Genomic DNA, 50,569 nt, shown 5'->3' on the forward strand with positions numbered 1-50,569 from the left:
AGCATTGTCTTCGATGACGGTTTTGCTGGTTGATAAGATTGAACCAGCTTGAGCACGAAATGCCTGAACATCTTGGCGTGCATGGGAAGAGGTGATCCACTTGCTTCGACCATTTGACAGTGCGGTCTGTCCATCAAGGCTTGCTGCCATCTTGAGCTGAACGTAAGGCATGCCCGTTTTCATTCGTTTAATGAAAGCAGGGTTTAAGGCTTCAGCATCCGGCTCTAGCAATCCAACAGCCACATCAATACCCGCATCACGAAGCATTTGAATACCTCGCCCTGCAACTTGTGGGTTAGGGTCTTGCATGGCACAAATGACTTTCGCTACCTTCGCCTTAATCAACCCTTCTGCGCATGGCGGCGTTCTTCCGTAATGAGAACACGGTTCAAGTGTGACATAGGCTGTCGCACCTTCTGCTTTCTCTCCGGCCATGCGTAATGCATGAACTTCTGCATGGGGTTCACCAGCACGATAGTGAAATCCTTCACCGATGATGGCTCCGTTTTTCACTAACACACATCCTACATTGGGGTTAGGGGCAGTTGTGTAGATGCCGCCTTTAGCGAGTGAAATAGCACGCGACATCATTTGGTGATCAAACTTGCTGAATGTTGTCATCATCAATCCAGCTTAATCTTCCAGCTTAGCGATCTCTTCGCCAAACTCACGAATATCTTCGAAGCTACGGTATACAGAGGCAAAGCGGATGTAGGCAACCTTATCCAACTCTTTCAACTGATCCATCACGAGATTACCAATCATGTCACTGGATACTTCTCGTTCACCAGTTGCACGCAACTGTGACTTAATCATGCTGATGGCTAGCTCCACAGAGTCAGCACTGACAGGGCGCTTTTCTAACGCACGTTGCATGCCACCAACCATTTTATCTTCATTAAAGGGTTCGCGATTGCCGTTAGATTTAATGACGCGAGGCATCACGAGTTCAGCGGTTTCAAAAGTGGTAAATCGTTCGCTGCATGCCAGACATTGCCGGCGGCGGCGTACCTGATGACCATCGGCCACCAAGCGAGAATCGATCACTTTAGTGTCGTTCTCAGAACAAAAAGGACAATGCATATCACCTCCATCTCACGTAGCCGCTAGTGTAACGGAATTACCTACGCTAAGAAACGCAAAAGGAGGCATTAAGCCCCCTTTCAAACTAAGTTTCGCAAGTTTTGTTAACTACGCGGCAAGTAATTTGCCTTACCTACCCATTTGTAGCTGGTCAGCTCTTCCAAGCCCATTGGACCGCGAGCATGAAGTTTCTGAGTAGATACAGCCACTTCCGCACCAAGACCAAACTGCGCACCATCAGTGAAACGCGTCGAAGCATTCACATAGACCGCCGCAGAACCAACGGAGTTAATAAACACTTCTGAGTTTTCTAGGCTGTTAGTCATAATTGCATCTGAGTGACTGGCGTTATGAACACGCATGTGATCAACGGCTTCATGAACGTCAGCAACCACTTTAACGCCTAGCGTGTAGCTTAGCCATTCGGTATCAAAGTCTCCTTCACCTGCGTCACGAAGCTCTTTTACATTGTTAAGCAGTGCTTTCGCTTTTGGCTCAGCAACAAGCGTAACCTTGTCCGCCAAACGTTCTGCTAGCATAGGTAAGAACTCCGCCGCTACTTTTTCGTGAACCAACAGCGTATCTAATGAGTTACATGCCGACGGACGTTGTACTTTTGAGTTTTCAACCACATCCAATGACTTTTCTAGGTTAGCACTTTCATCAACAAAGATATGGCTAATGCCAAAGCCACCAATGATCACAGGAATCGTACTGTTTTCTTTACACATTTTGTGCAGGCCAGCACCACCACGTGGAATGATCATATCCACGTACTCATCCAACTTCAGTAGCTGAGAAACCAGTTCACGATCTGGCTTTTCGATGTACTGGACTGATGCCGCAGGCAACGCCGCTTTCGCCAGTGCAGACTGAATCACTTTGACCAATTCCATATTGGAGAAAAACGTCTCTTTACCACCACGTAGGATACTTGCGTTACCCGTTTTTAAGCATAATGCGGCAATATCAATCGTTACGTTAGGGCGAGCTTCATAAATTACACCAACCACACCAAGTGGTACACGACGGCGTGACAACGACATACCGTTTTCAAGCACTTTACTGTCTAGTTCACTACCTACAGGATCATTTAGACTAATCACATTACGTACGTCGTTAGCAATCCCTGTTAAACGCTCTGGGTTTAACAACAAACGATCAAGCAGCGCTTCTGTTAGGCCTGCATTACGACCTTGTTCGATATCTTTCGCATTTGCCGCTAAAATCGCATCAGCATTGGCTTCAAGTTCATCAGCAATAATTGCCAAGGCTTGGTTTTTTTGCGCTGTTGATGCTGTTGCCAGTTGGAAAGCCGCCTCTTTGGCAGCGATACCCATAGAAATCAATTCCACTTTTCTTTCCTTATTCCTGAATTACGACCATATCGTCACGGTGCAATACTTCATTGCCGTAGTCGTAACCTAAAATTCCAATTATATCTTTACTGTGTTTGCCGACAATTTTTGCCATATCTTGGCTTGAGTAACTGGCGATACCACGTGCAATCAACTTGCCTTGTGTGTCGGTCACGCGTACAACGTCGCCGCGAGCAAACTCTCCGCTCACTTTGGTGAGGCCTTTCGCAAGTAGGCTACTACCCTTACCCACCACAGCGTTGACTGCGCCATCATCAATCACAATGTCACCTGAAGCGGCTGGTCCTGCTAGAATCCAACGCTTGCGGTTTTCTAACGCTTCTTCACATGGTAAGAAACGCGTTCCTTGAGGATTATCACCAAGTGAATCAAACACTACATTTGGTGCGCTACCCGCTGCAATGATGACCTCAATGCCCGCTCGGCGTGCAATATCTGCCGCTTGTAGCTTAGTTGCCATACCACCCGTACCTAGCGTGGTACCACTACCACCTGCAATTTTGCGCAGGGTATCGTCAATGGTCTTAACTTCTTTAATCAGCTCGGCATTTGGGTCTTTGCGCGGGTCAGCAGTAAATAAACCTTTTTGGTCAGTCAGCAGTAGCAGCTTATCTGCGCCGCATAAAATACCGACTAAAGCAGACAAATTATCATTATCGCCGACTTTAATTTCGCTGGTCGCTACTGCATCGTTCTCATTTACCACTGGAATAATGTCGTTTTCAACCAGAGCATTGATGGTATCGCGCGCATTAAGGAAACGCTCACGGTCATCCAAATCAGCACGTGTTAGCAACATTTGACCAATTTTGATGCCATAAATCGCAAAGAGTGACTCCCATGTTTGAATCAACTGGCTCTGACCAACTGCAGCAAGTAATTGCTTACTCGCCATCGAATTGGGGAGTGCGGGGTAGCCTAAGTGCTCTCTGCCTGCAGCTATTGCACCAGAGGAAACCATGACCACTGCATGGCCAAGTTTCTTTAGTTCCGCACATTGACGCGCCAGCTCAACCATGTGAGCACGGTCCAGCGCCAAGGTTCCACCAGTAAGCACACTGGTTCCCAGTTTTACAACCACCGTTTGTGGTTGTTGAGCTTTTCCGTTGTGTTGATTCATTGTCATGATGTCTAAAAAATGAATTTACGTATAAGAGCTGATGTTTTAGCAATCAAACGAATAATGCACAAGTAGAAAAGGTGCTCAAAAGCACCTTTTTATCGTTGGAAGGGAATTAATGGGGAATATCAGACAAATTCCGCTGACTCTGCATGTAAATTAACGTCTAAAGAAAATTTTTCTTGCAAAGTATCAACCAGCTTTTGATGAAATACTTCTTGAGTTCGATTTATTTCTGGTACGATTTTCGCTGGAATCTTTAGATCTTGCCAATTTCCAGAGACATCGTACTGTCCCGTGTAATATTTTGCAGCGAACCCCTCATCCGTTTTGACCAATTCTAGCCACCAGCCCCAGAACTCTCGTTCTTCAGGTGACTTCTTGTCGTCAACACAAACCGACAAACAATCGAACAAATATTGCTCCTCGTTGCATTGTCCCTCTCTAAGATAAGGACCAATGGCTTTTAACGTCGTCAGCAAGCGGTAATGAGTAGGTTTTGCCGTCATCTCAGACATATTGACTCTCCATATTCAATGTTAAGAATGACTATTATTTTTATTTATCAGCGGGTTATTAACTAACCTCTAATATCACTCTTAACTAAATTAGGAGATTTGTCATCTCAATAACTCATCCTCTAACCATTTTATGGCTAAATCGAGGGATTGCTCATATCCTTGAGTAATTGTTTTTGCACTTATTTTCTTCGCCTTGCCGTATTCACTAAAAAGTGCTACTAGCTGATTATCCGATGGTGGCGAAATCATATCGCCTTCCAAACTCAGCGCTAAAATTGGCACTTTTGTCTTGCGACTGGTCAAAAAGCCTTGCACCTTAAGTGACCACGCCATCATTTGTGACGCTAAGCTATTAATATCGACAGCGGTTTTCCCTAAGCGAGAGGCCAACACATCCAAGTACATTTTAGGCATTTTTTTCAGTTTTTCTGGTGAAGAAAGAACATCATGAATGGGCGCCCCCAATGTCACACACGCTTTGATTTTTTCTTGCTCAACAAACGATAACCGCACCATCGCATTGCCACCAAAGCGGAAACCAATCAGGCCGACACGGAAATGGTCAACCCATGGCAATTGCGGTAAATAATCTAAGACGGCTTGATGTAGGCACGATGAGTTCTCACTCAAAGACCAGTGATTGCTGTGGCCAATCGACGGCATATCCACGGTTAACATTGCAATATCACGTTCAGCTAGGTGATCGCGAAACAATCGCCACATGTCAGTTTGCAAGCTATCTAATCCGGCACTGACGATCACCACAGGTTGAGGTTTATCTGTTTTAGAAAGGTGTAAGTTAGCTATGATCCGCTTATTTTTATAAGGCACTTCAATTTGCTTGATAATAAAGCGACTTTTCTTCGCTGCTTCATTGTAAGCACTGTTCGCCAGCACCTGTGCTTGTAATGCAAGGTTGTCATTTTTTAAGTGAGGGTAACCAGCAATACTAAAACAGAGCGATGCACTAAACAGCTCATCAGCCGCTTGATCACCATCGAGATCATTCGCTCGCTTTTGATGCTGCATGCCTAATTTGGTCCATTCATAAGCCCAGTTGCCACTGCGATAGCCCATCACAGTGTCTAGCCACTGGTCTTCTGTACGCGAACCATCTGAAGAAGCAATACGTGACAGCACACTCTCTTGTTCAATCGGTTCAATTCCCTGCCATACCCACTGCAAACGCCTTAAGTTTCGATACCAACGATAGCCTTCTGACTGACGTTTTTGCTCTAACGTCTCCAAACTGGTTGGCATATATCGAGTTAAAGCGGAGGTTTCTTTTGCTTGCTTGTGCTTCACAAAGAGAGTTTCAGAGAGGTTTTTACTTACTTCTTCAGACATGAATACGCCCAATTGGAGAACTTACTCTACATAGTAATAAAAAAAATGACCCGTGAAAGGGTCATTTTCAATAATCTGCTTAATGATTATTTTTGTTTACGATTAATTGGCTCGATGTACTGGATTGCCATGTCCCATGGTTGCTCAATCCAAGTTTCTTGAGCAATGTCGACAACGTAGTCATCCAGCAACTCAGCACCAGAAGGTTTTGCACATACCGCAATCAGTTTCGCTTTAGGATATAAATCACGAAGTTTACGTGCGGTATCACCGCTATCTACAAGATCTTCAACAATCAAGTAACCTTCACCATCTCCTTCAGGCGCCTTCAGTACACTCATGTCACGTTGATGATCATGGTCGTAGCTTGAAATACAGATAGTATCGACATAGCGAATACCCAGTTCACGAGCCAAAATAGCACCAGGAACTAAGCCTCCACGGCTTACTGCCCAAATGCCTTTCCACTGTTCGGCTGGCATTTGCTTCGCAGCGAGTTCACGACAAAAAGAGTGCATCTGATCCCAGGTAATGATGAATTTCTTACTCATTGCAATAACCTAATTTATAAAAATGAAAACTTGTAGACGCTTTTATAATGGCCCCTACAAGTCTTTTGAATTCTTAAGCGACAATATATTTGATGATAAAGATAGCAGACATCACCCATACACTCATGGAAACCTCTCGCCCTTTACCACTGAACAACTTGATTGCGGCATAAGCAATAAAGCCTAGCGAAATACCTTCTGCGATAGAAAACGTCAGAGGCATCAACAAACAAGTAACCACAACAGGTGCAGCTTCCGTTAGGTCACGCCAATCGATACTAACTAAGCCAGAAAGCATCAGAATCGCAACATAAAATAACGCGCCTGCTGTCGCATACGCCGGAATCATACCAGCTAATGGCGAGAAGAACAGTGCAAGTAGGAACAAAATGCCAACCACAACCGCAGTTAAGCCAGTTCGTCCACCCGCAGCAACACCAGACACACTTTCGATGTATGACGTGGTATTTGATGTACCCAAAAGTGCACCAACCGATGTTGCAGTAGAGTCTGCCAGTAACGCTTTATTTAAACGAGGGATCTTGCCATCTTCACCCACTAAACCTGCTTTTTGAGAAACGCCAACTAACGTGCCTGCTGTATCAAATAAATCCACAAACAAGAAAGCAAACACCACTGAGATCATGCCGACTTCAAATACAGCGGAGAAATCCAATTGAAGGAACGTAGGTGCGATGCTTGGAGGCGCTGACATTACTCCACCCCACTGTACATCACCAAACACTAAGCCCAGCCCTGTCACAGCCAAGATAGCAATCATCACTGCGCCTTTCACACCACGGTGAACCAGAGCAATCGTCAAGAAAAAGCCAATTGAAGCAAGCACGGCAGGCAGCGATGTGATTGCGCCCATAGAAACAAGTGTCGCTGGGTTATCAACGACAATTCCTGCATTTTTCAAACCAATGAAAGCAAGGAAAAGGCCGATACCCGCTGAAATACCTGTTCGCAACGACATCGGAATCGAATTGATGATCCATTCACGGATCTTGAACACGCTTAGGAAAATAAATAGAACACCCGACACAAAAACCGCCGCTAACGCAACCTGCCAGGTGTAGCCCATGCCAAGCACTACCGCATAGGTAAAGAATGCATTTAACCCCATGCCCGGTGCTTGCGCGATTGGGTAATTGGCAACAAAGCCCATAATGAAACAGCCAATAGCCGCAGCTAAACAAGTGGCCACAAATACTGCACCACGATCCATTCCTGCATCAGCGAGAATTGCTGGGTTAACAAAAATGATGTAAGCCATTGTCAAGAACGTAGTAAGACCCGCGATGATCTCAGTTCTCACGTTCGTGCCATTTTCGCTTAGTTTAAATAGCCTTTCGAGCATGTTCGAATCCTATAACGGTAAAAGTAAACGGTTGCGTAATCGATTGGCCGTGGATTATAAAGTTATCAAATAACAAATTCCAGACAGAAATCTGACCCAAATCAACAATAGTTATTATTAAGTAGGCAACAGAGGTGTACAACAGCAAGTAAAAACAACATAACCACATGATAATATTAAACAATCAATCAAAAAACGAATAAAAATCAAATGATGTTTTTTTGTACTCTGTCGAAGTTTACTTCTCGTATTGAAGGCATTTTTGAATGGAGAAATATGAATTTATACGAATAAAAATATCACGAGTTGCAATAAAAATAGAAATTAAGGATAAAAAAACGCCGCTCAATTTGAGCGGCGGTTGAATCATGTCAGCAAACACGCTGTCGATAAATTCCAATATATAGGGGTGAACATACTGTTCGAGAGTTACAATTCCCGGCTTAGTAGCCAAAAGTTGTAGGGTATGCAAAGTTACTTGTGTAAACAGAGCTGTTTAGCCAGAACGTTGCACTTGGTAAACCTTTCATAAACATCACCTTCTAAATCAATGAAACATACGTTGATTTCTCGGTTCCTTGGAGGCGATAAATCGGACTCATCCTTTGAGCATTTTCTCTTCGCTTGCGAAGTTGGTTACAATATACCCCCAAAGAAATAAAATTACAACCCCAAAAGTGACCAAAGTCACAAAAAGTTCATAATATGATAATAATCAATAAAATTTAGTAATTAAATTACAGCATTATCAATCAATTTTCTAAGTAAAGAACAAATCAATACAAACCCTGTGTCATATTCGATAAATACCAATCTTGCAACTCTTGATGAGAATGATGGAATCTAGCCACTGCGACTACTCCAAGAGACGCTGTAGTGGTATGCTGCCCTCTCTACTCAATACCCAAATTTTGGATATTAACTCTATTTGATAGGCAAAAATGCAATCAAATATGTGGAAAAACACTACAAAAGGAGTCTTCCGTGTCTGAATTCCATTCTGAAATTAGCCACTTGTCACCACAGCCTTTGTGGCAGTTCTTCGACAAGATTTGTTCTATTCCACACCCTTCAAAACATGAAGAAACGCTAGCTCAATACATCGTAGATTGGGCAACGGAACAAGGTCTAGAGGTTCGCCGAGATCCAATCGGCAACGTATTTATCAAAAAGCCTGCGACGGCTGGAATGGAAAACCGTAAAGGTGTGGTGCTTCAAGCTCACATTGATATGGTTCCTCAAAAAAATGAAGACACAGACCACGACTTTACCAAAGATCCAATTCAACCCTACATTGATGGTGAATGGGTAACAGCAAAAGGCACCACACTTGGTGCAGACAATGGTATGGGTATGGCATCTTGTCTGGCAGTGCTTGCATCAAAAGATCTCAAACATGGCCCTCTTGAAGTACTGCTGACAATTGATGAAGAAGCAGGTATGACTGGAGCGTTTGGTCTTGAAGCTGGTTGGTTAGAAGGTGAGATCCTTTTAAACACTGACTCTGAGCAAGAAGGCGAAGTCTACATGGGTTGCGCTGGCGGTATTGATGGTCAAATGACGTTCGATATCAAACGTGAAGCAATCCCAGCAGGTTACGTTACTCGCCAGCTAGTGCTTAAAGGCCTAAAAGGCGGTCACTCTGGTTGTGATATTCACACCGGTCGTGGTAACGCAAATAAACTGGTTGCTCGTTTCCTAGCGGGTCACGCACAAGAGCTTGATCTTCGTCTAGTGGAATTCCGCGGTGGTAGCCTACGTAATGCGATTCCTCGCGAAGCATTCGTAACGGTAGCGGTTCCTGCTGAAAACGAAGCAAAACTTGCAGAACTATTTGACTTCTACACTAACCTGCTTAAAACAGAACTAGGTAAAGTGGAAACGGACATTGTTTCGTTCAACGAAGCCATCGACACTGACGCTCACGCTCTAGTGGTTGCAGACCATCAACGTTTCATCGCAGCACTAAATGCATGTCCAAATGGCGTGATCCGCATGAGCGACGAAATCGAAGGCGTGGTAGAAACTTCTCTTAACGTGGGTGTTATCACAACAGAAGAGAACCAGATTCAAGTTCTATGCCTTGTTCGCTCACTAATAGACTCTGGTCGTCAACAAGTAGAAGGCACGCTGGCTTCTGTGGCTGAACTGGCAGGTGCACAAATTGAATTTTCTGGCGCTTACCCTGGTTGGAAACCAGACGCTGATTCTGAAATCATGGCGATCTTCCGTGATATGTATGAAGGCATCTACGGTCACAAACCAAACATCATGGTAATCCACGCAGGTCTTGAATGTGGTCTATTTAAAGAACCTTACCCGAACATGGATATGGTTTCTTTTGGCCCAACCATCAAGTTCCCTCACTCGCCAGATGAAAAAGTGAAAATTGATACCGTTGCTCTATTCTGGGATCAAATGGTTGCACTTCTTGAAGCAATTCCTGAAAAGGCATAATTTGCTAAAATAGCAACATTCCATTAGAAAAACTTATCCCAAAAGCCAGCTCAGATTAGCTGGCTTTTTTATTGCCACTCTTTTTCTATCGATAAATAATTTTTGTCGTAACGGTATTATTTTTTCGTTAGTCACACCCATCCTTGGTTGCTACAGTCGCCCTCCTTGAAGCGCCTTTGGGTACATTCTTACCCTCTTCAAGCACAAGACTCGGCACAATTCGACCGTGTTATGTTGGGGATGCTCACTTCACTCGAGCATCTTAAATACTCTCTAAAATTATGTTACTGCGATGAAAGAAAAACTATTAGTCGGTTGGCGAGAAACTCTTAGCCTGCCAGGTTTAGGTATTAATGAAATTAACGCAAAAATTGATACCGGAGCTAGGACGTCTTGCTTACACGCGTTCAAAGTAGAGAGCTTTAAAAAGGACGAAGCTCTGTGGGTCCGCTTCTGGATTCACCCAAAACAACATGACACGGATTTCGAAACAGTATGTGAAGCTAAAGTAATTGATGAGCGCATCGTACGCGACTCGGGTGGTCACGAAGAATCACGTTACGTTATCGAGTCAGAACTGAGCATTGGCGGAAAATGTTGGCCAATCGAAATTACTTTAACTAATCGCGAAAACATGGCTTTTCGCATGTTATTAGGTCGCACTGCAATGCACGATCGCATCATTGTCGACCCTGTTGAATCGTTTTTAGTCCCTTTCGAGGAAAGCAAATAATGAAAATTGGTATTCTGTCTCGCAACGCGAACCTGTACTCAACCAAGCGTCTAATTGAAGCGGCAGAAAGCCGTGGTCACGAAGTGAAAGTGATCGATGCGCTACGTTGTTACATGAATATCAACTCAGAGAAACCAGAGATCCACTTTAAAGGTGAAGAGCTGTCTGGCTTTGACGCGATTGTTCCTCGAATCGGCGCGTCAGTAACATTCTACGGTACTGCGGTATTACGCCAGTTCGAAATGATGGGTGTTTACCCAGTCAACGAATCTGTTGCGATCACTCGTTCTCGTGACAAGCTACGCTCAATGCAGTTGCTATCACGCAAAGGTATCGGCATGCCAATCACAGGTTTTGCAAGCAAGCCTGATGACGTAAAAGATCTACTTGAAATGGTTGGCGGTGCGCCAGTTGTTATTAAGCTACTAGAAGGTACTCAAGGCATCGGTGTGGTTCTAGCTGAAACACGTAAAGCTGCAGAAAGTGTTGTAGAAGCGTTCATGGGCCTAAAAGCAAACATCATGGTGCAAGAGTACATCAAGGAAGCGGGCGGCGCGGATATTCGCTGCTTCGTACTGGGTGACAAAGTAATTGCAGCAATGAAGCGTCAAGGTGCTGAAGGCGAGTTCCGCTCAAACCTACACCGTGGCGGTAGCGCATCTTTAATTAAGATCACTCCAGAAGAGCGCCGTACTGCGGTAGCGGCGGCGAAGATAATGGGTCTAAATGTGGCTGGGGTGGATCTACTAAGATCAGACCGTGGTCCATTAGTCATGGAAGTAAACTCATCTCCAGGTCTTGAAGGTATTGAGGCCGCAACTGGTAAAGACATTGCTGGAATGATTGTCGAATTTATTGAAAAGAATGCGGCAAGCAAAAGGACTAAAACTCGTGGCAAAGGCTAAGAAGAATAGCGCATTTGAATTTCTCGGCGAGTCTATCTCGCCGGGAGAGCGTAAGGTTGTTGAGTTAGAAGCTGCGAAGCTTTATACCCATTCGCCTTTATCGATCCCTGTTGAGATCATCAATGGTAAGCAAGCAGGACCAGTCTTAATGGTCAATGCTGCTATCCATGGTGATGAGCTTAACGGCGTTGAGATTGTACGCCAGTTAATCAACACCATTGACGCTAACAAGCTCAAAGGTACCGTGATTGCTGTGCCAATCGTCAACGTATTTGGCTTTATTCATAAATCGCGTTACCTACCGGATCGACGCGATCTAAACCGCTGCTTCCCAGGAAGTGAGAAAGGTTCATTGGCATCACGTATGGCCAATACTTTCTTCTCTCAGGTCGCTAAGCGCTGTGATTACATTCTGGACTTACACACAGGTGCAATTCACCGCACTAACCTGCCACAAATTCGTGCAGATTTAAGTAATCCAGAAACACTTCGTATTGCTCAGGCGTTCGCTACGCCAGTGATAGTCGATGCTCCACTACGTGATGGTTCTCTGCGTAGCGAGGCTGAACGCCTAGGCATTCCGGTTCTGACTTACGAAGCGGGCGAAGCATTACGCTTTGAGCCAATTTGTATCAGTGCAGGTTTCATCGGTGTACAACGTGTTATGCAGGCGATTGGCATGCTGCGCTCAAGTCGTAAAAGGCTGCCAACCCCCGTGATTGCGAAATCTACTAGCTGGCTGCGTGCTGAAAGTGATGGCATCTTGCGTACGGTGGTAACACTGGGTGAAAAAGTTGAAAAAGGCCAGGTGCTGGCTTACATCAGCGCCCCACTCGGCCACAGTGAGATTGAACTGACTGCTCGCAAAGGCGGTATTGTTATCGGTCAACAGACACTACCTTTGGTCAACGAAGGCGATGCAATCTTCCACTTAGCTTACTTCGAGCAAGATGACGAAGAAGTGGAACAAGTCGTAGAAGAGTTCATTGAAGAGGTCACAGACCTTGACGTTGATCCTTTAACAACTGGTCAAATCAACGCCCCTGCTCAGTAAACAGAAGCCGTTAAACACAAAAAGCCCGCATATCACTATGCGGGCTTTTTACTATCCATTACTGGCTTATCAACCAAATGATGCCCAGATAACCGTCGCGACTAGAATCGGGCAGACAAACTTCACGTAGGCAGGCCATAACTTACCAAACCAGCCTTGCGTGAACTCAGGACAACCCTGCTCTAGCTCTTTAATCTTTGAATGACGGTTCCACACCCAGCCACCAAATAGGCAGAATAGCAGTGCTGCTGCTGGCTGTAGGTACTGTGTGGCGACCATCGCCACCAAGCCAAACAACTCACCAAAGTTATAGACGATGACCACGCTAAATAGGGCAATCAGACCGCCAAGTACCCAACTCGTTGGGGTACGTTTGGTATTGAAACGTTCACTTACCAGAGCAACAGGACACTCCAACATTGAAATAGAAGAGGTCAACGCAGCAATGGTCAGGAGCAAGAAGAACACTATCGCAAATAGCTGGCCTAACAGACCTAAGCTATCAAACATCAACGGTAGCACCGTAAATACCAAGGTATCAGAGCTTAGTAGTGACCCGTCTTCCGCATAAATCTGTACGCCTTTTTGCATTGCGACAAACATAGCAGGCATCACGACCAGTCCTGCAATAAACGCAACTGCGGTATCCACCAGCGTCACATTCATCGCCATCTTTGGCAGGTTCTCTTTCTTACTGAGGTAAGAACCATAAATCAGCATTGAACAGCCACCAATAGTGAGCGAGAAGAACCCTTGCCCCATTGCCGCTAGAATCAACTTACGGTCCATCACCTTCTCAAAGTCTGGGATCAAGTAATGTTTTAAACCTTCCATCGCGCCATTTTGCGTCATGATGTAGATAAACAGCAGACCAAATAAAATGAACAGAGCCGGCATCAAGCGTGTCGACCACTTCTCAATCCCTTCTTTAACACCACCTTGAACAATTAAAATAGTGAGAACGTAAAAAGTAATCGTACCAAAAAGGTTACGTTCAACACTAAAGCCTTTAAACCAAGCGGTTGCCGCCTCCATACCTAACACATCAGCCACAGCGCCAAGTAAGAAGCAGATCAACCAACCACCGACGATGCTGTAGAAAGCCAATACCGCACTCGGCACACTTAAGCCTATCCAACCAACGGCAGCACCAACACGCTTACCAACAGGATTACTGGTAAGTGAGCGCATACTATCGACTGGGTTCGCTTGACCGTGGCGACCAATTGCCATTTCAACCACCAGCATAGGAAACGCAACCACAAGGATCATCACTAGATAGACCAGTAAGAACGCGCCGCCGCCATTACTTGCTGCTTGGGTAGGAAAACCCCAGATGTTGCCAAGACCAACCGCAGCGCCTGCTGCTGCGAGAATAAAACCAAGACGGGAGCCAAAATGCTCACGAGAAGAAGAGTTTGTTTGCTGTGTCATACCACTTACACAATACCACCGAACTAGTTGGCTAGTACGGTATTACAGATATATCGATAACTCAACCAGAAAGTCACCAGATTCGCCATCCATCGCAAAATTACCAGTTTATAAGACTATTAATTCACCAATTGTCAGAGGATAAAAAACTGACTAATAACATAACGAGAATTTCGTGAAGTGAGCCGAAAGAGTCGTGAAAGCACTTTTTCATACTTTGTTTTCTCGTGAAGCCATGTGGAAAATTCAGATTGAATTGCCTGTTTCTTCAGCAATTTTCTGTTCCTGTCTTATTAGTTAATCAGTTATCTACCCGTTAAAAAACAAGGAGAGGAACATGTGTTCTCATGTACTTAGAGGGGCGATCATCGCCGCCTTGGGAATGAGCTTTCAAGCTTATGCTTATGATTGTTCGACGCTAACAATCTGGGACTCAAGTTCAATCTATACGTCTGGCGATCAGGTTCAACAATCTGGAACCGCATACCAAGCCCAACATTGGACACAAGGCAATGATCCAGCGACTAATTCAGGCGATTGGCAGGCATGGCAAAGCTTAGGACTGTGTGATACAGCTGGCGGTAATATTCCACCAGAAGTATCGTTAACCTCACCGCTTAACAATGCTGAGATCCCAGAAGGCACAGTCACCAGCATTGAAGCTACTGCTACAGATGCGAACGGCAGCGTGGCTCAAGTAGAATTTTTTGTTGATGGTCAAAGTATTGCTGTAGTAACCCAACCACCATACAGCGCTAGCTGGACTGCGATGTTAGGGGCAAGCCAGATCCAAGCTACCGCTACTGACAACGAGAACGCCTCAACCACCAGCAGCGCAACGATTTCAGTAACCCCAACAGGCACGCTAGTCCCTCCAAGTGTCACACTTACCAGTCCGACAGGATCAGAACAGGTCAGCGAAGGCGATGTGGTCACGCTCAGTGCCAACGCCAGCGACAGTGATGGTAGCGTCGAAAAAGTAGAGTTTTTTGTTAATGGACAGGTCGTTGCAACGGATACAACCGAACCTTACCAACATGATTGGAGCGCCATTTCTGGCAACCAAACCTTCTCAGCTAAAGCAACCGACAACGACAATCAATCAACCCATAGTGCTCAAGTATCTCTTTCAGTTGCAGGCGGATCTAATGGCGGGTGTGCTGGATTACCTCACTATGTTGCAGGAACCAGCTATTCAGCAGGCCAGTTAGTACAAAACTTAAATCAGAAATATCAATGTGACATTGCAGGCTGGTGTTCTTCTGATTCGGCTTGGGCTTACGAGCCTGGCAAAGGGGATTACTGGCAAGAAGCATGGACAGGCTTAGGAGCATGCAGCACACCGCCAAGCATCAGCATAACTTCTCCAACAGATAATCAGGTTATACTGGCGGGCGCTAATGTAACGATCAGCGCTTCAGCAAGTGATGCTGATGGTAGCGTCACTGGCGTTGAGTTCTTTGCCGGTAACACCTCGCTTGGTGTCATCACTCAAGCACCATATAGTGTTGACTGGTTAGCAACAAATATCGGTGCGAATACTTTGAAAGCCATCGCCACCGATAATGATGGTAACACCAATGAAAGCAGCGTTACCGTCACGGTCAGTGATCAGGACTTGGTCGTATCACTAACCTCTCCAACCTCTGGTCAAACAGTGGGATTAGGTAAGGCATTAAATCTAGCCGCTGATGCGACCTCTCTGACAAGCTCAGTGAACAAAGTTGAGTTTATGGTGAACGGCGCTGTCGTCGGCACGGATACAACAGCACCCTACTCTTATAGCTGGACGCCGGGTGCCGTTGGTAACTACACCGTTGCAGCACAAGCAACCGATGCAGTTGGCAGCAGCGTATTGTCCGATGCAGCGGCGGTAACCGTTGTTGAACAAACGCAGAAGAAACATCAATTGATCGGTTACTGGCACAACTTCGTCAATGGTGCAGGTTGTCCGATTCGATTGGCTGACATGTCACAAGCATGGGATGTGATTGATATTGCTTTTGCAGAAAACGATCGCAATAGCGATGGTACGGTTCACTTCAATCTTTACTCTGGTGATATCCATAGCAGCTGTCCTGCTCTAGACCCAGCTCAGTTCAAGCAAGATATGGCAGCGTTACAAGCGAAAGGTAAGAAGTTTGTTCTATCTTTAGGTGGCGCTGAAGGTACCATTACACTCAACACAGACACCGATGAGGCGAACTTCGTCAACAGCCTCACCGCGATCATTCAAGAATGGGGCTTTGATGGTTTAGATGTGGATCTAGAAAGTGGTTCGAATCTCGTTCATGGTTCACAAATTCAAGCTCGTTTAGGTCGTGCATTATTGCAAATTGAGCAAAACATGGGCGGAGACATGTACTTGACGATGGCGCCGGAACATCCATATGTTCAAGGTGGCTACGTAGCTTACAGTGGAATTTGGGGGGCTTATATCCCGGTGATCAATGACACACGTAGTACGTTGGATTTGCTGCATGTTCAGTTGTACAACAACGGAGGATTACCTAACCCATACATGCCAGGTAGCGCTCCGGAAGGCTCTGTAGATATGATGGTTGCACAATCAAAAATGTTGATTGAAGGTTTTGAACTGGCAGACGGTACCCTATTTGCACCGCTACGTGATGATCAAGTTGCTATCGGACTGCCTTCGGGCCCAAGTTCTGCTAACTCAGGCCAAGCTCCAACACAAAATATTTTAGATGCGTTGGATTGCCTGACCAAAGGCAGCAAATGTGGCTCAATTGTTCCTGCATTTAATTATCCGAATTATGCAGGCGTCATGACATGGTCAATAAACTGGGATCAACATGATGGTTTTAACTTCTCGACGCCAGTGGGGAACAAGCTGACCCAAATGAATAACGGGCAATAGAGAGAAACTAAAAGAGCGCCAATATGGCGCTCTTATTTATCAGACGTTTGTTTTATCTAAGGCGCTAAATTATATGGTGAAGATCTGATAATTTTTTAGCTCTGGGATCTTCTTATGAAGTTGTTGCTCTTCTTCTGCCATTTGGTTTAAAGAGTCACAAAACTCCTGTCCTTGCTGTTCAATATCTGCCGAGTGAGATTCAATACGTTCAGAAATACGAGCTTTAAGCTCAGTCATGCTGTTCGCCATCTCAGTTAGGTTCAAACCACCCTCTTCTTTCATTTTGGCAGACATGGCTTCAAAGGCACTGGTAATGAACTCATCATTAAATATGTCTTTTGCCTTGGCAAAATCTTCCATCCAAGTGTTACTCATGGATTCAAAACTTTCAGCAGGTAAAATCAAATCACCATTTTTATAATAACGAGCTTCAATGCTTGCCCAAAAATCTTTCATCGCAACTTTGACGCTATCGAATGCTTCGGGAGAATCTAAACTTTTAGCGACATCATCAATGATATCATTCGCTAAATTCAGACCATCTTCAGCGATCTGCTTAGCTCGTGGTAAGTGATCATTCAAATGTTGGCGGTATTGAGCAATGGCTTCTTTTTGCCCTGCGTCTAATTCAATTTTCTCACCGTGGATCACTAAGTTATCATTGTCATCCAGAATTGCGGTCTCACCATTTGCTTGATGGATCTCTAGCTGTTGACCATCAAGGCGGATTTCATTTTTAAGATCGACCTGACACTGCGCCGCCCAAATCTGGCTGGTAAATAAGAATGGTAAGGTAAAAATAAAACGTTTCATCATCATCTACTCATCATAGCTTTTCATCACAACATAACAGATTAGGTTCAGTTATCGTTATCAAACTGTCAATCAATCGCGCTAATTTCGTAACTAAATACGTTGTCTCCAATCTGATAACTGACTTCATCATCCAATACTTTGCCAATGAGTGCCGCGCCTATTGGCGACTTTGGCGTCACAACACTAATTTCGACGCCTTCGTGATAGACTTTGATTCCACCAGCGCATGGGCCAAGGTAGACGTAGCGATAACTGTCTTCAACATCCACCAGTTCCACCAACGCTCCCAATGCCACTTTATCCATTCCCTCTTTCACAATTAAAGCACGATACTGCGCTAAATCAGCTTCATATTCTGCAACGCGCATTGCTTGGCCATGAGCCAAATAAGAGGCCTCTAACGCCAATGTATCGTACTTGTGCTCAGGGACCGTTTCTTCATCCGTTGCCGCCGACATTGCCTGTTGTGTCGCTGACTGAGCAATCTTCAGGTTGTGCTCTAACTGCTGACAAATTTTTTCTACAAGCTCAAACTTATTCATACTATTCAACGTCAATTTGCTCATGGCGACAGCTTATACGCATGCCCTTTTCAGGTACAGGTTTTGTAAAAATCCGGTAGTATAAGCGCCATACTGATACAGAGATAAATGCCATGCTAGAACACACTTTAAAGACCACCTTTGGCTTCGATTCACTGCGCCTAGGACAAAAGCAAGTGATTGATGCCATCCTAGAAGGACACTCTTGCGCTGCAATATTTCCAACGGGTTCTGGTAAGTCTCTCTGTTATCAACTTCCAGCACTTCACCTGCCACATCTGACCTTGGTGATCTCTCCTTTACTCGCTTTGATGAAAGATCAGCTGAGTTTTCTACACAGTAAAGGAATCGCTGCCGCTTCAATTGATTCCGGACAAGATCGCCAAACCACCCAACAGGTCATGCAATCAGTACGAGAAGGCCAAACGAAGATCCTCATGATTTCCGTTGAGCGATTAAAAAACGAGCGCTTTCGTCAATTTATCTCGCAAATTCCAATTTCTTTGTTGGTCGTGGATGAAGCCCACTGTATTTCTGAATGGGGGCACAATTTTCGTCCGGACTACCTAAAACTTCCAGACTACCAACGTCAACTGAATATTCCGCAGGTTTTGCTACTCACTGCCACGGCAACAAATGATGTCATTGCCGATATGAAGAGTAAGTTTGCACTTGCACCGGAAAATATTACGGTAACGGGCTTTTATCGCCCAAATTTAGATTTAACCATTCAGCCTTGCCAAGATGAAGAAAAGCTTCCAACTTTAATTTCAATCATAAACCAGCAGCCTAATTCCCCCACCATTGTATATGTCACATTGCAGCAAAGTGCAGAACAAGTAGCTGCCGCACTAAGAGACAGTGGTATTCATGCGTTGGCTTATCATGCAGGACTAAAAAGTGAAGTAAGAAGCGAACTGCAGCAACAATTTATGCAAGGGAAGATTTTTTGCATTGTTGCTACTATCGCCTTTGGTATGGGAGTGGATAAAGCGGATATTCGCCGCGTGATCCACTATGACTTACCTAAGTCGATCGAGAACTACTCACAAGAGATCGGCCGAGCAGGAAGAGATGGACAACCATCACAATGCTTACTTTTGGCAAATCAAAACGGCTTAAATACATTAGAAAACTTTGTATTTGGCGATACTCCAGATGCCACTGCCATACAGTATGTGATTGAGCAAGCAATCCAACACGCCCCGCAATGGGAACTCATGCTCAACCGTTTATCGCAAGAGAGTAATATTCGTCAGCTCCCTTTAAAAACGTTATTGGTTTATCTAGAACTTGCCAATGTCATTGAGCCCAAATACAGCTACTTTGCCGACTATCGCTTTAAGTTTATCCGTCCTAAAGAGCAGATCGTCCAACACTTTCAAGCCGAACGTAGACAATTTGTTGAAGCGATTTTTCAATGTGCTCCACAAGCCAGATTATGGTGCCAACTCGACTTCGAAGCACTTTGGATCAATTATCACGCAGATAGACAAAGAGTGATCAGTGCACTTGATTACTTCCACGAGCAAGGTTGGATCGAGCTGGAAAGTAAGCAGATCACAGACGTCTATAGCGTAAAAGACTCCCCTCAATCTATTGCGACTCTGACTGAACAACTGCATCAATTATTCTTAACTAAAGAAACGCACGAGATAGAGCGGTTAAGGCAATTGCTTGCATTTTTTGAGTCTGATAGCTGCTTGAGTGCGAAACTGGCACGCTATTTTGCCGATACCAATGCACCAGAGCATTGTGGCCACTGCTCCGTATGCCGAGGAAATGTTGCTCAGCTTCCAATACAACCTCAACAAGATGTTGAGGTAGAACAAGTCCATCATTGGCTAACGCCTCTTACTCAGGCGGCAAGTCAAAAATTATCATTACAAGCCCAAGCGCGCTTTCTCTGCGGAATTGCCACCCCACTCACCACAAAGCTGAAAGCAAATAAGATGGAGGGATTTGGGAAACTAGCGAACGTACCTTTTCAACAAGTAGTGAATACCGTTGAGACCCTAACTATTCAAAAAAGCTAAGTTGTTTACTCTCTACTTCGGGCTTGAGCATGACGTTCAAGCCCAACAAACGTATCTCTCGCCCTTTTTGACGCTCTAATATTTTACCAAGTAGCGCTTTAAAATCTTGCAACTCTAATTTGGGATGAATGTGCTCAATGGTCGTCAGTTGGAAATCAGCAAACTTAACTTTTATCCCTTGTTTAATGATCTCTCTTTGTGGCCGAGCTTCATCCAACCGCGATTTTAGTTCTGGATAAAGTTTCTCTTCAATGACTTGCCAACATTGTTCATAGGTCACAATATTCTGAGTAAAGGTGCGCTCAACCCCCACCGATTTACGCTCTCGCTCTACAATCACTTCACGTTCATCAATGCCATGACTGCGCTGCCACAAAGAAGCGCCTAAGCGCCCAAATTGACGCAAGAACTCACGATAGTCACTGTCTCTGACATCCTTACACAAATAAAATCCAGCACTGTGCAGTTTCTCGAGTGATACTTTGCCCACCCCCGGAATCCTCTCTAACGGCAATGTATCTATAACCGATTGCACTTGCTCTGGCGGAACAACGAATTGACCATTCGGCTTATTCATATCTGACGCTACTTTAGCCAAAAACTTAATCGGTGCGACGCCTGCTGATGCGGTTAAACCCAACTCCTTAAATATGTCATTTCGGATCGCTTGGGCGATGAGTGTCGCAGAGCCTTTACATGCTGTTGAATTCGTCACATCTAGAAATGCTTCGTCTAACGACAGCGGTTCAATAAGGCTTGTGTAGCGAGAAAAGATTTCACGAATTTGCTTTGAAATGGCTTGATAAACGGACATTCGTCCAGGAATGACAAGTAACTCAGGACATAATTGGAGGGCCTTTGCCGTAGACATCGCACTTCGAACGCCAAATTGACGCGCCTCATAATTACTCGTACTGATCACTCCCCGTTGGCGCTCGCTACCACCCACGGCGAAGGGTCGATGACGATATTCTGGATTATCACGCATCTCAACAGCAGCATAGAAACAATCCATATCGATATGAATGATCTTGCGGAGTGTTGCGGGTTCCATATCACACCTTTTACCGGACTGTATAAAAAAACAGTATATTATTTTACAACAAAGAAGCCAATAACCTTGTCTAGGTATACAATTTATAAATTAAATTATTAAATATGATTAATAATCACGCTAAACTAAAGTGGCGAAAATTTTATCAAGGAGCCTTCGGTTGAGTTACAAGATCCTCGTAGTTGAAGACAGCCGTACATTTAGAAAGTACCTTTGCCAGCAACTCTCTGCGTTAGGTTTTGAGATCGTAGACGTTGGTTCGTATAAAGAAGCCGAACACGTACTTGAGCAGCAAGACGACTTCCTTTTTGCGTTATTGGATTATTGTCTTCCTGATGCAGAAAATGGCGAAGTCATCGACTTAGTCTTAAATCGGCAACAAAAGGTCATTGTACTGACAGCCACGTTTAACGAGCATACTCGTGAACATTTTATCTCTAAAGGCGTTGTCGATTACATCCTCAAAGAAAGCACCAGCTCTGTCTCTTACGTTATTTCTTTAGCCAAACGATTGATGAATAACCCAAACCATCATGCTTTGGTTGTGGATGACTCTCCGACAGTACGCAAACATATTTCCTCCCTTTTGGAGCACCAGTACATAAAAACAACTCAAGCAGAAAACGGGCAGCAAGCGTTAGACATTCTTCAACGTAACCCAGATATCACCTTTGTCATTAGTGACCACGACATGCCAGAGAAAGATGGCATTACCATGACCAAAGAAATTCGCCAGATCCACGATAAAAATAGCATGGCGATACTAGGTGTATCGGGCAGTAATGATCGCACCATGACAGCACGTTTTCTAAAAGCAGGTGCTAACGACTTCCTTCATAAACCCTTTAATCATGAAGAGTTCTACTGCCGCATTCACCAAATGCTCGATATGAAAGAAGCACGAGATGAGCTTTTTAAACTAGCAAACCAAGATGCACTAACTGGGCTTTGGAATCGTCGTTACCTCTTCGAACAAACATGTAAAAACTGTCATGATCGCTCTGTTGCCATGGTGGATATCGATTACTTCAAAAAGGTGAACGATGTGTATGGTCACGATGGCGGAGACGCGGCATTACTGATGGTCGCAAATATCCTCAAAATCTATTTCGCCAACGACACCATTGTTCGTTTTGGTGGAGAGGAGTTTTGTATCGTTAATTGTGGGCCGTATGATGATTTTGTTACCCGGTTAGAGCAAATGCGACAACGCGTTGAGAAAACGCCAATCTCTCATCAAGGTAGTCCGATAAACCTCACAGTCAGTATTGGAGCTAATCAGCAACTTGCTCCACTTGCCCAGCAAATAACAGGGGCAGATGACCGCCTCTATCAGGCCAAAGAAGCCGGCAGGAATAAGCTGATTTATCAATAAAAAAAGCCCATAAATGGGCTTTTTTACTTAAGCAATTCTATCTTTTTCCCAAGCGGCGAGTTTTTCTTGTCGAGCTGCCTCTCGAGCTTCACGCTTTTTACGTGCATCACATGGTTCAGGACAATTACACACTTTTTCAATACCCACAGCCCCAAGACCACCACAGCTGCCTTTCACAACTTTTCTTTGGATAATGTAGCCGATTGACATAGCAGCAATCACGGCCATAAACACACCAAATGTAATTAGATATGTACTCATAATGACATGCTCACTTAAATATTATTTGTTCATGTATGGTTTGTAGGCCGATGATGCAAGCTCTTGGAAACCATCATCCGTTTTTACAATCATAAATACAGGAATATTGTGCTCTTCCGCAACCTTCATCCCTTGTTCTTCCCCTAAAACCATCAATCCTGTAGCCAAGCCATCCGCTGTCATCGATGACTTGTCTAGTACGGTAACAGAAACGACTTTATGGTTAATTGGCTTACCTGTTTCTGGGTTGATAATGTGGGAATAACGTACACCATCACGCTCAAAGTAGTTGCGGTAATCACCTGAGGTCGCTATCGCCATGTCGCCTGGTTCAATAATCTCTTGGATCGCACGCTCTTCTACTGAAGGCTTCTCTATCGCAATACGCCACGCAACGCCTTCACGGTTTACACCTTTAAGACGCATTTCACCGCCAACCTCAACCATGTAGTTTAGGATACCTTGGGACTGAATGTAATCTGCAACAACATCTACCCCCCAACCTTTAGCAATCGTCGAGAGATCAACGTAAAGATTCGGGATATCTTTTTGCAACGTATTCCCTTTGACCGTTAAGTGTTGGATACCTGTCATCGCTTTACGCTCACTGAGCTCAGCATCAGTTGGTACTACCTCAGGACGTGCTTCCGGTCCAAAGCCCCATAAGTTCACTAACGGCCCAACCGTTACATCTAATGCACCTAAAGTAAGACCGTTTAGTCGGACCGCTTCTTTCACCACGGTCGCTGTTTGAGGGGAAACTTCAAATGCTTCAGAGGAAAGATTCTGATTAAAACGGCTAAGCTCTGAGTCTTTGCGATACGTCGACATTTGGTCGTTTACTTCTTCCAACAGACGATCGATTTCTTTTTGCAATTCAGCGGGAGCTGGACTCTCTTTAGCTGGAATATACTTAATGTTGTATGTGGTTCCCATCGTAGGGCCACTTAAATGAACCTGCTCTGTTGCTCGGTCACAACCAGCAAGAATCAATAGAGAAGCGAATGCAACAAGCCACTTTTTCACTTGTTTACTCCTATTATCATTAAATGGATATAGAAGACTGCATTGAAACAGAATGACTTTCTTCTATATCAACTTGGTGAAAAAATAATGGCTGACTCAAATGAGCCAGCCATAACATTCAGGTACTTAAATGGGATTAACCACCGAAGTCATCCAACAGAATGTTTTCATCTTCTACACCAAGATCTTTTAGCATGCCGATAACAGCTGCGTTCATCATTGGTGGACCACACATGTAGTACTCACAGTCTTCTGGAGCATCATGATCACGTAGATAGTTCTCGTAAAGTACATTGTGGATAAAGCCTGTGTAGCCATCCCAGTTATCTTCTGGAAGTGGATCAGACAGAGCACAATGCCATACGAAGTTGTCATTCTCAGACGCTAAGCCATCGAAGTCTTCCACATAGAACATTTCACGCTTAGAACGTGCACCATACCAGAAAGACATCTTACGCTTAGACTTCAAACGCTTAAGTTGGTCGAAGATGTGCGAACGCATAGGCGCCATACCCGCACCACCACCAACGAATACCATTTCAGCATCTGTGTCTTTCGCGAAGAACTCACCGAATGGACCAGAAATCGTACACTTGTCGCCTTCTTTAAGAGACCAGATGAACGAAGACATAATACCAGGTGGTACATCAGGATTATTAGGCGGCGGCGTAGCGATACGCACGTTAAGCATAATAATACCTTCTTCCTCTGGGTAGTTAGCCATAGAGTAAGCGCGGATCGTTTCTTCGTTTACTTTAGACTCGTAGCGGAACAGGTTAAATTTGTCCCAATCTTCGCGGTACTCTTCAGGTACATCGAAGTCAGCGTATTTCACGTGGTGAGCTGGCGCTTCAATCTGGATGTAACCACCAGCACGGAAAGGTACTGATTCTCCATCTGGAATTTGTAGCTTAAGCTCTTTGATGAATGTTGCTTTGTTATCGTTGGAGATAACAGTACATTCCCACTTCTTAACGCCGAAGATTTCTTCAGGAAGTTCGATGTCCATGTCAGTTTTCATTGCAACCTGACACGCTAGACGCTCACCTTCACGCGCTTCACCTTTTGTAATATGGTCAAGCTCGGTAGGTAGAATGTCACCACCACCTGATTTAACTTTTACGCGACACTGACCACATGAGCCACCGCCACCACAAGCAGAAGATACGAATACGCCAGCACCAGCTAGAGCACCCAGAAGCTTACCGCCTGGTTGTGTAACGATCGCCAATGATGGGTCATCGTTCACCGAAATTGTAATGTCACCTGTTGGTACAAGCTTAGATTTAGCGAAAAGAATCACTAGAACTAGCGCAAGTACGATCAGAGTAAACATCACTACACCAAGAATAATGTCCATTGACTATTCCTTAATTGTTGCGGTTTACCCGACTTACAGTTGAACACCAGAGAAAGACATAAAGCCTAACGCCATAAGACCTACAGTGATAAACGTGATACCTAGACCACGAAGACCTGGAGGCACGTCTGAGTACTTCATCTTCTCACGGATACCTGCAAGAGCAACGATTGCCAGCAACCAACCCACACCAGAACCGAAACCATATACTACAGATTCAGCAAAGTTGTAGTCGCGCTGCACCATGAAAGACACACCACCAAAGATCGCACAGTTTACTGTGATCAGTGGCAGGAAGATACCTAGCGCGTTGTACAGAGGTGGGAAGAAACGATCGAGGATCATTTCTAGAATCTGTACTAATGCGGCAATTACACCGATAAAGGTGATGAAGTTAAGGAAGCTTAGATCCACACCTTCCACTAGCACGTTTTCTTTCAGTACGAGGTTATAAAGCAAGTTGTTTACTGGTACTGCTACTGTCAGTACGAAAACAACGGCAACACCAAGGCCGAACGAAGTTTTAACTTTCTTAGATACGGCAAGGAAAGTACACATACCTAAGAAGAACGATAGTGCTAAGTTTTCGATGAAAATCGATTTAACTAATAGACTAATGTAATGTTCCATGACGCCCTTACTCCTTCGCTTCTACTTGTTCTGGTTTCAGAATACGGATTACCCAGATTAGGAAGCCGATCAGGAAGAATGCAGACGGTGCAAGAAGCATCATGCCGTTTGGCTGATACCAACCACCGTTGCTCACCAAAGGCAGAACTTCCATACCAAATAGCTTACCTGAGCCAAATAGTTCACGGAAGAAACCTACAGTGATAAGAACGAAGCCGTAACCCAAGCCGTTACCAATACCATCGATAAATGATGGGAATGGTGCAGACTTCATCGCAAATGCTTCAGCACGACCCATTACAATACAGTTCGTGATGATCAGACCTACGAATACAGATAGCTGTTTAGAGATATCGTATAGGTATGCTTTTAGCACTTGGTCAACCACGATTACTAAAGATGCAATGATCGCCATTTGAACGATGATACGCACGCTGTTAGGAATGTGGTTACGGATTAGAGATACTGAGAAGTTAGACAAAGCCGTTACAAACGTTACCGCTAGAGTCATAACAAATGCAGTTTCTAGTTTAGTTGTTACTGCAAGAGCAGAACATACACCAAGAACTTGCAGCGCGATCGGGTTGTTATCCAACACCGGCGCCATAATGCTCTTTTTAATGTTTTGTGCGCTAGACATTAGTTCAGACCTCCGTCACGAACTTTTGCTAGGAAAGGACCAAAGCCCATATCGCCTAACCAGAAGTCGAATGTACCCTGAACACCGTTACCAGTTAGTGTTGCGCCAGATAGACCATCAACACCGTGCTCAGAACCAGCTGGTGCACCGCCTTTCACAACCTTGATTGCAGGCTTGTGGTTTTCGTCGAACAGTTTCTTGCCAACAAATTGTGCACGCCATGTTGGGTTTTCAACTTCACCACCAAGTCCAGGAGTTTCACCTTGCTCGTAGTATGTGATGCCAGAAACTGTGTTGCCGTCTGTTTCAACTGCTACAAATGCGTACATCATTGACCATAGACCAGTACCGTGAACAGGTAGGATGATCTTAGCAACGTTATCACCTTGTTTAACTAAGTAAACAACGCCAGTGTTAGCACGACGTAGGATCTTCGCTTTGTCTTGTTCAGCAGTTAGCTTGATAGACTCAGAAGGGTTCTTAGCCGCTTTACGCTGATCGTACTCAGCTGCGTTACCGTCAACAAAGTTACCAGTATCAAAGTCTAGAAGACGAGGTTCGATGTACTGTGCAAATAGCTCAGGTACTTTCTTACCTTCAGTGTCAATTCCTGCAACTTCGATAATCTTCGTCTGCTTATCCAACACTGCATTTGCTTTCTGTTGGCTACGCAGGCCTACTGCTGCTGTTGATACGATGATTGAGCACACCAGGCTCAACGCGATAACAACAAACAGCGTCTTTTTAATGCTATCGTTATTACTTGCCATAGCGCGCTTTTCTCCGCTTGATGTTCTTCTCAACAACTAGATGGTCGAACAGAGGTGCAAACAGGTTCGCAAATAGGATAGCCAGCATCATACCTTCTGGGTATGCAGGGTTAACCACACGAATCATTACACACATTGCACCGATTAGGATGCCGTACCACAACTTACCTTTGTTGGTAAATGAAGCAGATACAGGGTCTGTCGCCATAAAGAACATACCGAATGCAAAACCACCCAAAACTAGGTGCCAGTGCCATGGCATGTTAAACATAGGGTTAGTGTCAGAGCCGATCACGTTAAACAGTGTAGAAACAGCAATCATACCGATCATTACACCCGCAATGATGCGCCATGAAGCGATACGCATGTACACGATCATTGCTGCACCGATCAATAGTGCTAGAGTCGATACTTCACCAATTGAACCAGGGATGTTACCGATGAAAGCATCCATCCAAGTAATTGGAGCGCCAGTCACGGTATTCACTAGTGCACCGTTACCACCTTGTGCCCATTGGCTAAGTGCTGTTGCACCAGAGAAGCCATCAGCCGCAGTCCATACAACGTCACCTGAAATTTGAGCAGGGTAAGCGAAGAATAGGAACGCACGACCAGCAAGTGCTGGGTTAAGGAAGTTACGACCTGTACCACCGAAGATCTCTTTAGCAACAACAACACCAAAGGTAATACCTAGTGCTGCTTGCCATAGAGGTAGCGTTGGTGGAACGATAAGTGCGAATAGGATAGAAGTTACAAAGAAACCTTCGTTTACTTCGTGCTTGCGCACCATACAGAAAAGCACTTCCCAAAAACCACCAACAATAAATACTGTTGCGTAGATAGGTAGGAAGTAAGTCGCACCTAATAGCATTTTACTGCCGACACCAGCATCAGCGCCTAAAGAGCCGCCAAGCATTTCGGTTAGCCAGTAATGCCAATTACCAGCAACAACAGCTGCTAGTTGGTCACCTACATACATGTGGTTAAGTGCTGCGATAGCTTGGCCACCTGCGTTGTACATACCCCAGAACATTGCTGGGAATACCGCAAACCAAACCATGATCATGATACGTTTTAGGTCAACGCTATCACGAACGTGCGAGCTACGTTTTGTTACTAGACCTGGTGTGTAGAATAGTGTCGCTGCTGCTTCATACAGAGCAAACCACTTTTCATGCTTACCACCTGGTTCAAAATGATGCTCGATATCCTCTATGAATTTCTTAAGCATGGATTACCCTTCCTTCACAATGGTATCTAGGCATTCACGAAGTAGCTGACCGTACTCGTATTTACCAGGACATACAAAGGTACACAATGCTAGATCTTCTTCATCCAGTTCAAGCGCACCCAGTGCTTGAGCACTATCAGTATCGCCAGCACATAGATCACGAAGTAGCAATGTAGGTTCCATATCAAGAGGCATTACACGCTCGTAGTTGCCAATTGGAACCATTGCACGGTCACTACCGTTAGTCGTCGTTGTCATATTGAACAACTGACCTTTGAAGATATGACCAAGGAAAGATTTCGTGATTGAGAATTTGTTTTTACCAGGAACTGCCCAACCAAACAGCTCTTTATCACGACCTTCGCGTAATACAGAAACTTGTTGGTGGTAACGACCTAGGTAAGCATGTGGACCAGAAGCTTGAGTACCAGACAGTACTGAACCAGAAATCACACGAACTTCGCCAGGCATCAACTCGCTGTCTGTTAGGTCTTCAAGAGAAGCACCTAAAACAGTACGAATAAGACGTGGGTTGTTCACAACAGGACCAGCTAGAGATACAACACGGTCAGTGTAAAGCTCACCAGTTAAGAAAAGCTGACCAAACGCAATAACGTCTTGGTAGTTGATGCTCCATGCCACATTTTCTGCATTCACTGGGTATAGGAAATGCATGTGGGTGCCAGCAAGACCTGCTGGGTGAGGGCCATCGAAAACGTGTTCTTCTACGTTTGACTGAGAAGAACGAGGTAAGCTAGTACCAGATTTACATACGTAAACTTTGTCTTCTGTCAGGGCTGAAAGAATGTCTAGACCGGCAACGAATGCGTCTTGTTGTTCATTAATTAACAACTCAGGCTGTGCTGCGAGTGGATTAGTATCCATTGCAGTGACAAAAATTGCCTTAGTAGAAGACTCGATTGCTGGAACCTTGCTGAACGGACGAGTACGTAAAGCGGTCCAAAGGCCAGATTCAACCAATTGAGTCTTGATCACTTCGCGATCTAGACTAGCTAGCTGAGCTGCTTCGAACTTATCAAATGTAACCTGCTCTTCACCTGCCACTTCAATCACTACTGATTGAAGAACACGTTTAGCGCCACGGTTAACTTCGATCACTTTACCGGCTGCTGGAGCAGTGAACTTCACGCCTGGGTTCTTCTTGTCTTCAAAAAGAACTTGCGCTTTTTTCACTTCATCGCCAACGCGGACATGCATGGTAGGACGCATGCCAACGTACTCTTCGCCAAGCAAGGCGACTTTTTTGATGGACTTACCATCATTAATCACCTGGGTAGGAGCTCCTGCAATAGGAAGATCCAAACCCTTCTTTATTGTAATCATACGCACTTGCACTACTTTTATCGGGAAAAAGATTCTTTGTTTGCGTAACTTTTAGACACGACATTAGTGTCCGGTTTCGGTGCTGTTTTAAACACCAAAATCGCAACATCCTAGTAAAAATCTCATCACAAATTGAAAGCGAGATTTATCAGGTGCGATAGTCTAGCATTTTTTAGGAATACGATGCCATGACCAAAGATAGGATAAGTAGGGATATTTGAAAGGAATTGAGGTTAAAAGGCTAAATATTAGTCATAACTTTGAGCCATCGCACAAAGAAAAGTAACCATACGGTTTGCATTGACCTTCTTCATTAACAAAGTGAAACAATCCATTTTAATTACTCTCATGACAGCCAATTGTTTACACAATGTTACTAGAGATATCTCAAAGTAATACTAGCACGAAATAATCCACCTACTCTTCTTTCGAACCACCTAGACACATAGGGCTATCAGGGGAAAAACCGTGCTGCTTTGTCCATTCATCAGGTGTATAAGTGTGAATCGCTAAAGCGTGAATATGATGAGCAAGTTCATCTGCTAAAATCTGGTTAACCATGCGATGGCGTGCAATTAAACGTTTTTCTTCAAACTCATCACTAACAATAATCACTTTGAAATGACTTTCACTGCCTGAAGGAACGTTATGCATATAACTTTCATTCAGCACTTCTAGATGACTTGGTTTTAACGCAGTATTGATTTTTGATTCAATGACTTCCTGGATCATATTCTTCTTCTCATCTTTTGTTAATAAAGTGACATATTCACGTCTAAGAGAAGTGATATCATAAGCTCACTTATGCCTGAACCCAAGGTTTTAGTTTCTTGTTTTCCCGCCTTCTGAGACAATTCACTTTTCCAATCACCCAGTAACCTTGCAAAAATGAAAACTGAGCTTACGCTTCATGACCGTACTTTAACGCTATACCGTTACCCTAAGCTAGCCAATGAATCTTTACAGGCTTGGGACGCAGGTGATGAATACCTAATCAATTATGTTGAACAGGAGCTGCAATTAGAGCCTGGAAAGCATGTCTTAATTTTAAACGATCAGTTCGGTGCCTTGTCCTGTTGGTTTTCACGACAACATCAGGTGAGCATGATGAGTGACTCACACATCTCTCACTTAGCTACACTCAAAAACTTACAACGAAATCAATGTAATAAAGTCCATTTTCATTCCACCATGGACACTATTCCTGATAACGTTGATCTTGTCCTTTATCAGCTCCCAAAAAATAATCGCCATTTAGTTTGGCAACTGACCCAGCTCAGGCAGTCATTGCCAGAAACCTGCCCAATTATCGCAGTAAACAAAGTTCGTGAAATTCACACTTCTACGCTAAAGCTATTTGATAAATACTTAGGTGATACCACAACATCTTTAGCATGGAAAAAACATCGCCTTGTTTTTAGCAAAGCAAATTGTCAGCCAGTCAAGCCCGTGGATGAATCAGCCACATGGACTATTGATGAATTAGGCATTGAATTGCAAAACCTTGCCAACGTTTATTCCGGAGAGAGCTTAGACCTAGGAGCAAGATTCATCTTGCAACATTTGCCGCAAGACCCAGAATTAAGTGATTTTGTTGATTTAGGTTGTGGTAATGGGGTTTTGTCTGTCGCACTTGGGCGTTTAAACCCACAGGCAAAAATAACATGTGTTGATGAAAGTCATATGGCGGTGGAGTCTGCAAAACGAAATTTAATTCACAACTTAGGCCAAGAACGAGATATTCACTGTATCGCCAACAACTGCCTTGACGGTTTTACTAAAAACAGCGCTAGCCTCGTGGTTTGTAACCCGCCGTTTCATCAACAACAAACCGTCACGGATCATATCGCTTGGCAAATGTTCTGTGATGCAAAGCATGTTCTGAAAACCGGTGGCCAATTATTAGTTATCGGTAACCGTCACCTCGGCTACGATGGGAAGTTAAGTCGGTTATTTGGCAAGTCGAATGTAGAGATTGTCGCATCAAACAAGAAATTTGTTATTTTACAAGCGACTAAATAGTTAACTATTATCTCTCTAGTTATTGAATTCTCACTTGAGAGTAAAAGAAAAAGGAAAAAATGATGAGAAAACTGGTTCTCGCTGCGTCAATGGTTCTACTTACAGCTTGTTCCGCTCCACAACAAGAGCAAGTTAATTTTATGCCTCAAGCCGAGCTGAGCACAAACAGCTTAGTTAAAGGCAAAACGTATTCTTTAACCAGTAAAGATGTACGCGCGGCTCAATATGTCGCTTTGGTTGACAGTGGTCGCTCTAACATTGAGCCGATCCATGCAAAACAAAATATTCGCATTACGTTAGAAAACGCACTGCAACAACTGTTTCAGTCTCAAGGCTTCCACAGCACAGTAAGTAGCCAGAATTCAATTGAAGTTGAAGTTCAAGAAGCGTTAGTGACGGTTAAGCATTCAGTGATGGAGAATCAAATGGATGCGAAAATCGTTCTCGAAGTCACCGCTGAAACACCTGCTGGCAAGTTAGTAAAAACTTACACTGGTACAGGTAAACGCAATGGAGCTTTAAGTGCTTCAAACGATGATATCGAAGAAGTGCTAAATGACGTGGCTAACCTTGTACTCAAAGAAGTAGCCAATGATCGCGAATTACAAAACTACATGAGTGAGCGCTTCTAAATATGTGGAAATTACTGATTGCTTCTCTGGCTCTTATCAGCCAGCTGGCTGTGGCTGGGCCTAAAGTGATGTTTGAAACAAACCTTGGACCATTTGTTGTCGAACTAAATAGTGAAAAAGCCCCAATAACAGCCGCTAACTTCCTTAAATACGTTAAAGATGGTAGCTATGTTGGTAGCCAATTCCATCGTGTAATTCCGGGATTTATGGCTCAAGGTGGTGGTTTTGATAAAAACATGAAGATGTTAAAAACTTATGCCCCGATCAAAAATGAAGCTTCAAATGGATTAAAAAACGAAGTTGCTACTGTTGCTATGGCTCGCACCAACGATCCTGACTCCGCAACCCGCCAGTTTTTCATCAACTACAATAACAACACCTTTCTTGACTATGACCAACAACCTCCCGGTTATGCAGTTTTTGGTAAAGTGACTCAAGGTTTTGATGTTGTGAAACAAATGGCCACCAAACCAACGCATAATGTGGGTCGCTATCAGAATGTACCGGTTCAACCCATTATTATTATCAATGCAACGGTACTTAAGTAACTCATCAAGGCTCTGAACGATACAGAGCCTTTTCTATTTTTATAAATAAGGACTTATTTATGTCTTCAAGCTCTTCTTCTTTATCTTGGGCTGAGACGATTCGCAGCTACATGGATAAACGCTTGCTGTGGGTCTTCATGTTGGGTTGTTCCAGTGGCTTCCCGTGGGTACTCATCGGCTCCAATATGTCTGGCTGGCTAAAAGATGCGGGATTAACACGCGCTGCGATTGGTTACTTTGGTAGTGTATTTGCTGTTTATGCCATTAACTTTCTATGGGCACCTTTAGTGGATCGCGTAAAGCTTCCTGTTTTACACGCTGTACTTGGGCAAAGACGTAGCTGGATTTTCCTTTGTCAATCCGTGGTTCTAGTTTGTACTTTATTAATTGCAGGCGTTGACCCATCTAAAAACTTAATGCTGACCTCTATGTTGGCGCTTGGAATTGCAATCTCTTCCGCAACACAAGATATTGCCATTGATGCTTTCCGTATCGACACTTTCCCTAAATCTGAGCCATCAAAACTTCCTCAAGCCTCAGCTATGGCTGTAATTGGTTGGTGGACAGGTTACTCACTACCCGGTTATCTGGCGTTTATTAATGCTGATTCCATCGGCTGGAATGGGGTTTACTACGGCATGGCTGCCATTGTGGGCTTATTGATGGTGTTCACCTTGCTTGTAGGCGAGCCAAAAACACAGCGAGATGCATTACAACAACAAGCAGAAAAGCGCCACTCGGATGTGGTTGGGAATCGAGTGATTGCTTGGTTAACCGTAACCGTTGCTGAACCATTTTTGGACTTTTTCAGAAGAAATGGTTTCCGCGTTGCCCTTACGCTACTGCTGTTTGTTTTCCTATTTAAAATTGGAGAAGCTTTCCTTGGTCGAATGTCGATAACATTCTATAAAGAAATCGGCTTTTCAAACGAACAAATTGGCTACTATTCCAAGTTGATTGGATGGGGACTAACCATTCTATTTACCTTATTAGGCAGTATGGTCAACGTGAAATTCGGTATTGTTCGCGGTTTGATGATTGGCGGCATTGCAATGGCAGCAAGTAACCTGATGTTCTCTTGGATTGCCAACGTAGGACCGAATGAGCAGCTATTTTTAGCGACTTTGGTTGTCGATAACTTTACCTCTGCGTTTTCTACCGTGGCCTTTGTTTCTTTCTTAACCGTCGTTACTGGGCAAGCCTTCTCTGCAACACAATATGCATTATTAGCTTCCTTGGGGAACTTTGGTCGAACAACATTGGCGTCATTCAGTGGTGAGCTCGTTGATTACCTCAATGATTGGTCAACCTTCTTCATTTTAACCGCATTGATGGTAATACCTAGCCTAATCATGTTGTACTCGCTACGACATTACTTTACCAACATGCTAGAGAAAGCCAAAGCCAACGCTGCAGATGAAGAAGCTAAACTCTCTTCTCAGGAAACGACTAACTAGTCATCTCATTTAAAAAGGGTTGCACTAGTGCAACCCTTTTTATTTCGCTTAATATGCCTGTTGTATCCCTTATTAAGGGTACATTCCTTTACCAAATCGATTGAAAATACGCGCAACACCCTGAGTAAATAGCATCGGTTCCGTCAAAATCGCTAAACATAAGCAATCCTCCCCAACGTTTGTATATGGTGAATGCACAGTGCGCGTATCTCGAACAATAAAATCACCCGCTTCATAATGCCCATCTTCATCACTGAAACCACCATGAAGTATCAATGTCGATTCAACTCCCTTGTGCGTATGATGGGGGATTTGAACCTCTTCACCGATGTACAACAAGCTTACCCGGGCTTTCTCACCAATATCAATCGTGGAACTATAAACGCGCCCACCATAGCTTCGCCAACTGCCGAGTTGATCAGTAAAACGGCTCAATGCACGAGGCAAATGAAAAGACTTACCGTTAACTTCTACCTCAGGTGGAGATTCTAGGAGAACCCTACCAACCTCTTCTTGAGGTAATGCCGTGATCTGACTCAGCATATTATCAAACGAACAATCCAACTCACTCTTGAGGCCGCTATCTAAGCTTAAAGATTGTTTTGCCAACGACTCCTCAGCTTGAGCCACAATCGCTTTACATTGCGGGCAGGTTTCTAGGTGAATCGCAATGGCAAAACCGTTGGCAGCATCAATAGAACCCTCAGCATAAGCTTGTAACAAGTGTTTGTCTGGATGATGATTCATAATTGACCCACCTTTATCGAATGCCTTAATTTTTCCACGGCTAACCTCAGCCTCGACTTCACCGTACCAACTGGAATATCAAATCGCTCAGCAACAGCGTGATGAGGCAACTCCTCCAAGTAAACCGCCTCCACAACCTGTCTTTGTGCTTCTGGTAGTGTTTGCAAAAATTTAACCACCTGCTCTTTCATTAGATCATGTTCTGGCGTGTAGTGCTCTACCATTTCAGGAGGGCTCACATCTTCAGGCCAAATATCTTGGGCTAACAATAAAGAGGCTGAACCTTTCTGCTTACGTAATGTGTCAAAACATTGATTTCTGACGATAGTATAAATCCAAGTCGACAACGCACTCTTGTTACCATCAAATAGGTGACTTTTCTGCCACACAATCGCCAATGACTCCTGTACCAACTCTATTGCGACTTGTTCATTTCTCAGTTGTTTGAAAGCAAAACTCTTTAACTTGGGAGCAAAAAAACGAAATATAAGCTCAAAGGCATGCTTGTCTTTGGACTTCACTCGCTCCATACACTCAATCCAGTCTGCTTTGGAAAAGTTCGTTGGCTCTTTGTTTTCCATCTAGGTACCTCAGTGCGAACTTATCATTCTTATTATTAGAATACGCGCCCCTAAAAAAAACGATCAATTTAATCTGCAATTTTTATCGGATACCGCATTCATCACATACTCTAACGCTTTAGTACCATCCTCTTCTTTTAATAGGTGTTCAGATTCTTTCTTAGCTAATGGCAGTAACTCTAGCCAACGTTGGACGACCCAACTAATGTCATCAAAACGTCTTTCATCATAATGCTGAGCAAGCTGTGGAATATTGATAAACAAGGCTTCCAACTTTTTCACTAATGGCGCATAACTCAGAGCATCACTCTGCATTGACCAGGAAGGCAAATAATTTACTTTCGCCCAACGTAATCCATCGTAATCATGACGAAGAGTTTCAATTTCAAATCGCTGCTCGCCAACAACAGATAACCCTAAGACACCACCAGAAAGCCATTCATAATCGACAATCCTAACCAAGGTCCCAACCTTAGAGATGTTTTGCTCTTCAACGTCGTACAAGCAAACACCAAAAGTTGCTGCCGACATTGAGGCTATTCTTACTAAACGTCGATAGCGAGACTCAAATATTCTCAGCTTTACAACACCATCCGGTAATACAATCGCGTTGATAGGAAATAGCATTATTTCTGTCATGAACACTCCAAAATACAACCTTTCAGTAACATGTACGTTGAAAGAGACAAAGAGATCACTAACTAGAAATGTTGGTTATTCGATAAACATAAAAAATCAAGTAAACGCTTGCGTAAACGATACCCATATCACTTTGTGTGCAAATCACTGAAACCTTGCATCTGACTCATTTTTAATATCAACAATGTGACTACGATCACTCGATTTATATTTTTTTACACTCTATAGCACTTCAAATTGAGATTTTTATCGATATTATTCGCCGCAGACAATAAATAGCAGCCAATGTGCAACCCACGACATAGGTTAGCTAAATGTAAAATAAACAGACATAGAGAGTTCCCTTATGCGTAAATCACTTTTAGCTCTTAGCCTGCTTGCAGCAACTTCTGCACCAGCTCTAGCTGCTGACTACTCAGACGGCGATATCCACAAAAACGATTACAAGTGGCTTCAGTTTAACCTTATGGGTGCTTTCGATGAGCTACCAGGCGAGTCAAGCCATGACTATTTAGAAATGGAGTTTGGTGGTCGTTCAGGTATCTTCGATCTATACGGTTACGTTGATGTATTTAACCTAACTTCAGATAAAGGTAGCGATAAAGCTGGCGATCCAAAAATCTTTATGAAGTTTGCACCGCGTATGTCGCTAGACGCTCTAACAGGTGCAGATCTTTCATTTGGTCCAGTTCAAGAAGTATACGTTGCAACGCTATTTGAATGGGATGGTACTGACTACAAAACAAACCCATTCTCAGTAAACAACCAAAAAGTTGGTATTGGCTCTGACGTAAATGTGCCTTGGTTAGGCAAAATTGGCCTAAACCTATACGGAAACTACGATGGTAACCGTAAAGATTGGAATGGTTTCCAGATCTCGACAAACTGGTTTAAACCTTTCTACTTCTTCGAAAATGGTTCATTCATTTCTTACCAAGGTTACATTGATTACCAATTTGGCATGAAGGATGAGTACTCAACAGCGAGTAACGGTGGTGCGATGTTTAATGGTATCTACTGGCACTCAGACCGCTTCGCTGTAGGTTACGGTTTGAAAGGATACAAAGACGTATACGGCATCAAAGATAGTGACGGTTTCAAATCAACAGGCTTTGGCCACTACGTTGCAGTAACTTACAAGTTCTAAGCAAGTAGAATAAAACAACACTTAATAAATGGCGCTATTTAGCGCCATTTTTATTTGCTTTCCCAATCCCACCCATTATCCTTGCTGCAAAGCTTTTTACCGAGAACATTGGGTGAATATTGTCATTCTAGGCCCGGGAGCCATTGGCTCACTGTGGGCGATCAAACTCAAACACGCAGGACACCAAGTTTCTCTTTGGGGGACGTCTCAATCAGAAACAGCATCAGTACAGTTAGATCAAAACGAACCAGAAGTGTTTGCTCACCGCAGAACCCAATCGCTTTCTCAAGCAGATCTCCTTCTAGTGACCGTTAAAGCATGGCAAGTAGAAACGGCGATCACACCACTAATCCCATGGCTACACAGTGATACCATAATTACTCTTATGCATAATGGAATGGGCACAGCAGAGATCGTCGCACAGTTGCTACCAAAGAATCCCATTATTCTTGCAACTACTACGCATGGGGCCTATAAATCGACTAAATCGCAGGTTCATCACACGGGCTCAGGTCATACCCAGCTCGGTGGCTATAACTCGTTAGGTAAGCAATGCGACTTTTTAGCCAAGGTATTCCAACACGCTTTGGCACCTGTCAGTTGGAATCAAGATATTCGCCAAGCACTGTGGACGAAACTGGCGGTCAACTGCGCTATTAATCCATTAACGGGTCTCCATCAATTTAAGAATGGTCAACTGACTCAAGAAAAATGGCGAACAACACTTCGAGAACTCACTCAAGAGTTGGTTGAAGTCATGACGCTTGAACACATCGACACCAACCCTAAAGAGCTACTTGAAACGATACTGAATGTCGCACAAGCCACCAGCGAGAACTACTCTTCAATGAGGCAAGATATTGCTCATCAACGTCAAACTGAAATTGACTTCATTACTGGGTACATGCTGCAGCAAGCTGACAAACATCACATTGAAACACCAAAAAACCGCGACTTGTATAACCGCATCAAACAAATAGAAAACAGTTGGAAAGAATCATGAGTAAGAAAATTCTCGTCCCTATTGCCTCTGGAACTGAAGAGATGGAGGCCGTCACCATTATCGATATGATGGTTCGCGCAGGTTATGATATCGTCGTTGCAAGTGCTGATTCCGACGGCAAACTTACAATGCAAGCTTCTCGTGGCGTCACTCTAACCGCTGACTGTAAACTCGTAGATATCGCAGATGATGAGTTTGATGCGATTGTACTTCCTGGTGGTGTCGGTGGTTCGGAAACGTTTAGAGATAGCACCGTTTTGGTTGAGATTGTTCGCCAACAAATGTACGAAGGGAAATTAGTTGCAGCAATCTGTGCCGCGCCCGCGCTGGTTCTTCAACATCACCAGCTCTACCCTGATGCACTAATGACCTGCCATCCAAGTTTTCAATCTCACATCCCTGAGCAGAAATGGCGAGTGAAGCGTGTGACTATTGACGTTAATCATAATCTGATCACAAGCCAAGGCCCTGGAACTGCACTTGAATTCGCAATGGAGATCATCATTCGCCTTTCAGGAAAAGAGCATGCTTGGACAGTTGCAGAACCTATGATTACCATCCCGACCCTGCAATATCACAAGTTGGGTGATGAAGCATGCTAGATGTAAAAGCAATTAGAGCGCAGTTTCCAGCCTTAACTCAGCAAGTGAACGGGCAATCTTTAGTTTACCTCGACAGCGCAGCTACAACCCAAAAACCCCAACAAGTGATCGACACCATCACTCAGTACTACAGCCATCAAAATGCAAACGTGCATCGTGGCAGCCATAGCCTCACCGCTCATGCTACCACTGAATTCGAGGCTGCTCGTAGCCATGTTGCCGACTTCATCGGTGCAATAAACAGTAAAGAAATCATCTGGACACGAGGGGCAACTGAAGCGTTAAACCTGATCGCGCAAACTTATGCCAGAAACACCCTGCAAGCTGGTGATGAAATACTGGTTAGCGAAATGGAGCATCATGCCAATATCGTACCTTGGCAAATTGTCGCCGAACAAACAGGGGCGAAAGTCATTAAAATCCCGATGACAAAAGAGTGTCGTTTTGATCTGAATGCCTTTCACTCGTTACTTTCAGAAAAAACACGTATTGTGGCAGTGGCTCATATTACCAATGTGACCGGAACGCGCTTACCAATCGAGAAAATTATTGAGCTTACGCACCAATACGGTGCCATTGCAGTGATTGACGGTTCTCAAGGCATTGTTCATGAACACGTTAATGTACACAATCTCGATGCCGATTTTTACGTATTCTCAGGTCATAAGCTCTATGCTCCCACAGGCATTGGTGTACTGTATGGCAAACAAGCGTTGTTAGAATCCATGCCGCCTTGGCACGGTGGTGGCAAGATGGTAGAGCGAGTCTCGTTTGAAAAAACAACCTTCTCACAACTTCCGGGAAAGTTTGAAGCAGGCACCCCTAATGTTGCCGGTGCCATTGCATTGAGTTCAGCTATCGCTTGGTATCAACAATATGATCAAGCAGACGTAGAATGTCATATACATCACCTTCAGCAACTAGCATATAATGCCCTCTCTTCAATTGAAGACATTCAGGTTATTGGCTATCAGGTCAATGCTTCAGTGCTCACCTTTGTGATGGATGGGGTTCATCATCAAGATATGGCCACATTACTGGATCAACAAGGTATTGCAGTTAGAGCCGGGCATCATTGCGCCCATCCTTTAATGGATGCTCTTGGCCTTTCTGGAACCATCAGAGTGTCGTTTGGCCCTTACAATACTGAAGAAGATGTTGCTCTGCTCATCAATGCCGTCCACAGAGCAGCTGACATGCTATAAAACAAAAAGCCTCAGCAATTGCTGAGGCTTCTTCTTAATGTATTGTGATTATTTGCGTGGGCAAATTTCAGCTTGAGGGAAAAAGTATTCTATTTCTCTTGCTGCAGATACTGGGCTATCTGAACCATGGACTGAGTTATGACGCATGCTCAATGCGTAATCCGCACGAATCGTACCTGTCGCCGCTTCTTCCGGGTTGGTTTTACCCATTAGCTCACGATAATTCGCTATCGCATTTTCACCTTCAAGTACTTGAACCATGATTGGCCCAGAAGTCATAAAGGCTTTCAGATCGTCAAAGAAGGGCTTTCCTTCATGTTCAGCGTAAAACCCACTGGCTTGTTCTTCCGTTAAATGAACCATTTTTGCAGCAATAATACGTAATCCGGCTTGTTCAATACGATGATAGATTTCACCAATAAGATTACGTTCTACAGCGTCGGGCTTGATAATAGAAAAAGTTCTTTCTAGAGCCATAAGGTATCCTTTTACTTCGTTCTTTGTAGTTATAGTAAGCAGCCATTTCAGGCTGCTCAAAGCTTTTATTTAGCTTGTTCAGTAAGAATGCGAGCCAGAGTACGTACGCCCATACCTGTCGCGCCAGCTGCCCACTTATCCGATGCCGATTTACGGTAAGTCCCTGCACAGTCAAAGTGTAACCAGCCTTTCTTGTAATCTTCAACAAAGTAAGACAAGAATGCCGCAGCCGTGCTTGCACCAGGAGAGTAATCACCAGAGCTAATATTAGACAAGTCAGCAAAGTTTGAAGGTAGCATACCACGATGAAAATCAGCCAATGGCAATGACCATAGCCCTTCTTTCTCATGATTTGCAGCAGTAAGAGCTTGGTGAGACAGCTCATCATCAAAGCTCATTAATGCATGGTAATCATTACCCAGAGCATTCTTCGCAGCCCCTGTTAGCGTTGCACAGTCAATGATCAGCTCAGGCTTCTGTTCACTTGCGTAGATAAGACCGTCAGCCAATACTAATCGACCTTCCGCATCGGTATTCATGATCTCAACCGTCTTACCATTTTTATAAGTAATGATGTCACCAAGTTTAAGTGCACGACCAGAGATCATATTCTCAGCGCAGCAAAGGATCAGCTTCACACGTTTATTTAAACCGCGCATGATCGCAAGCCCTAAACCACCTGTGATAGTACCCGCGCCGCCCATGTCAGCTTTCATCGCGGTCATAAAGTTAGATGGTTTAATGCTATAACCACCTGAATCAAACGTAATGCCTTTACCCACTAAACATGCGTATACTGGCGCGTTTTCATCACCCGTTGGGTTAAAATCTAGCTGCAGCATGGCTGACGTGCGTGAAGAGCCTCGACCTACCGCATAAACACCTTCCCACCCTTCGGTAAGTAAGTCTTTATCTTTTACAACTTTTGCTGTCACTGTGCCTTCAGGTGCAACAGACTTAATAAACTCAGCAGCCATGGTTGCAAGCTGACGTGGTGCAACTTCTTCAGCTGGCTTATTGATGATATCGCGAACAAATTCTGTCGCGCTAATGCGAGCCTTCAGTTCGGCTTCGTCTTCTTCACTTAACGCTGTCCACTCTAGTGTCGCCTTTTTCTTTGGCGCTCGGTATCCTTGTTGGAATGCCCAAACTGTTTCTAAGTCCCAGCCATTACCCGCCAAAAATACCGCTTGAATGCCTTGCCCTTCAAGCTTGCGCGCAGCACGTTGAATCGCACCGAGATCATGACCTTCCCCAAGGTGGATCGTTGCCCCACTCTCGTTGAAAGATAGAATTGCTTTATCGCCCCATTGGGCAGCCGCCGCTTCTTGGCTTAAATATACCGACATCTGTGTAGACATGGTTTCTCCTTGTCTTAATTAGTGTTTTGTCGCCATTATTGTAGTAACTAACGGATGTTAGCATTATGTAGGGTTAAAATGTCAATTTGATAAAGAAACGGACCCGAAGGTCCGTTTCTTTTAGTAAAATTTGTTAACTCTGTGAGATTTCTAGTCCATCTCATCCATCCAGCACAGAATAACCGCTTCTAGAACCTTTTCATTACAATGGCTTGGCTCATCGTCAAACTCATCTAGTTCCATGATCCACTGGTGGAGATCGGTAAAACGTACAGTTTTAGGATCTAAATCAGGAAACTTATCACAAAGCTCAATCGCGATGTCGCGTGAATCTGTCCATTTCATTGCTCGTCTTCCTTTTGCTTCATCCCTTATATTGGGGAGATAGTATTAGTGATCTTCTGATGCGTGGTTTAGCGTGTATTTAGGGATCTCGACAACCAAGTCTTCATCCGCTACTTTCGCTTGGCATCCAAGGCGAGACTCAGGCTCCAGACCCCATGCTTTATCTAGCATGTCGTCTTCTAGCTCTTCACTCTCTTCTAGCGAATCAAAACCTTCACGAATGATCACATGACAGGTAGTGCATGCACATGATTTTTCACATGCATGCTCGATACCAATGCCATTTTTTAGTGCTACGTCTAGAACGGTGTCACCAGTGTTTGCTTCCAACACTGCACCCTCTGGGCACAAATCTTCGTGTGGTAATACAATAATCTTAGGCATAACTACTTATCTCTTATATATCATTAACTGACTGACCTGACAGTGCAGCTCGAATCGATTTATCCATACGGCGCGACGCAAAATCTTGGCTTGCTTTGTCGGTGTCTTTGATGCCTTGCTCGATGGCGTCCGCATCTTCGCCGTTGCGCAGTTCAATCAGCGCTTCAATCACTTTTACTAGGTCTTGTCTCTCTTGGTCTGATAGTAGTTCATCACCATCAGCTTGCATCGCTGCAATCAAGCCTTCAATCACACGGTCCGCTTCTACGCGCTGCTCGGCCAGTGCGCGAGCTTGCATGTCTTCTTTCGCGTAAGTCATCGAGTCACGCAGCATGTTTGCGACTTCATTATCACTTAGACCGTAAGAAGGTTTCACTTGGATTTCAGCCTGAATACCCGTGCTCTTTTCCATCGCAGTGACAGACAACAGGCCATCAGCATCCACTTGGTACGTCACGCGAATGTGTGCAGCACCAGCCGCCATCGGTGGAATGCCTTTTAATGAGAAACGAGCCAGTGAACGACAGTCATCCACCATTTCTCGTTCACCTTGTACGGTGTGCACGCTCATTGCCGTTTGACCATCTTTGAACGTCGTAAACTCTTGCGCACGAGCCACAGGAATAGTGGTGTTACGTGGAATGATTTTCTCAACCAAGCCGCCCATGGTTTCAATACCAAGAGATAAAGGAATAACGTCCAGAAGCAGCATCTCAGAGTCAGGTTTGTTACCCGCTAGGATATCTGCTTGAATACCCGCGCCGATTGCAACAACTTCATCTGGGTTAATGCTTGTCAGTGGTGTACGACCGAAGAATTCGCCTACCATTTCACGAACAAGCAATGTGCGAGTTGAACCGCCAACCATAACCGCTTCAAGTACGTCTTCCGCATCCACATCCGCATCTTTCAATGCACGACGGCAAGACATCAGGGTTTTCTTCACTAGCGGACGAATCAGATCTTCGAACTGCTCGCGAGTCACAGAACCTTTCCAACCAAATACATCAACATCAACACTGTCTTGCTCAGAGAAAGCAATCTTAGTTGCTGTTGCAATGTTCAGTAGTGCACGGTTTTTCTCAGCAGAAAGCGGCGCTTCTAGACCAGCTTGCTCCATTAGGTAATCCGCTAATAGGTGGTCAAAATCATCACCGCCTAGCGCAGAATCACCACCTGTTGCTAATACTTCAAATACGCCTTTTGACAAACGTAGGATGGAGATATCGAACGTACCGCCACCTAGATCGTAAACCGCAATCACGCCCTCTTGACCAGAGTCTAGGCCGTAAGCGATCGCTGCAGCTGTCGGCTCGTTAAGCAGACGTAGCACATGAAGCCCCGCCAATTTCGCCGCATCTTTTGTACCAGCACGTTGAGCATCATCAAAGTAAGCAGGAACAGTAATAACCACGCCAGCTAACTCGCCACCTAGTGTCTCTTCTGCACGTTTGCCTAGTGATTTAAGAATGTCGGCAGACACTTCAATCGGGTTCTTGTCACCTTGCGCAGTTTGCAGAATAGGCAGACCTTTGTCGCTTTCTTTAAATTGGTAAGGCAAAGATGGGTAGCGAGCTTGAATGTCTTTTAATGAACGACCAATTAGACGTTTTACCGAAATAATGGTGTTTTCTGGTTCTTGCTCTGCTTTTGCTTTGGCCTCATAACCAACTAACGCCGTATCTTGTACGTAGTTCACCACAGACGGCAAAATGCTACGACCTTGGTCATCTGTCAGTGTTTTTGCGTCGCCGCTGCGAACAGATGCAACCAAAGAGTTGGTGGTACCTAAGTCGATACCCGCTGCTAACTTGTGCTCATGAGGTGCCGAGCTTTGGCCCGGTTCTGCGATTTGAAGTAGTGCCATGATGGGTCCTTGTCGCGCTAACTAGCCGAGGAGTTTATCTTCAACCAGTTCAATTTCGTTCTTTAGCTTGGCAATGAATTTGAGTTTACGAACTCGGTCTGCAGCTTCCGCCCAAAGACCTTGATCAAGTTCTTGTTCTACACTCGCCAAATGCTGTTTGTACATTTTGCTGACCTTAGAATCGAAGTCAAAAAGCGCTGATTCAGGATCAGAGCTGTCAGCAATGTCTTCCAGTTCTTCACGCAATTCCATTTGCTCCATTAGGAACATTGGGTCTTGCATGGTTTGTTGCTCACCACGAATTTCTGTGCCATTTTCTGCCAGAATGTATTCAGCGCGAGAGATAGGATGTTTAAGTACTTGATACGCATCGTTGATTTGCGCTGCTTTTTGAACCGCCATCAAACGGTCGCGTTCAGAGGCGGTCGCAAAGTTGTCTGGGTGGAAGCGTTTTTGCAGTTCTCGGAACTGAGAAGAAAGAAGGCTACCATCCAGCTGAAACTGACTTGGTAGCCCAAATAATTCAAAGTGATTCATTAAGATCGGGTCCTAGTAACGCCTTCTGGACTCGTTTGCCCAGAAGGACAATCAATTAGACGTTGAAGCTTTCACCACAACCACATTCACTTTTCGCGTTCGGGTTGTTGAACTCAAAACCTTCATTCAACCCTTCCTTAACGTAATCCAGCTCAGTACCGTCTAGGTATACTAGGCTTTTCTTATCAATGATGATCTTCAGGCCTGAGTGATCGAATACTTCGTCTTCTTCATTTAGATCATCAACAAACTCAAGTACATAAGCCATACCGGAACAGCCTGTCGTCTTCACTCCAAGACGCAAACCGATCCCTTTACCTCGGTTATCTAGGAATGCTTTTACGCGACTTGCCGCTGTTTCTGTCATTGTGATGGCCATACTGCACCTTAGTCTGTCTAAATTACGTTTCGGAATGGGAGCACGGCTCCCATTATATACAGATTACTTAATCTTGGTGTTTTTTCTTGTAGTCAGCAACCGCTGCTTTAATCGCATCTTCTGCCAAAATTGAGCAGTGTACTTTCACTGGTGGTAATTCAAGCTCTTCTGCAATTTCAGCATTTTTAATCGCTGCCGCTTCATCAATACTCTTACCCTTAACCCACTCAGTCACAAGAGAGCTTGAAGCGATTGCACTACCACAACCGTATGTTTTGAATTTCGCATCTTCAATGATGCCTTCTGGCGTCACTTTGATTTGAAGCTTCATTACGTCACCACAAGCTGGCGCGCCAACCATGCCGCTGCCTACTGCTGGGTCTTCTTTATCGAACGAACCAACGTTACGTGGGTTCTCGTAGTGATCAATTACTTTTTCGCTATATGCCATGATAAATTACCTCGAATCCTCTACCTTTCCTTGGAATGATTAATGGTGAGCCCATTCAACAGTGCTCAAATCAATCCCTTCTTTGTACATATCCCATAGAGGAGACATGTCACGTAGCTTTGTAACGGCTACGCGGATTTGTTCAATTGCATAATCAATTTCTGCTTCAGTCGTGAAACGACCAAATGAGAAACGTACTGAGCTGTGCGCTAATTCGTCATCTAGACCAAGTGCACGAAGAACGTAAGATGGTTCTAAGCTCGCTGATGTACAAGCACTACCAGAAGAAACGGCTAGGTCTTTCAGTGACATCAGTAGAGATTCACCTTCTACGAATGCAAAGCTCACGTTTAGGTTGTGTGGAACACGCTGCTCTAGGTCACCGTTCACCGTTACTGCTTCTAGATCTTTAACGCCATCGAGAAGACGGTTACGAAGTGCTAGCGCGTGATCGTAATCTTTTTGCATGTCTTCTTTCGCTACACGGAACGCTTCACCCATACCCACGATTTGGTGTGTTGGAAGTGTACCCGAACGGAAACCACGCTCATGACCACCACCGTGCATTTGCGCTTCCAGACGGATACGAGGCTTACGACGTACGTAAAGTGCGCCAATGCCTTTAGGACCGTATACTTTGTGCGCAGACAGTGAAATTAGGTCAACTTTCAATTCTTGAACATCGATTGGTAGTTTGCCCGCAGACTGTGCAGCATCCACATGGAAAACAATCTTACGTTCACGACATAGCTCGCCGATTGCAGCGATGTCTTGGATGACACCAATCTCGTTGTTAACGTGCATGATTGATACTAAAACAGTGTCTTCACGCATTGCTGCTTGAAGTTTGTTTAGATCGATCAGACCGTTTGATTCTGGCTCTAGGTAAGTCACTTCAAAGCCTTCGCGTTCTAGTTGACGACATGGGTCAAGTACCGCTTTATGCTCTGTTTTACAAGTGATTACGTGTTTACCCTTCTTAGAGTAAAAATGTGCTGCACCTTTAATAGCAAGGTTGTCAGACTCTGTCGCTCCAGATGTGAATACAATTTCGCGAGGATCTGCATTTAGGAGGTCTGCAATTTGTTCACGAGCGGTATCTACTGCTTCTTCTGCCTGCCAGCCGTAACGATGTGAACGAGATGCTGGGTTACCAAAGGTACCATCCATCGTCATGTACTGAACCATTTTCTCAGCAACACGAGGATCCACAGGGCATGTTGCCGAATAGTCTAGATAAATAGGCAGTTTCATTCTCTACTCCAATGTAAAAACACTGACCGCATTACGAGCGGGCATTTACACCAATGGGTGCGGTGTTGATTTTTTTATTTGCCAACCCATGATTGATCGCCAAATCAACATCTTGACGATCTGAAATTTCAAGGACTTCGTTATCTCGCATCAGTTCACCCAAAGTGATGTTGTTCAAAAAACCACTGATTCGAGAACTTAAATCACGCCACAAAGTGTGCGTTAAACAGCGACTACCACCTTGGCAATCACCCTTACCGTTGCATTTAGTTGCATCAACCGACTCATCTACAGCCGCGATCACTGTTCCGATAGCAATTGTATCTGCTTCTGCACCTAAGCGGTAACCACCACCAGGGCCTCGAACGCTCGCAACCAAGCCTGCTTTACGCAACTTAGAAAACAGTTGTTCTAGGTATGAAAGAGAAATTCCCTGACGTTCAGAAATATCAGCAAGAGGTACTGGGCTTTGCTGTGAATGTAACGCAACGTCCAGCATGGCTGTAACAGCATATCTTCCTTTAGATGTAAGTCTCATAACTCACCCGTATCCACATCGTTTATGTACCATGAAGTTTTTCATAACCACATAAATTGGTCAAGTATTTATTTGACTAAATTAGTCAGGTATTTAACCATTAAATTAATATGGATTAGTTAGTTCGATATCTTACGCTCTATTGCAGTTAGAATGCCTCGTAAAATATTGAGCTCTTGGCTCTCTGGTCTAGCACGACTGAACAAGCGACGAATCTTATTCATGACTTTTCCGGGCTGTTGCTCTTTTAAAAACTGGGTATTGAGCATCACTTTTTCAAGGTGTGCATAAAAAAGTTCGAGCTCTTTATGTCTTGGGTAATCATGCTCTGGTTGAACTGGATATTCAGCCGCTTGATCCTCCAAAAATGCCATTCTTATTTCATAGCTTAATGTTTGTACTGCCATTGCCAAATTAAGTGAACTGTATTCAGGGTTTGCAGGTATGCAAACATGATAATGGCACATTTGTAATTCATCATTACTCAGTCCTGTTCTTTCCCGTCCAAAAACTAAAGCAACATTTGAGGACTTACCAAACTCAACGAACTTTTTACCACACTCTCTAGGCTCTAACATTGGCCATTCCAATGTCCGAGAGCGAGCACTCGAACCAACCACTAGATTACAATCTTCAATCGCTTCTTGTAACGTCGACACGACCGTTGCATTCAAAGCAATTTCACTAGCACCAGCGGCAAGCGCTACTGTTTGAGCATCGACTTCACATTGTGGGTCAACAAGCACCATACGACTTAACCCCATCACCTTCATCGCTCTTGCTGCTGAGCCAATATTTCCAGAGTGAGAAGTTCCTACGAGTACGACTTTTACGTTGTCTAGCATGTGATAGTTCCAGTACAAATTAAGCCGCAGAATCTTACCACATACCCGACTAAAATAGTCAGGTCCTATGATAATTCACCGATTGAAAGTTCAAAAAAACATCACTTCCATTTTGAGTAGAGTATGTGTATACTGCGCCCGTTTTTCTGTTCTTTAACATCCGTTGGGAAATTTCTATGCATCCTATGCTAAATATTGCTATTCGTGCTGCACGAAAAGCAGGCAATCATATTGCTAAATCACTTGAAAACTCTGAGAAAATTGAATCTACTCAGAAAGGCACTAATGACTTTGTAACTAACGTAGACAAAGAAGCAGAAGCAATCATTATTGATGTGATCAAAAACTCTTACCCTGATCACAGCATCATCGCTGAAGAAAACGGCCTTATTGAAGGTAAAGACTCAGACGTGCAATGGATCATTGACCCACTGGATGGCACTACAAACTTTGTAAAAGGTTTGCCTCACTTCTCTGTTTCTATCGCTGTACGCCTGAAAGGCAAAACAGAAGTAGCCTGCGTTTACGACCCTATGCTGAATGAACTATTTACTGCGCAGCGCGGTGCCGGTGCTCAGCTTAATAATGCTCGCATTCGTGTGAAAGAAGTAAAAGATCTTCAAGGCACTGTTTTAGCAACTGGCTTCCCATTCAAACAAAAGCAGCATTCTGAATCTTATTTTAAGATCTTATCTTCTTTGTTCGTTGATTGTGCCGATTTCCGTCGCACAGGCTCTGCGGCACTTGATTTATGTTACCTAGCATCAGGTCGTGTAGATGGCTTTTTTGAGCTTGGCTTAAAACCATGGGACATTGCAGCTGGTGAGCTAATTGCTCGTGAAGCTGGTGCAATTGTTACCGACTTTGCTGGTGGCACAGAATACATGAAGTCAGGCAACGTTGTAGCATCTAGCGCACGCGGCGTTAAAAACTTACTAAAACATGTTCGTGAAAACGGCAACAATGCTATTTTGAAATAATACTAGCTCCGTCACAGCTGAATTCTTAGCCCACTCATTAGAGTGGGCTTTTTTGTACTACACGACTTATAAATGAAACTCCTACATTATCTGATTCGCAGAAAACGGGAAGAGACTTCTATATATGCACGAGTTCTGGTGGGAAAAGTTTAAAACTTACTTTAACTGTGAAATTTTCTGAATCTCTTTCATGTAACTAGGTTGAATTATTTCAACAACACAACAAGTATCAAAGTAACTAGCCGTATGCAGATATTTTGATGCAGTTCCGAAAGGTATACTCTTGAAGAAAAAGAGAAGCAGAAAGAATGGAAGTTAGCGGTTTAAGCAAAAAGGCCCTAGTCTTTCGACTAAGGCCTTAAATATGGCAGGGGTGGAGAGATTCGAACTCCCAACACGCGGATTTGGAATCCGCTGCTCTGCCAATTGGAGCTACACCCCTAAGCTTCGTATTTTATGAGACGACTCTCGAATAAGTGGCGGAGCGGACGGGACTCGAACCCGCGACCCCCGGCGTGACAGGCCGGTATTCTAACCAACTGAACTACCGCTCCGCACTGGTTAGACTTAAAGTCTAAATTTAAAGCCTGGCGATGTCCTACTCTCACATGGGGAAGCCCCACACTACCATCGGCGCTAATTCGTTTCACTTCTG

51 protein-coding genes and 2 tRNA genes (1 of these 53 running past the window's edge) are annotated in these 50,569 nt (G+C 44.2%); 16 read left to right on the top strand and 37 right to left on the bottom strand.

Annotated elements, in window-relative coordinates; genetic code table 11:
• The 8 genes from ribD to ACQEXS_RS17625 form a co-directional block, all read right to left on the bottom strand.
• On the bottom strand, positions 1 to 621 hold the 5' portion of the coding sequence (gene ribD / locus ACQEXS_RS17590; RefSeq protein ID WP_427014702.1) for a bifunctional diaminohydroxyphosphoribosylaminopyrimidine deaminase/5-amino-6-(5-phosphoribosylamino)uracil reductase RibD. 492 nt of this gene lie to the left of the window's left edge; only the first 621 of its 1,113 coding nucleotides appear in the window; the start codon lies at positions 619 to 621; its stop codon lies beyond the left edge, outside the window.
• Positions 622 to 633: 12 nt separating this feature from the next.
• A complete protein-coding gene (nrdR, locus tag ACQEXS_RS17595; RefSeq protein WP_367988330.1) occupies positions 634 to 1,083 on the bottom strand; it encodes a transcriptional regulator NrdR in 450 nt (149 codons plus the stop codon).
• Between the two features lie 104 nt (positions 1,084 to 1,187).
• Positions 1,188 to 2,438 (bottom strand): glutamate-5-semialdehyde dehydrogenase, encoded by a 1,251-nt coding sequence (locus tag ACQEXS_RS17600; RefSeq protein WP_427014703.1) that lies wholly within the window; start codon positions 2,436 to 2,438, stop codon positions 1,188 to 1,190.
• A 10-nt stretch (positions 2,439 to 2,448) separates the two neighbouring features.
• Positions 2,449 to 3,588: a glutamate 5-kinase gene (proB, locus tag ACQEXS_RS17605; protein ID WP_427014704.1), complete on the bottom strand. Its 1,140-nt coding sequence runs from the start codon at positions 3,586 to 3,588 to the stop codon at positions 2,449 to 2,451.
• Between the two features lie 122 nt (positions 3,589 to 3,710).
• The gene (crl, locus tag ACQEXS_RS17610; RefSeq protein ID WP_367988327.1) at positions 3,711 to 4,100 is read right to left on the bottom strand and encodes a sigma factor-binding protein Crl; all 390 of its coding nucleotides are present in this window, start codon (positions 4,098 to 4,100) and stop codon (positions 3,711 to 3,713) included.
• 102 nt (positions 4,101 to 4,202) lie between these two features.
• Entirely contained in the window at positions 4,203 to 5,450 is a 1,248-nt protein-coding gene (gene frsA, locus ACQEXS_RS17615) for an esterase FrsA (RefSeq protein WP_367988326.1), read from the bottom strand.
• Between the two features lie 86 nt (positions 5,451 to 5,536).
• Positions 5,537 to 6,001, bottom strand: a complete 465-nt coding sequence (tet(34), locus tag ACQEXS_RS17620) for an oxytetracycline resistance phosphoribosyltransferase domain-containing protein Tet(34) (protein ID WP_367988325.1) — start codon at positions 5,999 to 6,001, stop codon at positions 5,537 to 5,539.
• A 73-nt stretch (positions 6,002 to 6,074) separates the two neighbouring features.
• Entirely contained in the window at positions 6,075 to 7,364 is a 1,290-nt protein-coding gene (locus ACQEXS_RS17625) for an NCS2 family permease (RefSeq protein ID WP_427014705.1), read from the bottom strand.
• 984 nt (positions 7,365 to 8,348) lie between these two features.
• Between ACQEXS_RS17625 and ACQEXS_RS17630 the strand changes: the two genes are divergently transcribed.
• The 4 genes from ACQEXS_RS17630 (at position 8,349) to ACQEXS_RS17645 (ending at position 12,513) form a co-directional block, all read left to right on the top strand.
• Entirely contained in the window at positions 8,349 to 9,821 is a 1,473-nt protein-coding gene (locus ACQEXS_RS17630) for an aminoacyl-histidine dipeptidase (RefSeq protein ID WP_427014706.1), read from the top strand.
• A 292-nt stretch (positions 9,822 to 10,113) separates the two neighbouring features.
• On the top strand, positions 10,114 to 10,554 hold the full coding sequence (locus tag ACQEXS_RS17635; RefSeq protein WP_427014707.1) for an ATP-dependent zinc protease family protein: 441 nt from the start codon (positions 10,114 to 10,116) through the stop codon (positions 10,552 to 10,554).
• Positions 10,554 to 11,459 (top strand): 30S ribosomal protein S6--L-glutamate ligase, encoded by a 906-nt coding sequence (gene rimK, locus ACQEXS_RS17640; RefSeq protein WP_004415299.1) that lies wholly within the window; start codon positions 10,554 to 10,556, stop codon positions 11,457 to 11,459. The genes ACQEXS_RS17635 and rimK overlap by 1 nt, the downstream gene beginning before the upstream one ends.
• On the top strand, positions 11,419 to 12,513 hold the full coding sequence (locus tag ACQEXS_RS17645) for a succinylglutamate desuccinylase/aspartoacylase family protein (RefSeq protein ID WP_427014708.1): 1,095 nt from the start codon (positions 11,419 to 11,421) through the stop codon (positions 12,511 to 12,513). Before rimK ends, ACQEXS_RS17645 begins: the two co-directional genes overlap by 41 nt.
• A 69-nt stretch (positions 12,514 to 12,582) precedes the next feature.
• On the opposite strand, the gene ACQEXS_RS17650 is transcribed toward ACQEXS_RS17645, so the two are convergent.
• Positions 12,583 to 13,947 (bottom strand): sodium-dependent transporter, encoded by a 1,365-nt coding sequence (locus tag ACQEXS_RS17650; RefSeq protein WP_427014709.1) that lies wholly within the window; start codon positions 13,945 to 13,947, stop codon positions 12,583 to 12,585.
• 337 nt (positions 13,948 to 14,284) lie between these two features.
• On the opposite strand from ACQEXS_RS17650, the gene ACQEXS_RS17655 reads away from it, so the two are divergent.
• A complete protein-coding gene (locus ACQEXS_RS17655) occupies positions 14,285 to 16,828 on the top strand; it encodes an Ig-like domain-containing protein (protein ID WP_427014710.1) in 2,544 nt (847 codons plus the stop codon).
• Between the two features lie 69 nt (positions 16,829 to 16,897).
• Here the strand turns inward: ACQEXS_RS17655 and ACQEXS_RS17660 are convergent, their stop codons facing one another.
• Positions 16,898 to 17,641, bottom strand: a complete 744-nt coding sequence (locus ACQEXS_RS17660; RefSeq protein ID WP_427014727.1) for a YggN family protein — start codon at positions 17,639 to 17,641, stop codon at positions 16,898 to 16,900.
• A 68-nt stretch (positions 17,642 to 17,709) separates the two neighbouring features.
• Positions 17,710 to 18,186, bottom strand: a complete 477-nt coding sequence (locus ACQEXS_RS17665) for a GreA/GreB family elongation factor (RefSeq protein WP_427014711.1) — start codon at positions 18,184 to 18,186, stop codon at positions 17,710 to 17,712.
• A gap of 113 nt (positions 18,187 to 18,299) precedes the next feature.
• Between ACQEXS_RS17665 and ACQEXS_RS17670 the strand changes: the two genes are divergently transcribed.
• Complete coding sequence (locus tag ACQEXS_RS17670; RefSeq protein WP_427014712.1) at positions 18,300 to 20,222, top strand: RecQ family ATP-dependent DNA helicase; 1,923 nt, start codon at positions 18,300 to 18,302, stop codon at positions 20,220 to 20,222.
• Here ACQEXS_RS17670 and dinB read toward each other — a convergent pair.
• Positions 20,206 to 21,276, bottom strand: coding sequence for a DNA polymerase IV (dinB, locus tag ACQEXS_RS17675; RefSeq protein ID WP_367988316.1), 1,071 nt, complete (start codon positions 21,274 to 21,276; stop codon positions 20,206 to 20,208). The two genes, ACQEXS_RS17670 and dinB, sit on opposite strands and share 17 nt — an antisense overlap.
• Positions 21,277 to 21,436: 160 nt before the next feature.
• Here dinB and ACQEXS_RS17680 point away from each other — a divergent pair, with 160 nt between their 5' ends.
• Entirely contained in the window at positions 21,437 to 22,651 is a 1,215-nt protein-coding gene (locus ACQEXS_RS17680; protein WP_427014713.1) for a response regulator, read from the top strand.
• Positions 22,652 to 22,678: 27 nt separating this feature from the next.
• On the opposite strand, the gene nqrM is transcribed toward ACQEXS_RS17680, so the two are convergent.
• From nqrM to bolA, 9 genes are all read right to left on the bottom strand, one after another.
• Positions 22,679 to 22,912 carry a (Na+)-NQR maturation NqrM gene (gene nqrM, locus ACQEXS_RS17685; protein ID WP_367988314.1) on the bottom strand — a complete coding sequence of 78 codons (234 nt, stop codon included), beginning with the start codon at positions 22,910 to 22,912 and terminating at the stop codon, positions 22,679 to 22,681.
• Positions 22,913 to 22,933: 21 nt separating this feature from the next.
• Positions 22,934 to 23,938: an FAD:protein FMN transferase gene (locus tag ACQEXS_RS17690; RefSeq protein ID WP_427014714.1), complete on the bottom strand. Its 1,005-nt coding sequence runs from the start codon at positions 23,936 to 23,938 to the stop codon at positions 22,934 to 22,936.
• 136 nt (positions 23,939 to 24,074) lie between these two features.
• Entirely contained in the window at positions 24,075 to 25,298 is a 1,224-nt protein-coding gene (gene nqrF / locus ACQEXS_RS17695; RefSeq protein WP_367988312.1) for an NADH:ubiquinone reductase (Na(+)-transporting) subunit F, read from the bottom strand.
• A gap of 33 nt (positions 25,299 to 25,331) precedes the next feature.
• The gene (gene nqrE / locus ACQEXS_RS17700) at positions 25,332 to 25,928 is read right to left on the bottom strand and encodes an NADH:ubiquinone reductase (Na(+)-transporting) subunit E (RefSeq protein ID WP_367988311.1); all 597 of its coding nucleotides are present in this window, start codon (positions 25,926 to 25,928) and stop codon (positions 25,332 to 25,334) included.
• 7 nt (positions 25,929 to 25,935) lie between these two features.
• Positions 25,936 to 26,568, bottom strand: coding sequence for an NADH:ubiquinone reductase (Na(+)-transporting) subunit D (locus ACQEXS_RS17705; protein WP_427014715.1), 633 nt, complete (start codon positions 26,566 to 26,568; stop codon positions 25,936 to 25,938).
• Positions 26,568 to 27,338, bottom strand: a complete 771-nt coding sequence (locus ACQEXS_RS17710) for a Na(+)-translocating NADH-quinone reductase subunit C (protein ID WP_427011589.1) — start codon at positions 27,336 to 27,338, stop codon at positions 26,568 to 26,570. Before ACQEXS_RS17710 ends, ACQEXS_RS17705 begins: the two co-directional genes overlap by 1 nt.
• Complete coding sequence (locus ACQEXS_RS17715) at positions 27,328 to 28,569, bottom strand: NADH:ubiquinone reductase (Na(+)-transporting) subunit B (RefSeq protein WP_427011588.1); 1,242 nt, start codon at positions 28,567 to 28,569, stop codon at positions 27,328 to 27,330. The genes ACQEXS_RS17710 and ACQEXS_RS17715 overlap by 11 nt, the downstream gene beginning before the upstream one ends.
• A gap of 3 nt (positions 28,570 to 28,572) precedes the next feature.
• On the bottom strand, positions 28,573 to 29,913 hold the full coding sequence (locus ACQEXS_RS17720; protein WP_367988307.1) for a Na(+)-translocating NADH-quinone reductase subunit A: 1,341 nt from the start codon (positions 29,911 to 29,913) through the stop codon (positions 28,573 to 28,575).
• Between the two features lie 417 nt (positions 29,914 to 30,330).
• Positions 30,331 to 30,645 carry a transcriptional regulator BolA gene (gene bolA / locus ACQEXS_RS17725; RefSeq protein WP_427011587.1) on the bottom strand — a complete coding sequence of 105 codons (315 nt, stop codon included), beginning with the start codon at positions 30,643 to 30,645 and terminating at the stop codon, positions 30,331 to 30,333.
• Between the two features lie 156 nt (positions 30,646 to 30,801).
• On the opposite strand from bolA, the gene ACQEXS_RS17730 reads away from it, so the two are divergent.
• The 4 genes from ACQEXS_RS17730 (at position 30,802) to ACQEXS_RS17745 (ending at position 34,572) form a co-directional block, all read left to right on the top strand.
• Positions 30,802 to 31,935: a methyltransferase gene (locus ACQEXS_RS17730; protein ID WP_427014716.1), complete on the top strand. Its 1,134-nt coding sequence runs from the start codon at positions 30,802 to 30,804 to the stop codon at positions 31,933 to 31,935.
• Positions 31,936 to 31,997: 62 nt separating this feature from the next.
• Positions 31,998 to 32,567, top strand: a complete 570-nt coding sequence (locus tag ACQEXS_RS17735; RefSeq protein WP_367989137.1) for a YajG family lipoprotein — start codon at positions 31,998 to 32,000, stop codon at positions 32,565 to 32,567.
• A 2-nt stretch (positions 32,568 to 32,569) separates the two neighbouring features.
• Positions 32,570 to 33,115, top strand: a complete 546-nt coding sequence (locus ACQEXS_RS17740; RefSeq protein WP_427014717.1) for a peptidylprolyl isomerase — start codon at positions 32,570 to 32,572, stop codon at positions 33,113 to 33,115.
• Positions 33,116 to 33,174: 59 nt separating this feature from the next.
• Complete coding sequence (locus ACQEXS_RS17745) at positions 33,175 to 34,572, top strand: AmpG family muropeptide MFS transporter (RefSeq protein WP_367988303.1); 1,398 nt, start codon at positions 33,175 to 33,177, stop codon at positions 34,570 to 34,572.
• Positions 34,573 to 34,644: 72 nt separating this feature from the next.
• Here the strand turns inward: ACQEXS_RS17745 and ACQEXS_RS17750 are convergent, their stop codons facing one another.
• The 3 genes from ACQEXS_RS17750 to ACQEXS_RS17760 form a co-directional block, all read right to left on the bottom strand.
• A complete protein-coding gene (locus tag ACQEXS_RS17750) occupies positions 34,645 to 35,319 on the bottom strand; it encodes a ChrR family anti-sigma-E factor (RefSeq protein WP_427014718.1) in 675 nt (224 codons plus the stop codon).
• A complete protein-coding gene (locus ACQEXS_RS17755) occupies positions 35,316 to 35,900 on the bottom strand; it encodes a sigma-70 family RNA polymerase sigma factor (RefSeq protein ID WP_427014719.1) in 585 nt (194 codons plus the stop codon). The genes ACQEXS_RS17750 and ACQEXS_RS17755 overlap by 4 nt, the downstream gene beginning before the upstream one ends.
• Positions 35,901 to 35,963: 63 nt before the next feature.
• Positions 35,964 to 36,539: an LON peptidase substrate-binding domain-containing protein gene (locus tag ACQEXS_RS17760; protein ID WP_427014720.1), complete on the bottom strand. Its 576-nt coding sequence runs from the start codon at positions 36,537 to 36,539 to the stop codon at positions 35,964 to 35,966.
• A gap of 346 nt (positions 36,540 to 36,885) precedes the next feature.
• On the opposite strand from ACQEXS_RS17760, the gene ACQEXS_RS17765 reads away from it, so the two are divergent.
• From ACQEXS_RS17765 to csdA, 4 genes are all read left to right on the top strand, one after another.
• Positions 36,886 to 37,686, top strand: a complete 801-nt coding sequence (locus tag ACQEXS_RS17765; protein WP_367988298.1) for an outer membrane protein OmpK — start codon at positions 36,886 to 36,888, stop codon at positions 37,684 to 37,686.
• 112 nt (positions 37,687 to 37,798) lie between these two features.
• Complete coding sequence (gene panE, locus ACQEXS_RS17770; protein ID WP_427014721.1) at positions 37,799 to 38,689, top strand: 2-dehydropantoate 2-reductase; 891 nt, start codon at positions 37,799 to 37,801, stop codon at positions 38,687 to 38,689.
• The gene (locus ACQEXS_RS17775; protein WP_427014722.1) at positions 38,686 to 39,291 is read left to right on the top strand and encodes a DJ-1 family glyoxalase III; all 606 of its coding nucleotides are present in this window, start codon (positions 38,686 to 38,688) and stop codon (positions 39,289 to 39,291) included. The genes panE and ACQEXS_RS17775 overlap by 4 nt, the downstream gene beginning before the upstream one ends.
• Positions 39,285 to 40,496 (top strand): cysteine desulfurase CsdA, encoded by a 1,212-nt coding sequence (gene csdA, locus ACQEXS_RS17780; RefSeq protein WP_427014723.1) that lies wholly within the window; start codon positions 39,285 to 39,287, stop codon positions 40,494 to 40,496. The genes ACQEXS_RS17775 and csdA overlap by 7 nt, the downstream gene beginning before the upstream one ends.
• 48 nt (positions 40,497 to 40,544) lie before the next feature.
• Here csdA and ndk read toward each other — a convergent pair whose 3' ends face one another.
• The 11 genes from ndk to trmJ form a co-directional block, all read right to left on the bottom strand.
• Complete coding sequence (gene ndk, locus ACQEXS_RS17785) at positions 40,545 to 40,973, bottom strand: nucleoside-diphosphate kinase (RefSeq protein WP_367988294.1); 429 nt, start codon at positions 40,971 to 40,973, stop codon at positions 40,545 to 40,547.
• A 65-nt stretch (positions 40,974 to 41,038) separates the two neighbouring features.
• A complete protein-coding gene (gene pepB, locus ACQEXS_RS17790) occupies positions 41,039 to 42,334 on the bottom strand; it encodes an aminopeptidase PepB (RefSeq protein WP_427014724.1) in 1,296 nt (431 codons plus the stop codon).
• 150 nt (positions 42,335 to 42,484) lie between these two features.
• Positions 42,485 to 42,679, bottom strand: a complete 195-nt coding sequence (gene iscX, locus ACQEXS_RS17795; protein ID WP_427014725.1) for a Fe-S cluster assembly protein IscX — start codon at positions 42,677 to 42,679, stop codon at positions 42,485 to 42,487.
• Positions 42,680 to 42,724: 45 nt separating this feature from the next.
• Entirely contained in the window at positions 42,725 to 43,063 is a 339-nt protein-coding gene (gene fdx / locus ACQEXS_RS17800; RefSeq protein ID WP_005424889.1) for an ISC system 2Fe-2S type ferredoxin, read from the bottom strand.
• 13 nt (positions 43,064 to 43,076) lie between these two features.
• Positions 43,077 to 44,930, bottom strand: coding sequence for a Fe-S protein assembly chaperone HscA (hscA, locus tag ACQEXS_RS17805; RefSeq protein WP_427014726.1), 1,854 nt, complete (start codon positions 44,928 to 44,930; stop codon positions 43,077 to 43,079).
• 21 nt (positions 44,931 to 44,951) lie between these two features.
• Positions 44,952 to 45,467 carry a co-chaperone HscB gene (hscB, locus tag ACQEXS_RS17810; protein WP_005424897.1) on the bottom strand — a complete coding sequence of 172 codons (516 nt, stop codon included), beginning with the start codon at positions 45,465 to 45,467 and terminating at the stop codon, positions 44,952 to 44,954.
• 55 nt (positions 45,468 to 45,522) lie between these two features.
• Complete coding sequence (gene iscA / locus ACQEXS_RS17815) at positions 45,523 to 45,846, bottom strand: iron-sulfur cluster assembly protein IscA (protein WP_427011576.1); 324 nt, start codon at positions 45,844 to 45,846, stop codon at positions 45,523 to 45,525.
• Positions 45,847 to 45,913: 67 nt separating this feature from the next.
• Positions 45,914 to 46,297, bottom strand: coding sequence for a Fe-S cluster assembly scaffold IscU (gene iscU, locus ACQEXS_RS17820; RefSeq protein ID WP_239837389.1), 384 nt, complete (start codon positions 46,295 to 46,297; stop codon positions 45,914 to 45,916).
• Between the two features lie 39 nt (positions 46,298 to 46,336).
• Entirely contained in the window at positions 46,337 to 47,551 is a 1,215-nt protein-coding gene (locus tag ACQEXS_RS17825) for an IscS subfamily cysteine desulfurase (RefSeq protein ID WP_427011575.1), read from the bottom strand.
• A 31-nt stretch (positions 47,552 to 47,582) separates the two neighbouring features.
• Positions 47,583 to 48,089, bottom strand: coding sequence for a Fe-S cluster assembly transcriptional regulator IscR (gene iscR / locus ACQEXS_RS17830; RefSeq protein ID WP_367988287.1), 507 nt, complete (start codon positions 48,087 to 48,089; stop codon positions 47,583 to 47,585).
• A gap of 119 nt (positions 48,090 to 48,208) precedes the next feature.
• Positions 48,209 to 48,934, bottom strand: coding sequence for a tRNA (cytosine(32)/uridine(32)-2'-O)-methyltransferase TrmJ (gene trmJ / locus ACQEXS_RS17835; RefSeq protein WP_427011574.1), 726 nt, complete (start codon positions 48,932 to 48,934; stop codon positions 48,209 to 48,211).
• A gap of 176 nt (positions 48,935 to 49,110) precedes the next feature.
• Between trmJ and suhB the strand changes: the two genes are divergently transcribed.
• Positions 49,111 to 49,914: an inositol-1-monophosphatase gene (gene suhB / locus ACQEXS_RS17840; RefSeq protein ID WP_427011573.1), complete on the top strand. Its 804-nt coding sequence runs from the start codon at positions 49,111 to 49,113 to the stop codon at positions 49,912 to 49,914.
• Between the two features lie 365 nt (positions 49,915 to 50,279).
• Here suhB and ACQEXS_RS17845 read toward each other — a convergent pair.
• Positions 50,280 to 50,356: transfer RNA gene (locus ACQEXS_RS17845), tRNA-Trp, on the bottom strand.
• A 35-nt stretch (positions 50,357 to 50,391) separates the two neighbouring features.
• A tRNA-Asp gene (locus ACQEXS_RS17850) sits at positions 50,392 to 50,468 on the bottom strand.
• Positions 50,469 to 50,569: the final 101 nt, after the last annotated feature.

This window comes from Vibrio sp. TRT 17S01, from assembly GCF_050113695.1.
In the GTDB taxonomy this organism is placed as follows: Bacteria; Pseudomonadota; Gammaproteobacteria; order Enterobacterales; family Vibrionaceae; genus Vibrio.

What these genes read in the sequence shown, in the direction of transcription:
- iscX (WP_427014725.1), bottom strand. Translation starts at nt 42,679, where the DNA reads ATGAAATGGACAGATTCACGCGACATCGCGATTGAGCTTTGTGATAAG.
- nqrF (WP_367988312.1), bottom strand. Translation starts at nt 25,298, where the DNA reads ATGGACATTATTCTTGGTGTAGTGATGTTTACTCTGATCGTACTTGCG.
- ACQEXS_RS17625 (WP_427014705.1), bottom strand. Translation starts at nt 7,364, where the DNA reads ATGCTCGAAAGGCTATTTAAACTAAGCGAAAATGGCACGAACGTGAGA.
- ACQEXS_RS17825 (WP_427011575.1), bottom strand. Translation starts at nt 47,551, where the DNA reads ATGAAACTGCCTATTTATCTAGACTATTCGGCAACATGCCCTGTGGAT.
- csdA (WP_427014723.1), top strand. Translation starts at nt 39,285, where the DNA reads ATGCTAGATGTAAAAGCAATTAGAGCGCAGTTTCCAGCCTTAACTCAG.
- ACQEXS_RS17720 (WP_367988307.1), bottom strand. Translation starts at nt 29,913, where the DNA reads ATGATTACAATAAAGAAGGGTTTGGATCTTCCTATTGCAGGAGCTCCT.
- suhB (WP_427011573.1), top strand. Translation starts at nt 49,111, where the DNA reads ATGCATCCTATGCTAAATATTGCTATTCGTGCTGCACGAAAAGCAGGC.
- ACQEXS_RS17645 (WP_427014708.1), top strand. Translation starts at nt 11,419, where the DNA reads ATGCGGCAAGCAAAAGGACTAAAACTCGTGGCAAAGGCTAAGAAGAAT.
- ACQEXS_RS17660 (WP_427014727.1), bottom strand. Translation starts at nt 17,641, where the DNA reads ATGAAACGTTTTATTTTTACCTTACCATTCTTATTTACCAGCCAGATT.
- ACQEXS_RS17705 (WP_427014715.1), bottom strand. Translation starts at nt 26,568, where the DNA reads ATGTCTAGCGCACAAAACATTAAAAAGAGCATTATGGCGCCGGTGTTG.
- ACQEXS_RS17735 (WP_367989137.1), top strand. Translation starts at nt 31,998, where the DNA reads ATGAGAAAACTGGTTCTCGCTGCGTCAATGGTTCTACTTACAGCTTGT.
- ACQEXS_RS17650 (WP_427014709.1), bottom strand. Translation starts at nt 13,947, where the DNA reads ATGACACAGCAAACAAACTCTTCTTCTCGTGAGCATTTTGGCTCCCGT.
- ACQEXS_RS17750 (WP_427014718.1), bottom strand. Translation starts at nt 35,319, where the DNA reads ATGAATCATCATCCAGACAAACACTTGTTACAAGCTTATGCTGAGGGT.
- ACQEXS_RS17635 (WP_427014707.1), top strand. Translation starts at nt 10,114, where the DNA reads ATGAAAGAAAAACTATTAGTCGGTTGGCGAGAAACTCTTAGCCTGCCA.
- ACQEXS_RS17670 (WP_427014712.1), top strand. Translation starts at nt 18,300, where the DNA reads ATGCTAGAACACACTTTAAAGACCACCTTTGGCTTCGATTCACTGCGC.
- ACQEXS_RS17745 (WP_367988303.1), top strand. Translation starts at nt 33,175, where the DNA reads ATGTCTTCAAGCTCTTCTTCTTTATCTTGGGCTGAGACGATTCGCAGC.
- ACQEXS_RS17710 (WP_427011589.1), bottom strand. Translation starts at nt 27,338, where the DNA reads ATGGCAAGTAATAACGATAGCATTAAAAAGACGCTGTTTGTTGTTATC.
- bolA (WP_427011587.1), bottom strand. Translation starts at nt 30,645, where the DNA reads ATGATCCAGGAAGTCATTGAATCAAAAATCAATACTGCGTTAAAACCA.
- trmJ (WP_427011574.1), bottom strand. Translation starts at nt 48,934, where the DNA reads ATGCTAGACAACGTAAAAGTCGTACTCGTAGGAACTTCTCACTCTGGA.
- nqrE (WP_367988311.1), bottom strand. Translation starts at nt 25,928, where the DNA reads ATGGAACATTACATTAGTCTATTAGTTAAATCGATTTTCATCGAAAAC.
- dinB (WP_367988316.1), bottom strand. Translation starts at nt 21,276, where the DNA reads ATGGAACCCGCAACACTCCGCAAGATCATTCATATCGATATGGATTGT.
- ndk (WP_367988294.1), bottom strand. Translation starts at nt 40,973, where the DNA reads ATGGCTCTAGAAAGAACTTTTTCTATTATCAAGCCCGACGCTGTAGAA.
- ACQEXS_RS17715 (WP_427011588.1), bottom strand. Translation starts at nt 28,569, where the DNA reads ATGCTTAAGAAATTCATAGAGGATATCGAGCATCATTTTGAACCAGGT.
- ACQEXS_RS17760 (WP_427014720.1), bottom strand. Translation starts at nt 36,539, where the DNA reads ATGACAGAAATAATGCTATTTCCTATCAACGCGATTGTATTACCGGAT.
- rimK (WP_004415299.1), top strand. Translation starts at nt 10,554, where the DNA reads ATGAAAATTGGTATTCTGTCTCGCAACGCGAACCTGTACTCAACCAAG.
- pepB (WP_427014724.1), bottom strand. Translation starts at nt 42,334, where the DNA reads ATGTCTACACAGATGTCGGTATATTTAAGCCAAGAAGCGGCGGCTGCC.
- hscB (WP_005424897.1), bottom strand. Translation starts at nt 45,467, where the DNA reads ATGAATCACTTTGAATTATTTGGGCTACCAAGTCAGTTTCAGCTGGAT.
- fdx (WP_005424889.1), bottom strand. Translation starts at nt 43,063, where the DNA reads ATGCCTAAGATTATTGTATTACCACACGAAGATTTGTGCCCAGAGGGT.
- iscR (WP_367988287.1), bottom strand. Translation starts at nt 48,089, where the DNA reads ATGAGACTTACATCTAAAGGAAGATATGCTGTTACAGCCATGCTGGAC.
- proB (WP_427014704.1), bottom strand. Translation starts at nt 3,588, where the DNA reads ATGACAATGAATCAACACAACGGAAAAGCTCAACAACCACAAACGGTG.
- hscA (WP_427014726.1), bottom strand. Translation starts at nt 44,930, where the DNA reads ATGGCACTACTTCAAATCGCAGAACCGGGCCAAAGCTCGGCACCTCAT.
- ACQEXS_RS17765 (WP_367988298.1), top strand. Translation starts at nt 36,886, where the DNA reads ATGCGTAAATCACTTTTAGCTCTTAGCCTGCTTGCAGCAACTTCTGCA.
- ACQEXS_RS17665 (WP_427014711.1), bottom strand. Translation starts at nt 18,186, where the DNA reads ATGAATAAGTTTGAGCTTGTAGAAAAAATTTGTCAGCAGTTAGAGCAC.
- ACQEXS_RS17755 (WP_427014719.1), bottom strand. Translation starts at nt 35,900, where the DNA reads ATGGAAAACAAAGAGCCAACGAACTTTTCCAAAGCAGACTGGATTGAG.
- nrdR (WP_367988330.1), bottom strand. Translation starts at nt 1,083, where the DNA reads ATGCATTGTCCTTTTTGTTCTGAGAACGACACTAAAGTGATCGATTCT.
- crl (WP_367988327.1), bottom strand. Translation starts at nt 4,100, where the DNA reads ATGTCTGAGATGACGGCAAAACCTACTCATTACCGCTTGCTGACGACG.
- ACQEXS_RS17730 (WP_427014716.1), top strand. Translation starts at nt 30,802, where the DNA reads ATGAAAACTGAGCTTACGCTTCATGACCGTACTTTAACGCTATACCGT.
- frsA (WP_367988326.1), bottom strand. Translation starts at nt 5,450, where the DNA reads ATGTCTGAAGAAGTAAGTAAAAACCTCTCTGAAACTCTCTTTGTGAAG.
- ACQEXS_RS17655 (WP_427014710.1), top strand. Translation starts at nt 14,285, where the DNA reads ATGTGTTCTCATGTACTTAGAGGGGCGATCATCGCCGCCTTGGGAATG.
- nqrM (WP_367988314.1), bottom strand. Translation starts at nt 22,912, where the DNA reads ATGAGTACATATCTAATTACATTTGGTGTGTTTATGGCCGTGATTGCT.
- ACQEXS_RS17740 (WP_427014717.1), top strand. Translation starts at nt 32,570, where the DNA reads ATGTGGAAATTACTGATTGCTTCTCTGGCTCTTATCAGCCAGCTGGCT.
- iscU (WP_239837389.1), bottom strand. Translation starts at nt 46,297, where the DNA reads ATGGCATATAGCGAAAAAGTAATTGATCACTACGAGAACCCACGTAAC.
- ACQEXS_RS17775 (WP_427014722.1), top strand. Translation starts at nt 38,686, where the DNA reads ATGAGTAAGAAAATTCTCGTCCCTATTGCCTCTGGAACTGAAGAGATG.
- iscA (WP_427011576.1), bottom strand. Translation starts at nt 45,846, where the DNA reads ATGGCCATCACAATGACAGAAACAGCGGCAAGTCGCGTAAAAGCATTC.